The 57671-nt window shown below is 64.0% G+C and carries 48 protein-coding genes and 1 riboswitch (2 of these 49 running past the window's edge); of the genes, 23 read left to right on the top strand and 25 right to left on the bottom strand.

What is annotated here, in order from left to right:
- Both NKJ26_RS10415 and NKJ26_RS10410 read left to right on the top strand, forming a co-directional pair.
- A protein-coding gene (locus NKJ26_RS10415) for a trimethylamine N-oxide demethylase (protein ID WP_352695179.1) crosses the window boundary here: on the top strand, window positions 1–2095 show its 3' portion. 275 nt of this gene lie to the left of the window's left edge; 2095 of the gene's 2370 nt are visible here — the last part of the coding sequence; its start codon lies beyond the left edge, outside the window; it ends in the stop codon at window positions 2093–2095.
- Between the two features lie 232 nt (window positions 2096–2327).
- Window positions 2328–4037: a trimethylamine N-oxide permease gene (locus NKJ26_RS10410; RefSeq protein ID WP_352695178.1), complete on the top strand. Its 1710-nt coding sequence runs from the start codon at window positions 2328–2330 to the stop codon at window positions 4035–4037.
- Window positions 4038–4110: 73 nt separating this feature from the next.
- On the opposite strand, the gene NKJ26_RS10405 is transcribed toward NKJ26_RS10410, so the two are convergent.
- The 5 genes from NKJ26_RS10405 to NKJ26_RS10385 all read right to left on the bottom strand — a co-directional run bounded on the left by NKJ26_RS10405 (window position 4111) and on the right by NKJ26_RS10385 (window position 12660).
- On the bottom strand, window positions 4111–5466 hold the full coding sequence (locus NKJ26_RS10405) for an LLM class flavin-dependent oxidoreductase (RefSeq protein ID WP_352695177.1): 1356 nt from the start codon (window positions 5464–5466) through the stop codon (window positions 4111–4113).
- A 189-nt stretch (window positions 5467–5655) separates the two neighbouring features.
- Entirely contained in the window at window positions 5656–8793 is a 3138-nt protein-coding gene (locus NKJ26_RS10400) for an efflux RND transporter permease subunit (RefSeq protein ID WP_352695176.1), read from the bottom strand.
- Window positions 8794–9029: 236 nt separating this feature from the next.
- Window positions 9030–10172: an efflux RND transporter periplasmic adaptor subunit gene (locus NKJ26_RS10395; RefSeq protein ID WP_352695175.1), complete on the bottom strand. Its 1143-nt coding sequence runs from the start codon at window positions 10170–10172 to the stop codon at window positions 9030–9032.
- A 55-nt stretch (window positions 10173–10227) separates the two neighbouring features.
- Entirely contained in the window at window positions 10228–10836 is a 609-nt protein-coding gene (locus tag NKJ26_RS10390; RefSeq protein WP_352695174.1) for a TetR/AcrR family transcriptional regulator, read from the bottom strand.
- Between the two features lie 183 nt (window positions 10837–11019).
- Window positions 11020–12660 (bottom strand): acyl-CoA synthetase, encoded by a 1641-nt coding sequence (locus NKJ26_RS10385; protein WP_352695173.1) that lies wholly within the window; start codon window positions 12658–12660, stop codon window positions 11020–11022.
- Between the two features lie 190 nt (window positions 12661–12850).
- On the opposite strand from NKJ26_RS10385, the gene NKJ26_RS10380 reads away from it, so the two are divergent.
- The 4 genes from NKJ26_RS10380 to NKJ26_RS10365 all read left to right on the top strand — a co-directional run bounded on the left by NKJ26_RS10380 (window position 12851) and on the right by NKJ26_RS10365 (window position 16576).
- The gene (locus tag NKJ26_RS10380) at window positions 12851–13816 is read left to right on the top strand and encodes a sugar-binding transcriptional regulator (RefSeq protein WP_352695172.1); all 966 of its coding nucleotides are present in this window, start codon (window positions 12851–12853) and stop codon (window positions 13814–13816) included.
- Window positions 13817–13905: 89 nt separating this feature from the next.
- Window positions 13906–15960 (top strand): bifunctional aldolase/short-chain dehydrogenase, encoded by a 2055-nt coding sequence (locus NKJ26_RS10375; protein WP_352695171.1) that lies wholly within the window; start codon window positions 13906–13908, stop codon window positions 15958–15960.
- 84 nt (window positions 15961–16044) lie between these two features.
- Window positions 16045–16302 carry a type II toxin-antitoxin system RelB/DinJ family antitoxin gene (locus tag NKJ26_RS10370; RefSeq protein WP_027023068.1) on the top strand — a complete coding sequence of 86 codons (258 nt, stop codon included), beginning with the start codon at window positions 16045–16047 and terminating at the stop codon, window positions 16300–16302.
- A 1-nt stretch (window position 16303) separates the two neighbouring features.
- Entirely contained in the window at window positions 16304–16576 is a 273-nt protein-coding gene (locus tag NKJ26_RS10365) for a type II toxin-antitoxin system RelE/ParE family toxin (RefSeq protein ID WP_352695170.1), read from the top strand.
- A 72-nt stretch (window positions 16577–16648) separates the two neighbouring features.
- Here NKJ26_RS10365 and NKJ26_RS10360 read toward each other — a convergent pair whose 3' ends face one another.
- From NKJ26_RS10360 to NKJ26_RS10350, 3 genes are all read right to left on the bottom strand, one after another.
- The gene (locus NKJ26_RS10360; protein ID WP_352598814.1) at window positions 16649–17701 is read right to left on the bottom strand and encodes a substrate-binding domain-containing protein; all 1053 of its coding nucleotides are present in this window, start codon (window positions 17699–17701) and stop codon (window positions 16649–16651) included.
- Window positions 17702–17751: 50 nt separating this feature from the next.
- Entirely contained in the window at window positions 17752–18747 is a 996-nt protein-coding gene (locus tag NKJ26_RS10355; RefSeq protein ID WP_352695239.1) for an ABC transporter permease, read from the bottom strand.
- An 86-nt stretch (window positions 18748–18833) separates the two neighbouring features.
- Window positions 18834–20345, bottom strand: a complete 1512-nt coding sequence (locus tag NKJ26_RS10350) for a sugar ABC transporter ATP-binding protein (RefSeq protein WP_352695238.1) — start codon at window positions 20343–20345, stop codon at window positions 18834–18836.
- Window positions 20346–20482: 137 nt separating this feature from the next.
- On the opposite strand from NKJ26_RS10350, the gene mtnK reads away from it, so the two are divergent.
- From mtnK to apnL, 9 genes are all read left to right on the top strand, one after another.
- Window positions 20483–21754 carry an S-methyl-5-thioribose kinase gene (mtnK, locus tag NKJ26_RS10345; protein ID WP_352695169.1) on the top strand — a complete coding sequence of 424 codons (1272 nt, stop codon included), beginning with the start codon at window positions 20483–20485 and terminating at the stop codon, window positions 21752–21754.
- Window positions 21751–22845 carry an S-methyl-5-thioribose-1-phosphate isomerase gene (gene mtnA, locus NKJ26_RS10340; protein WP_352598816.1) on the top strand — a complete coding sequence of 365 codons (1095 nt, stop codon included), beginning with the start codon at window positions 21751–21753 and terminating at the stop codon, window positions 22843–22845. Before mtnK ends, mtnA begins: the two co-directional genes overlap by 4 nt.
- Window positions 22846–23064: 219 nt before the next feature.
- A complete protein-coding gene (locus tag NKJ26_RS10335) occupies window positions 23065–23892 on the top strand; it encodes a phosphogluconate dehydrogenase C-terminal domain-containing protein (protein ID WP_352695237.1) in 828 nt (275 codons plus the stop codon).
- 330 nt (window positions 23893–24222) lie between these two features.
- On the top strand, window positions 24223–25164 hold the full coding sequence (locus NKJ26_RS10330; protein ID WP_027023079.1) for a D-ribose ABC transporter substrate-binding protein: 942 nt from the start codon (window positions 24223–24225) through the stop codon (window positions 25162–25164).
- A gap of 81 nt (window positions 25165–25245) precedes the next feature.
- Window positions 25246–25908 carry a DUF2291 family protein gene (locus NKJ26_RS10325; RefSeq protein WP_352695168.1) on the top strand — a complete coding sequence of 221 codons (663 nt, stop codon included), beginning with the start codon at window positions 25246–25248 and terminating at the stop codon, window positions 25906–25908.
- Window positions 25905–27461 (top strand): sugar ABC transporter ATP-binding protein, encoded by a 1557-nt coding sequence (locus NKJ26_RS10320; protein WP_352695167.1) that lies wholly within the window; start codon window positions 25905–25907, stop codon window positions 27459–27461. Before NKJ26_RS10325 ends, NKJ26_RS10320 begins: the two co-directional genes overlap by 4 nt.
- Entirely contained in the window at window positions 27454–28518 is a 1065-nt protein-coding gene (locus NKJ26_RS10315; protein ID WP_352695166.1) for an ABC transporter permease, read from the top strand. The genes NKJ26_RS10320 and NKJ26_RS10315 overlap by 8 nt, the downstream gene beginning before the upstream one ends.
- A 2-nt stretch (window positions 28519–28520) precedes the next feature.
- Window positions 28521–29555, top strand: a complete 1035-nt coding sequence (locus tag NKJ26_RS10310; RefSeq protein WP_352695165.1) for a Gfo/Idh/MocA family protein — start codon at window positions 28521–28523, stop codon at window positions 29553–29555.
- A complete protein-coding gene (apnL, locus tag NKJ26_RS10305; RefSeq protein WP_352695164.1) occupies window positions 29552–31393 on the top strand; it encodes a D-apionate lactonase in 1842 nt (613 codons plus the stop codon). The genes NKJ26_RS10310 and apnL overlap by 4 nt, the downstream gene beginning before the upstream one ends.
- Window positions 31394–31399: 6 nt before the next feature.
- Here the strand turns inward: apnL and NKJ26_RS10300 are convergent, their stop codons facing one another.
- Window positions 31400–32113, bottom strand: coding sequence for a transcriptional regulator NanR (locus NKJ26_RS10300; protein WP_352598826.1), 714 nt, complete (start codon window positions 32111–32113; stop codon window positions 31400–31402).
- Window positions 32114–32299: 186 nt separating this feature from the next.
- On the opposite strand from NKJ26_RS10300, the gene oiaX reads away from it, so the two are divergent.
- Together oiaX and NKJ26_RS10290 are read left to right on the top strand one after the other, a co-directional pair.
- Window positions 32300–33550: a 3-oxo-isoapionate-4-phosphate decarboxylase OiaX gene (gene oiaX / locus NKJ26_RS10295; protein ID WP_352695163.1), complete on the top strand. Its 1251-nt coding sequence runs from the start codon at window positions 32300–32302 to the stop codon at window positions 33548–33550.
- Window positions 33551–33558: 8 nt separating this feature from the next.
- Entirely contained in the window at window positions 33559–34881 is a 1323-nt protein-coding gene (locus NKJ26_RS10290; RefSeq protein WP_352695236.1) for a four-carbon acid sugar kinase family protein, read from the top strand.
- Window positions 34882–34892: 11 nt separating this feature from the next.
- Here the strand turns inward: NKJ26_RS10290 and NKJ26_RS10285 are convergent, their stop codons facing one another.
- Window positions 34893–35705 carry a class I SAM-dependent methyltransferase gene (locus NKJ26_RS10285; RefSeq protein ID WP_352598941.1) on the bottom strand — a complete coding sequence of 271 codons (813 nt, stop codon included), beginning with the start codon at window positions 35703–35705 and terminating at the stop codon, window positions 34893–34895.
- Window positions 35706–35862: 157 nt separating this feature from the next.
- A complete protein-coding gene (locus NKJ26_RS10280; RefSeq protein ID WP_352598830.1) occupies window positions 35863–36402 on the bottom strand; it encodes an Lrp/AsnC family transcriptional regulator in 540 nt (179 codons plus the stop codon).
- 48 nt (window positions 36403–36450) lie between these two features.
- Between NKJ26_RS10280 and NKJ26_RS10275 the strand changes: the two genes are divergently transcribed.
- The 4 genes from NKJ26_RS10275 (at window position 36451) to dhaL (ending at window position 40134) form a co-directional block, all read left to right on the top strand.
- Window positions 36451–37641 (top strand): MFS transporter, encoded by a 1191-nt coding sequence (locus NKJ26_RS10275; RefSeq protein WP_352695162.1) that lies wholly within the window; start codon window positions 36451–36453, stop codon window positions 37639–37641.
- 59 nt (window positions 37642–37700) lie between these two features.
- Window positions 37701–37848: riboswitch (FMN riboswitch) on the top strand.
- A gap of 77 nt (window positions 37849–37925) precedes the next feature.
- Window positions 37926–38399, top strand: a complete 474-nt coding sequence (locus tag NKJ26_RS10270) for a 6,7-dimethyl-8-ribityllumazine synthase (RefSeq protein WP_352695161.1) — start codon at window positions 37926–37928, stop codon at window positions 38397–38399.
- Window positions 38400–38476: 77 nt separating this feature from the next.
- Window positions 38477–39484, top strand: coding sequence for a dihydroxyacetone kinase subunit DhaK (locus tag NKJ26_RS10265; RefSeq protein ID WP_352695160.1), 1008 nt, complete (start codon window positions 38477–38479; stop codon window positions 39482–39484).
- A gap of 11 nt (window positions 39485–39495) precedes the next feature.
- The gene (dhaL, locus tag NKJ26_RS10260) at window positions 39496–40134 is read left to right on the top strand and encodes a dihydroxyacetone kinase subunit DhaL (protein ID WP_352695159.1); all 639 of its coding nucleotides are present in this window, start codon (window positions 39496–39498) and stop codon (window positions 40132–40134) included.
- On the opposite strand, the gene derI is transcribed toward dhaL, so the two are convergent.
- The 3 genes from derI to NKJ26_RS10245 are packed head-to-tail and all read right to left on the bottom strand — an operon-like array spanning window position 40131 to window position 42162.
- Window positions 40131–40574, bottom strand: coding sequence for a D-erythrulose-4-phosphate isomerase (gene derI / locus NKJ26_RS10255; RefSeq protein WP_352695158.1), 444 nt, complete (start codon window positions 40572–40574; stop codon window positions 40131–40133). The two genes, dhaL and derI, sit on opposite strands and share 4 nt — an antisense overlap.
- A gap of 40 nt (window positions 40575–40614) precedes the next feature.
- Window positions 40615–41373, bottom strand: coding sequence for a triose-phosphate isomerase (locus NKJ26_RS10250; protein WP_352695157.1), 759 nt, complete (start codon window positions 41371–41373; stop codon window positions 40615–40617).
- Between the two features lie 18 nt (window positions 41374–41391).
- Entirely contained in the window at window positions 41392–42162 is a 771-nt protein-coding gene (locus tag NKJ26_RS10245; protein ID WP_352695156.1) for a DeoR/GlpR family DNA-binding transcription regulator, read from the bottom strand.
- 272 nt (window positions 42163–42434) lie between these two features.
- Between NKJ26_RS10245 and fba the strand changes: the two genes are divergently transcribed.
- Window positions 42435–43499: a class II fructose-bisphosphate aldolase gene (gene fba / locus NKJ26_RS10240; RefSeq protein ID WP_027023097.1), complete on the top strand. Its 1065-nt coding sequence runs from the start codon at window positions 42435–42437 to the stop codon at window positions 43497–43499.
- 52 nt (window positions 43500–43551) lie between these two features.
- On the opposite strand, the gene NKJ26_RS10235 is transcribed toward fba, so the two are convergent.
- The 10 genes from NKJ26_RS10235 to NKJ26_RS10190 all read right to left on the bottom strand — a co-directional run bounded on the left by NKJ26_RS10235 (window position 43552) and on the right by NKJ26_RS10190 (window position 55356).
- Window positions 43552–44532: a sugar phosphate isomerase/epimerase family protein gene (locus tag NKJ26_RS10235; protein WP_352695155.1), complete on the bottom strand. Its 981-nt coding sequence runs from the start codon at window positions 44530–44532 to the stop codon at window positions 43552–43554.
- Window positions 44532–46049, bottom strand: coding sequence for a glycerol-3-phosphate dehydrogenase (locus NKJ26_RS10230; protein WP_352695154.1), 1518 nt, complete (start codon window positions 46047–46049; stop codon window positions 44532–44534). Before NKJ26_RS10230 ends, NKJ26_RS10235 begins: the two co-directional genes overlap by 1 nt.
- 46 nt (window positions 46050–46095) lie before the next feature.
- Entirely contained in the window at window positions 46096–47136 is a 1041-nt protein-coding gene (locus NKJ26_RS10225; RefSeq protein WP_352598853.1) for a 2-hydroxyacid dehydrogenase, read from the bottom strand.
- 10 nt (window positions 47137–47146) lie between these two features.
- Window positions 47147–48700, bottom strand: coding sequence for an FGGY-family carbohydrate kinase (locus tag NKJ26_RS10220; RefSeq protein WP_352695153.1), 1554 nt, complete (start codon window positions 48698–48700; stop codon window positions 47147–47149).
- Complete coding sequence (locus tag NKJ26_RS10215) at window positions 48700–49824, bottom strand: ABC transporter ATP-binding protein (RefSeq protein ID WP_352598857.1); 1125 nt, start codon at window positions 49822–49824, stop codon at window positions 48700–48702. The genes NKJ26_RS10220 and NKJ26_RS10215 overlap by 1 nt, the downstream gene beginning before the upstream one ends.
- Window positions 49821–50939: an ABC transporter ATP-binding protein gene (locus NKJ26_RS10210; RefSeq protein WP_352598859.1), complete on the bottom strand. Its 1119-nt coding sequence runs from the start codon at window positions 50937–50939 to the stop codon at window positions 49821–49823. The genes NKJ26_RS10215 and NKJ26_RS10210 overlap by 4 nt, the downstream gene beginning before the upstream one ends.
- A 2-nt stretch (window positions 50940–50941) precedes the next feature.
- Window positions 50942–51799 (bottom strand): carbohydrate ABC transporter permease, encoded by an 858-nt coding sequence (locus NKJ26_RS10205; RefSeq protein WP_027023104.1) that lies wholly within the window; start codon window positions 51797–51799, stop codon window positions 50942–50944.
- A gap of 9 nt (window positions 51800–51808) precedes the next feature.
- Entirely contained in the window at window positions 51809–52732 is a 924-nt protein-coding gene (locus tag NKJ26_RS10200) for a carbohydrate ABC transporter permease (protein WP_027023105.1), read from the bottom strand.
- A gap of 158 nt (window positions 52733–52890) precedes the next feature.
- Window positions 52891–54336 (bottom strand): ABC transporter substrate-binding protein, encoded by a 1446-nt coding sequence (locus NKJ26_RS10195; RefSeq protein WP_352695152.1) that lies wholly within the window; start codon window positions 54334–54336, stop codon window positions 52891–52893.
- 45 nt (window positions 54337–54381) lie between these two features.
- On the bottom strand, window positions 54382–55356 hold the full coding sequence (locus NKJ26_RS10190) for a sugar-binding transcriptional regulator (RefSeq protein ID WP_352695235.1): 975 nt from the start codon (window positions 55354–55356) through the stop codon (window positions 54382–54384).
- A gap of 330 nt (window positions 55357–55686) precedes the next feature.
- Between NKJ26_RS10190 and NKJ26_RS10185 the strand changes: the two genes are divergently transcribed.
- Window positions 55687–56412, top strand: coding sequence for an MgtC/SapB family protein (locus NKJ26_RS10185; protein WP_352695151.1), 726 nt, complete (start codon window positions 55687–55689; stop codon window positions 56410–56412).
- A 316-nt stretch (window positions 56413–56728) separates the two neighbouring features.
- On the opposite strand, the gene NKJ26_RS10180 is transcribed toward NKJ26_RS10185, so the two are convergent.
- On the bottom strand, window positions 56729–57671 hold the 3' portion of the coding sequence (locus NKJ26_RS10180; protein WP_352695150.1) for an amylo-alpha-1,6-glucosidase. 332 nt of this gene lie beyond the right edge of the window; 943 of the gene's 1275 nt are visible here — the last part of the coding sequence; its start codon lies beyond the right edge, outside the window — the gene reads right to left on this strand; it ends in the stop codon at window positions 56729–56731.

Genomic DNA, 57671 nt, shown 5'->3' with positions numbered 1-57671 from the left:
GCTGCTTACCGAGGACGACGATAGTCTCGCATCGCTGCGGCGCGGCCTCAAGCGCCGGCAGGTGCTGCTCGATCAGGCAAAGGCGGTGCGCGTGTTCGGCGGCGCCACACCGGCCGGCACCGAACAGGCTTTCACCGTCTCACGCGACGGCTCGATGCTGATCGGCGCCCCAGGCGGGCCGATGCTGGTCGACGGACACGACACGGCGACGCCGCTTGCCGTCGTCGTGCGGCGCGCCACGATCCGCCCTTTGGCGAGATCGCGGCTCGCCGATCCGCTCGCCGATCCGGTGCTCGACCTGCGCGTCCATTCGGCGACGGCGCAATCCTACTTCGTCAAGGCCGGCGACTATCTGCAGATCATCGATGTCGATGGCCGCCAATGCACCGACTTCCAGTGCTTTTCGGCGCGCAAGCTGGACAAGGGCCGCGACCATCCGCTCGACGTGACGACGACCCGCACGCTGATGGGCGCGAGCTATCCGATGCCGGGGCTGCATTCGAAATATTACGACCAGGACATGGAGCCGCTGGTCGAAGTGGTGCAGGACACATGCGGCCGGCATGACGCCTTCGCGCTCGCTTGCGCGGCGAAATATTACGACGACATCGGTTATCCCGGCCACACCAACTGCTCGGAGAACTTCAACCGGGCCCTGGCCGACAAGGGCGTGACGCCCCGTGCCGGCTGGATGGCGATCAACTTCTTCTTCAACACGGCGATCGACGCGCATGGCGTCATGGTCTCGGACGAGCCATGGTCGCGGCCGGGCGACTATGTTCTGCTGAGGGCCCTGACCGACATCGTCTGCGTCTCGTCGGCCTGCCCTGACGACACGACGCCCGCCAATGGCTGGAACCTGACCGACATCCATGTGCGCACCTATTCCGGCCAGCACAAATTCTCGCGAGCGATCGCCAGACGCATGACGCCCGATTCGGAACCGAAAATGACCCGCGAGACATCCTTTCATTCCTCCTTTGCCAAGCACACGCGCGACTTCGTCGAATACAAGGGCTATTGGCTGGCCAATTCCTTCGCCGGGCAAGGCGCGATCGCCGAATACTGGGCCTGCCGGCAGGACGCGGTGATCATGGACCTGTCGCCGCTACGCAAGTTCGAGGTCACCGGCCCGGACTCCGAAGCGCTGCTGCAATACACGCTGACCCGCGACGTCAAGAAGCTTGGCGTCGGCCAGGTCGTCTATTCGGCGATGTGCTACGAGCATGGCGGCATGATCGACGACGGCACGCTGCTGCGGCTCGGCAAGGACAATTTCCGCTGGGTCGGCGGCGACGATCTGTCCGGCGAATGGCTGCGCGAGACGGCAACAAAGCTCGGCCTCAACGTGCTGGTGCGCTCGTCGACCGACCAGATGCACAATGTCGCCGTGCAGGGGCCGAAGAGCAGGGATATCCTGAGAGAAGTGATCTGGACCTCGCCGCTGCAGCCGTCGATCGACGAGCTCGAATGGTTCCGCTTCGCCGTGGCGCGCATCGGCGGCGGCAACGGCGTTCCGGTCGTCGTCTCGCGTACCGGCTATACCGGCGAGCTCGGCTACGAGGTCTGGTGCCATCCGCGCGACGCGACAAAAGTGTTCGACGCCATCTGGGAAGCCGGCCAGCCGCACGGACTGAAGCCGATGGGCCTGCAGGCGCTCGACATGGTGCGCATCGAGGCCGGGCTGATCTTCGCCGGCTACGAATTCTCCGACCAGACCGACCCGTTCGAGGCCGGCATCGGCTTCACCGTGCCGCTGAAGACCAAGACCGACGATTTCATCGGCCGCGAGGCGCTGATCCGGCGCAAGGAAAACCCCCGCAACAAACTGGTCGGCCTCGATATCGACAGCAATGTCGCGGTCGGCCATGGCGACTGCGTGCATATCGGCCGCGCCCAGATCGGCGTCGTCACCTCGGGCATGCGTTCGCCGGTGCTGAACAAGACCATCGCGCTGGCGAGGCTCGACGTGATGCACGCGGCCATCGGCACCGAGGTCGAGGTCGGCAAGCTCGACGGCCATGCCAAGCGGCTGCCGGCGCGGGTGGTGGCGTTCGCGCATTACGACCCGCAGAAGACCCGGCCGCGTTCCTGATCGCAATTGCCTGTCGGCAACGCCACCGGGCACATTTGTGCGCCCGCTCGCAAGCGTGATGTGCACGACGTCACAAAACGCTTGACGTGAAAGCGCGCCCGATCGATCTTCACCCTTAAGAAAAAAATACGACTGAGTGGAAACACTACAGCCGCGGTCATGTGCCGGGGAGCAAGCTTCGCGAAGCCGAGGCGTCGCCGGCGGGGAACACAAAAAAGGGGAATTCACAGACATGAGCACGATAAGCACGGCCCTGGAGCAGCCTGCCGAAGGCAAGCTGCTCAGGCATATCGACTGGCGTGGCGCCTTCTGCGTGGCGAGCGGCGTTCCCGCTCTCGTCCTGTTTTCGATCGGCGGCATTGCCGGCACGACCGGAACGCTGGCCTTCCTGATCTGGACGGTGTCCATGATCATGGGCTTCCTGCAATCCTTCACCTATGCCGAAATCGCCGGCCTGTTCCCGAACAAGTCGGGCGGCGCCTCGATCTACGGCGCCACGGCCTGGCTGCGCTACTCCAAGTTCATCGCGCCGCTTTCGGTGTGGTGCAACTGGTTCGCCTGGTCGCCGGTGCTGTCGCTCGGCTGCTCGATCGCCGCCGCCTACATCCTCAACGCGCTGGCGCCGCTCCCGATCTTCACCGACTCCTCGCCCGAGGTGGCCGCCTATATCGCCGCGCATGCCGGAACCAGTGCCGCCGACGCCATCGCCGCGGTGACGGCCGCGGCAACGCCCGCCATCCGCAGCTGGACGCTGTTCAGCCACACGCTGGGTCCGGTCTCGTTCACGCTCAACGCCACCTTCTTCATCGGCGCGGTGCTGATGCTGATCATCTTCTCGATCCAGCATCGCGGCATCCTGGGCACCGCCAGTGTGCAGAAATATATCGGCCTGCTGGTCATCGTCCCGATGCTGATCGTAGGCGTGGTGCCGATCTTCACCGGCCAGATCGACTGGGCGAATTTCTCGCCGCTGGTGCCGCTCGCGGCCGCCTATGCGCCCGAGCCCGGCGCCTGGAACATCGCCGGCTGGACGCTGGTGCTGGGCGGCATGTTCATCGCCGCCTGGTCGACCTACGGCTTCGAGACCGCGGTCTGCTACACGTCCGAATTCAAGAACCCGGGCACCGACACGTTCAAGGCGATCTTCTATTCCGGCCTGCTCTGCATGCTCTTGTTCATCCTGGTGCCGTTCACCTTCCAGGGCGTGCTTGGCCTCAACGGCATGCTGGCGACGCCGATCGTCGACGGCTCCGGCGTCGCCGATGCGCTGGCCGGCATGGTCGGCGGCGGCAATCTCATCCATAGCCTGCTGGTGATGCTGATGATCCTGGCGCTGGTGCTGTGCATCATGACGGCGATGGCCGGTTCCTCGCGCACGCTCTACCAGGGCTCGGTCGACGGCTGGCTGCCGCGCTATCTCAGCCACGTCAACGAACACGGCGCCCCGACCCGTGCGATGTGGACCGACCTCATCTTCAACCTGATCGTGCTGGCCATCGCCTCGGCCGACGCGACGAGCTTCTTCTTCATCCTGGCCGTGTCGAATTGCGGCTACATCATCTTCAATTTCCTCAACCTCAATGCCGGTTGGATCCACCGCATCGACAACGGCCACATCGCCCGGCCGTGGAAGGCGCCGAGCTGGCTGTTGGGGCTGGGCGCCATCTTCGCCTATGTCAACGCGATCTTCATGGGCGCCGGCGCCAAGGTGTGGAACCCGATGGCGCTGTGGGCGGGGCTGGTCACCGCGGCACTGATCATTCCGGTGTTCTGCTTCCGCCACTACGTCCAGGACAAGGGCAAGTTCCCCGACCACATGCTGGCCGATCTCGGCATGACGTCGGCCGATCTCAAGGTGAGGAAGGCAGGTGCCCTGCCCTATCTGACGCTGATTGCCGGCGTGGTTGTGATGCTGATCGCCAACTGGCTGTTCGTCATCTGACAAGGCGACTCAACAGAAATCGGGCGCGTTTCGGCGCGCCCGATGTTTTTCGGCCGCCGGCCGCAGCCTCGCGTCAACCAGCCTTGCGGAGCGCCGCCTTCGGGTCCCCGAAAAACCGGTTGGGCGGCCGCTTCAGGCCGAGATTCTCGCGCAGCGTCGAACCCTCGTACTGCCGCCTGAACATGCCGCGCCGCTGCAATTCGGGCACCACCTTCTCGACGAAATCGTCGAGCCCGGCGGGCAGATTGGGAAACATGATGTTGAAGCCGTCCGATCCCTCAGCGACGAGCCATTCCTCCATCTCGTCGGCGATGGTTTGCGGCGTGCCGACGAAGGCAAGGCCGGAATAGCCGCCCAGTCTCTGTGCAAGCTGGCGCACGGTCAGGTTTTCGTTCCGGGCCAGCTCGATGACGCGCTCGCGGCTGCTCTTCGAAGCATTGGTTTCCGGTATGTCCGGCAAAGCGGCATCGGGATCAAAGGCCGACGCATCGTGCCCAAGAGCGATCGACAGCGAGGCAATGCCGCTCTCGTAATAAACCAGGCTGTCGAGCTTGGTCCGCTTGTCCCGCGCGTCCTCAACGCTGTCGCCGACAATGACGAAGGCGCCAGGCAGGATCTTGATGTCGTCGCGGGAGCGGCCGAGTTTTTGTGCTCGGCCCTTGACGTCGGCAAAGAAGCGTTGGCCGGCGGCGAGATCGCCATGGGCCGCGAAAATCACCTCCGCCGTCTCGGCCGCCAGCTGCCGTCCCGCCTCCGACGCACCAGCCTGGACGATGACCGGCCAGCCCTGCACCGGCCGGGCTATGTTGAGCGGCCCGCGCACGGAGAGGTGCTCGCCCTTGTGGTCCAGCACATGCAGTTTGGCCGGATCGAAATAGAGCCCACTTTCGGCATCGCGGATGAAGGCGTCGTCGGCAAAACTGTCCCACAGGCCGGTGACGACATCGTAGAATTCGCGCGCCCGGTGATAGCGCTCGTCATGCTCGACATGTTCGTCCAACCCGAAATTCAGCGCCGCGTCGGGGTTGGACGTGGTGACGATGTTCCAGCCGGCGCGCCCGCCGCTGATATGGTCGAGCGACGCGAAGCGGCGGGCGACGTGATAGGGCGCGTCGAATGTCGTCGACGCGGTCGCGACCAGCCCGATATGGTCGGTGACGGCGGCCAGCGCCGACAGCAGCGTGAAGGGCTCGAAAGACGTCACCGTGTGGCTGCGCTGCAGCGCCTCGATCGGCATGTTGAGCACGGCCAAATGGTCGGCCATGAAGAAGGCGTCGAATTTCGCCGCCTCCAGTGTCTGCGCGAAGCGCTTCAGATGCGCGAAGTTGAAGTTGGCGTCGGGATAGGCGCCGGGATAACGCCAGGCGCCAGTGTGCAAGCTGACCGGGCGCATGAAGGCGCCGAGCCGCAATTGCCGTTTCTCTGCCATGGGAAGACACCTTGCTGAGGACGAGCGTTGCCGCTCCGGTGCCGCTCAGCATGGAACCGCCGGGCCATCCTGAGAAGGAATTCTGTTTTGCAAAATCGGCACCGGGGAGCATTTTCATCGGCGTGACGGACGGTCCGCCACGCCGCATCATCCGCCATCGCCGAAGGCGGATGATGCGATAAAACCGCTCTATTCCGCGGCCAAGGCCAGTTGCGGCCTCTCGGCAGCCAACTCTGGTTCGGCCGTCTGCTCGCTGTTCACCACCTTCTTCGGCTCCCGGCCGAAGAACAGGGCATAGCCCGCCGGCAGCACGAGGATGGTCAGCACGGTGGCGACGAGGATGCCGCCCATCATGGCGTAGGCGAGAGGGCCCCAGAACACGCCGCGCGAGATCGGGATCAGCGCCAGCACGGCCGTCAGCGCGGTCAGCGTGATCGGCCGGAAACGACGAACGGCCGAGCCGATGATCGCTTCCGAACGCTCCATGCCCGCGGCGATGTCCTGGTCGATCTGGTCGACCAGGATGATCGAGTTGCGCATGATGATGCCGAGCAGCGCGATAACGCCAAGGATGGCGACGAACCCGAACGGCGCGCCGCTGATCAACAGGGCCGCGGCGGCGCCGATGATGCCGAGCGGACCCGTGGCCAGCACCAGCATCGCCTTGCCGAAATGCTGCAGCTGGATCATCAGCAGCACGACGATGACGGCCAGCATGATCGGCGCCTTGGCGGCGATCGAAGCTTGGCTTTCCGCCGAATCCTCGGCACCGCCCTGGATCTCGATCTGGTAGCCAGGCGCCAGTCCGTCGCGCAGGCCCTGCATGTCCTTGTACATCTTGGTGACGACATCGTTCGACTGTATGCCGTCGGGCAGCGTGGCACGCACGCTGATGGTCGGCAGGCGGTCGCGGCGCCACTCGATGCCTTGCTCCAGCACCGGCACCACCTTGGCCACTTGCGACAGCGGCACGAAGCCGCCGAAATCGGTCGGGATGTAGACGGAATCGACCGAGGACAGCAGGGTGCGGCTGGCATCCGGCTCGCGGGCGACGATCGATACCGTCTCCTCGCCGTCGCGGAAGTCGTCGAGCGGCGCGCCGGACATCGCCGCCTGCAGCATCTGGCGGATGCGCTGCGAGGTGACGCCGAGTGCACGGGCGCGGTCCTGGTCGATCACCAGCTTCATTGCCGGCACCGGCTCCAGCCAATCGTCATGGACTGCGCCAAGCAGCGGATCCTGCTGGAACTTCGCCTTCACCTGGTCTGCGATGCGGCGCACTTCCTGGCGATCCGGGCCCATGACGCGCATCTGCACCGGCCAACCGGTCGGCGGCCCGAGGAACAAGCGGTCGACCTTGGCGCGGATCGAGGGGAAATCCTCGGCAAGAATGGTGCGTAACTTGACGATCAGCCTCTCGCGCGCCGGTTCGTCATTGGCCATCACCAGCATCTGGGCAAAATTCGGATTGCTGAGCTGCTGGTCGAGCGGCAGGAAGAAGCGCGGCGCGCCTTCACCGACATAGGTGGCGACGAAGCGCTTGTCCTTGTCGTCCATGATCTTGCCTTCGAGCGCCTTGGCCTGCGCCTCGACTTCCTTGATGCTCGTGCCTTCCGGCAGCCACAGGTCGACCAGGATTTCCGGCCGCGACGATTGCGGGAAGAAATTCTGCGGGATGAACTGGAAGGCCCACAGGCTGGTGGCGAACGTCACCAGCGTCATGACAAGCACGATGATGCGGTGGCGCACGGCCCAGCCGACGGTGGCGCGCAGCCGGCGATAGAAGCGCGTGTCGAAGACATCGTGATGGGCGCCGGCATGCTTGCGCTGCTTGAGGATCATGTTGCCCAGCCAGGGCGTGAAATAGACCGCGACGAACCACGACACGATCAGCGCGATGCCGACGACATAGAACAGGCTTCGCACATATTCGCCGGCCGTCGAGGCGGCGAAACCGACCGGAATGAAACCGGCCGTGGTGATCAGCGTGCCGGTCAGCATCGGGAAAGCGGTCGAGGAATAGGCGAAGCTCGCCGCCTCGACCTTGACCAAACCCTCCTCCAGCTTGCGCTCCATCATCTCGACGACGATCATGGCGTCGTCGACGAGCAGGCCGAGCGCGATGATCAGCGCGCCGAGCGAGATGCGTTGCAGGTCGATGCCGAGCTCGTACATGATGGCGAAGGTGGCGGCGAGCACCAGCGGAATGGCGATGGCGATGACCAGGCCCGAGCGCCAGCCGATCGACAGGAACGAGACGACGAGGACGATCAGCAGCGCTTCGCCGAGCGCATGCATGAATTCGCTGACGGCATCCGTGACGACCCCGGGCTGGTCGGAAATCTGGTCGACCGAGACGCCATAGGGCAGCGCCTCCTCGAAGCGCTTGTAGGTTTCCTCGACGCCCTTGCCGACATCGATGACGTTGAAACCCTTGGCCATGACGACGCCGAGCTGCACGCTGTCGTGACCGTTGAAGCGGTATTTGCGCTGGAACGGATCTTCCAGCCCCGACGTCACAGTGGCGATGTCGCCAAGCCGGGTGACCTGGCCGCCGGCGCGCAGGCGCAGCTCACGGATGTCGGCGGCCCTGGTGACGTCGCCTTCGACGGAGATGCGCACCGAGTTGACGCCGGTGTCGACCGAGCCGGCCGGATCGACATTGTTCTGGCCCTTGATCGCGTTCTGCAGATCGGTCAGCGTCAGGCCGCGTTCGGAAAGTGCCCTGGAAGAGACGTCGATATAGAGCTTTTCAGGCTGATCGCCGATGATGACCGCCTTCTCGACGCCGGGCGTCGTCAGCAGCATGTCACGAGCCTGGATGGCGAACTTCTTCAGTTCGGGATAGCTGAAGCCATCGCCGCTGATCGAATGCAGCGTGATGAAGGTGTCGCCGAACTCGTCGTTGAAATAAGGGCCGAGCAGGCCTTGCGGCAGGTCGGTGATGTCGCCGACTTTCTTGCGCACCTGGTAGAAGGCGTCCTTCACGTCTGCTGAATTGGTGTCGCCCTTGATCTGCACCGTGATGATGGCGCTGCCGGCGCGGGTGAAGGAGCGCACGAAGTCGAGATGCGGCGTCTCCTGCAGCTTGCGCTCGATCTTGTTGACGACCTGGTCTTCCATCTCCTGGATCGAGGAGCCCGGCCAGACCGCCTGCACGACCATCACGCGGAAGGTGAAGTCGGGATCTTCCTTCTGGCCCATGCGCATCAGGCCGAGCGCGCCGGCGATGATGATGAGGCCAAACAGGAAGCGCGCGATGGAAGGGTGGCCAATTGCCCAGCGCGACAGGTTGAAGGGCCGTTTCTCTTCAGTGGAGGTCGTCATCGGTGCTGGTCCACTTTGCTTGTTTGCGCGCATGACGTCCAAAGGTCCTCGGCGCGGAACGAAATCATCTCGGTTCGATACTAGCTTCCGGGCGGCGAGGCTTTCCGAGCGGAGAGACACTCATCGCGGTGGGACGCGGACCGATGTGGGGGTTACATCGGCCTGACGTCTCGACCTTCGGGCGCACGCCGCCCGGAAACCTGCGGCCGCGGCACGCGCGGCCGTCCTGTCTGTTGTCAGCGCAGCTGGCCGGCGTCGCCGTCCTCGGCGGAGGCCGATTGCTGTGCGATGCCGCCGGCAAGCTTCACCTTGAGATTCTCGGTCATGAACTGCGTGCCGGCAGCGACGACGACGTCGCCCGGCTTCAATCCCTCCGCGACGCGCACGCCATCGGCGGCGAACGCGGCGACCTTGATTGGGCGGGCGTGAACGGTGTCGGCACCGCGGTCGACGGTCCAGACGATCGACTGGCTATCCTTTTCGGCAAGCGCGCTGAGCGGGATCGAAACGAGCTGCCGTTCGTTGGCCGCCGACGCTTCAATGCTGGCGGTCATGCCCAGCAGCACGCGCGGGTCGTTGGGCAGGCTGACACGGACGGCAAAGGTGCGCGACTGCGGATCGGCGCTGCCGGCGACTTCACGAACCTTGCCCTCGAGCGCCAGCGCATTGTCGGACCAGAAGCCCGCCTTGACATTCTTGCCCGGCTTGAACTCGGCGATCTCCATCTCGGGAACCGCGATCAGCACTTCCTTTTCGCCATCCACGGCGACGGTGATTACCGGCGTGCCGGAGCCGACCACCTGGCCGACATCGGCGCCGACCGACGTGACGATGCCGTTCCTGTCGGCCTTGAGATCGGTGTAGATGACCTGGTTCTTCGCCTGATCGAGCGCCGAACGGGCGGAATCGCGGGTGGCAACAGCCTGATTGTAGGCCAGCGTCGCCTGTTCGAACTGAGCCTTCGACGCAAAGTTCTTCGTATACAGTTGTTCGGAGCGTTTTCTCGCCAGATCCACGGTCTCGACCTGGCGTTCGGCGGCGTCGAGAGCGGCCTTGGCGCTGTTGACCGACAAGTCGTAGTCGGCGGGATCGATGCGGGCGAGCACATCGCCCTGTGCCACATGCTGGCCGATGTCGACGAGGCGCTCGGTGATCTTGCCGTTGATGCGGAAGCCCAACGCGCTTTCGGTGCGGGCGCGCACCGATCCGGAATAGGAGAGCGTGCGGGTATCATGGGCCTGGGCGATCTCGACGACCTTGACCGGACGGATGATATCCTTGACCTCGGCTTTTTCCTGGCTGCAGCCGGCGAGCCCGAGCGCCGCGACGATCAAGCCGGCGACTGGCAGCCCTCGTAGGATGGAATTGGACAAAAACACCTTGGCACTCCCGAACTGGAGATGAACTGTCGACACGGCGCCCGACGGGCGTCGGCTATTTTTTGAGAGCCTTGATCGCAAAATTGATAAGGTCGTCGGGCATTGCCCTATTGGTCTTGGCAAGGCACTGCGCCACCATCTGCGGATGGCACAGGATGACCGTGGCGGCGCCGAAGCAGCGCGACGCGATCACCGGATCCTGTTCCCTGAACTCGCCAGCCTCGATGCCATCGCGGATCACCTCGGCGAACAGATCGTGAATGCTGTCGACATGCTTGTCGATCACGCCCCAGTCCCGTTCGAGGGCGACGATGACCATCTCATGGACCTTCTGCTCGTCGAGCATGACCTCCATCGTCATCTTGTATTGCGCATGGACATAACGCCGAAGCCGCTCCTCGGCGCTGATCGGCAGGCGGGAAATCTCGTAGGCCATCCTGTAGCTGGCGCCGAGCATCCGGCCGCAGACAGCTTGGTGGATTTCAACCTTGGAGGCGAAGAACCGATAAATGTTGGCGGGCGACATGCCGAGCTCGCGGGCAATGTCGGCAACATTGGTCTTGCCGTAACCATAGTGCCGGAACAGGCGCTCGGCGCAGTCGAGAATGCGCGTGACATTCTCCTGCCGGGCGGTGTCGGCCACGAATTCGGCGGCTTCAGACATGTATCGCAGGTCCTAATTTAACTGTGACGAATTTCAATTTTCATCAGTCGTAAATTGAAATTCGTAATCTGTCAACACGTACACGTACGATTTTTTGATGGCTGGTGACATCCAATAGACGTCACGAAGCGGACCGAGGATGCGGACCACCGAAAATATTTTCGCGAGAGGCTGTTGGACACTTCAGGCCAGTCTGGCCATTTCCCGCAGTCGGAACTTCTGGATCTTGCCGGTCGAGGTTTTGGGGATTTCGGCGAAGATCACCGCTTTCGGCACCTTGAAGCGGGCAAGCAGCCCCCGGCAATGCTCGATGATCTCGGCCTCGGTCGCCGTCTTGCCCGGTTTCAGTTCGACATAGGCCATCGGCACCTCGCCCCATTTGTCGTCGGGCCTGGCAACCACGCCGCAAGAGGCAACGGAGGGATGTTTATAGAGCGCCTCCTCGACTTCGATCGAGGAGATGTTCTCGCCGCCCGAGATGATGATGTCCTTGGAGCGATCCTTGAGTTGGATGTAGCCGTCCGGATGCATGACGCCGAGATCGCCGGAATGAAACCAGCCACCGGCAAACGCCTCGTCGCTGGCCTTGCGGTTTTTCAGATAGCCCTTCATGACGATGTTGCCGCGGAACATGACCTCGCCGATGGTCGCGCCGTCGGCCGGTGTCGGCCGCATCGTCGCGGGGTCCATGACGGTGAGGCCTTCGAGTGCCGCGTAGCGCACGCCCTGCCGTGCCTTCCTGGCGCTGCGCTCGCCCTTTTCGAGACCGTCCCATTCGTCGTGCCATTCGTTGACCACCGCCGGACCATAGGTCTCGGTCAGGCCATAGAGATGGGTGACGGCGAAGCCGGCATCGGCCATGCCCGACAGCACGGCTTCCGGCGGCGGTGCGGCGGCGGTGTTGAAGGTGACCGTCTGGGGAAATTCGCGCTTGTCCTCGTCCTTGGCGTTGATCAGCACCGACATGACGACCGGCGCGCCGCAGAGATGGGTGACGGCGTGATCGGCGATGGCGTCATAGATCGGCTTCGGCCGCACCCAGCGCAGGCAGACATGGGTGCCGGCCTGGACGGCAAGCGTCCAGGGGAAGCACCAACCATTGCAGTGGAACATCGGAAGCGTCCAGAGATAGACCGCATGCTTGGCCATGCCGGCATGGATGGTGTTGGTATAGGCCATCAAGGCCGCGCCGCGATGATGGTAGACGACGCCCTTCGGATTGCCCGTGGTGCCTGATGTGTAATTGAGCGAAATGGCGTCCCACTCATCATCGGGCATCGACCAGGCGAAATCCTCGTCGCCGCCAGCGACAAACGTCTCATAGTCCAATGTGCCGATGCGCTCGCCCTTGGGATAGGGAGCGTCGGCGGCGTATTCGGGATCGTCATGGTCGATGACCAGCGGCCTTGTCCTTGCCAGCGCCAGCGCCTCTTTCATGACGCCGGCAAATTCACGATCCACGATCAGCACCTTGGTCTCGGCGTGATCGAGCTGGAAGGCGATGACTGCCGCGTCCAGGCGGGTGTTGAGCGAATGCAGCACCGCCTTGACCATCGGCACGCCGAAATGCGCCTCCAGCATCGCCGGCGTATTGGACAGCATGACGGTGACGGTGTCGCCCTTGCCGATGCCGCGCTTTTCGAGCGCCGAAGCGAGCATCAGCGAACGCCGCCAGAATGTGCGATAGTCCATGCGCTGCCGCCCGTGGATGATGGCGACATGGTCGGGATAGGTCTTCGCCGCGCGTTCCAGATAGGTTAGCGGCGTCAGCGGCTGATGGTTGGCCGCATTCTTGTCGAGATCCTGTTCGTAAGGATTTCCCATGCCATCCTCCCCGCAATATCTGTAACAACTTCTAATCACAGGCTCCGCGCTTCGTCACCACCAAGCATGCCACGACAGGGGGTATTTGGCGCAATGACGATCTAGATTCGGCCGGCGGAAGGGCATTGCATACCTCCACTCAATTTGACTTTTGTCGAGAGCCGTGAATAATGTCAGCCAAGGAGATGGCATGACGATCCGACCGGCAGAACAGCTTATCCACAAGGCCGCCTGGCTTTACTACGCCCACGGCCTGCGCCAGGACGAAGTCGCCACCCAGCTCAAGATTTCCCGCGCTTCGGTCGCCATGTACCTGCGCAAGGCGCGCGAGACCGGCATCGTCAACATCTCGACCTCGACCCAGCTTTTCACCGACGATATCATGGCGCGCAGGCTCGAGGACGCGTTGGGCCTCGACGCCGTCTGGATCGCCCCGGAAAACGGCTACGTCCCGGATCCCTCGACTGAAATCGCCGTGCTGGCGGCGAGCGTCTTTCTGGAACTGGTCAAGAAGGGCGACCGCATCGGCGTCGCCTGGGGCCGCACCGTCTACACCATCGCCGACATCATGTCCTATGCCGACCTTCAAGATGTGACGGTGGTGCAGCTCTGCGGCAATCTCGGCGCGCCCTATTCCTACCGGCCCGACCAGTGCACGATGGAAATCGCCCGCCGTCTCAACGCCAAGGGCCTCAATTTCTACGCACCGCTGGTGCTGTCGACGGAAGATCTGGCGCGCGCGCTGCGGGCCGAGCCGGTGATCCGGGAGCAATTGTCGGGGATCGGCGACTGCGACCTGGCGCTGTACTCGGTCGGCGCGGTCGACGCCGAGAGCCATCTGGTCAAATGCGGCGCGCTGACCGCGGACGAAATGGCGGCGCTGCGCCGACAGGGCGCCGCTGGCGTCATTGCCGGGCAGATCATCGACGCCGACGGCAAGGCGCTGGCCTGCAGCTACAACAGGCGGGTGATCTCCGCCGAACTTGCCTCGCTGCGCGCTATCGCCAGGCGCCTGATGGTGGTGCAGGAGGACAGCAAGTTCGAACCCCTGCTCGCGGCGATCGCGGGCGGACTTTGTACGCATCTGGTGGTCGGCGCGAGCATGGCGCAGCGGCTTCTGGAGCATGCCGGAGCGGCGACCGAAAAGGCATCCTGAAAACCAATTCCTGCCGCCGGTGCATTGTCATCAAGGCGTCGCGGCATTCCTGTTTCACCATTTAAAGACAGCAACTGGACGAAGCGAACATGAAGAATTTGTGGAACGACGACGCGGCCGAGAAACTTGTCGCCGAGTATGCGAAAAAGGGTGTCGGCCGCGACCTGGCCTTGCGCGTCTACACGACGAGGCTGCTCGGCGGCGAACCGCGGCTGGTCCTGCATGGCGGCGGCAACACCTCTTGCAAGACCAAGGCGACCGACCTGCTCGGCGATGAATGGGATGTGCTGTGCGTCAAGGGCAGCGGCTGGGACATGGCCGTCATCGAGCCGCAGGGACTGCCGGCGGTCAAGATGGGCGCGCTGCTCAAGGCGCGCGCGCTGAACAGGCTCGCCGACGAGGACATGGTCGCCTTGCAACGCGCCAACCTCATCGATCCGTCATCGCCCAACCCCTCGGTCGAGACGCTGCTGCATGCTTTCCTGCCGCATAAATTCGTCGACCACACGCATTCGACGGCCATCCTTGCCATCGTCGACCAGGAAGACAGCAAACCGCTGGTCAAGGCGGTCTTCGGGAGCAAGATGGGCTACGTGCCCTACATCATGCCCGGCTTCGACCTCGCCAAGGCAGCGGCCGACGTCTTCGACGCCGACCCCGATGTCGAGGGCCTGATCCTCGACAAGCACGGCATCTTCACCTTCGGCGACGATGCCAAACAGGCCTATGACCGGATGATCCACTATGTGAACGTCGCCGAGGACTATGTGGCCAAGAATGCCAAGCCGAAGGCGGCAAAGGCGGCATTGCCGGCAAAGCTCGCGACGCCGGCGGCCATCGCTCCTATGTTGCGCGGCGCCGTGGCCGTGGCGCGCGGCGAAGGCCGCTTCGATCGCATGATCAGTGATTTCCGCACCTCGCCGGCCATCGTCGACTTCATCAATTCGTCTGATATCGCCGACTATGCCGCACGCGGTGTTTCGACCCCGGACCTGTCGATCCGCATCAAGACCGGGCCGATGGCGGTGCCGGCGCCCGATGCCGACAAGGTCGGCGACTACAAGGCCGTGATCAAGAGCCATGTCGACGCCTTCGCCAGGGACTACCGCGCCTATTTCGAAACCAATGACGCGCTCGACGACGTCAAGCGCACCATGCTCGACCAGATGCCGCGCCTGACGCTGGTGCCGGGGCTCGGCATGTTCGGCCACGGCCGTACGCTGAAGGACGCCAGGATCGCCTCCGACGTCGGCGAGATGTGGATCGAGGCGGTACGCGGCGCCGAAGCGGTCGGCCGTTTCCATCCGCTCTCCAAGGCCGATCTTTTCCCGTTGGAATACTGGTCGCTGGAACAGGCCAAGCTTGCCTCCAACAAGCCGAAGCCGCTGACCGGCCAGGTGGTGCTGATCACCGGCGGCGCCGGCGCGATCGGCGCGGCGACTGCCAAGCTGTTCGCCGACAATGGCGCCCATGCGGTGGTCGTCGATCTCGATGGCGACAAGGCCGCTGACGCCGCGAAGAAGGCCGGCAACAACTCGGTCGGCGTCGCCGCCGATATCACCGACCCGCACCAGGTGCGGGCCGCCTTCGACAAGGCGGTCGCCGTGTTCGGCGGCGTCGACATACTGGTGTCCAATGCCGGCGCCGCGTGGGAAGGCCGCATCGGCGAGCTCGACGATGCCCTGCTGCGCAGGAGCTTCGAACTCAATTTCTTCGCCCACCAGTCGGTGGCGCAGAACGCCGTGCGCATCATGCTCGAACAAGGCACCGGCGGCGTGCTTTTGTTCAACACCTCCAAGCAGGCGGTCAACCCGGGCCCGAAATTCGGCGCCTACGGCGTGCCCAAGGCGGCGACGTTGTTTCTCTCCCGGCAATACGCGCTCGACTATGGCGCCCACGGCATCCGCTCGAACGCCGTCAATGCGGACCGTATCCGCTCGGGCCTTTTGACCGACGCCATGATCGCCAGCCGCTCGGGCGCGCGCGGCGTGTCGGAGAAGGAATACATGTCCGGCAATCTGCTCGGCCAGGAAGTGACGGCGCAGGACGTGGCGCAGGCCTTCCTGCATCATGCGCTGGCCGAGCGGACCACCGCCGATGTGACGACGGTCGATGGCGGCAATATCGCCGCGGCGCTGCGGTAGCATCGTCACGTACAGCGCAGATAGTCTGCTTGCAAGAATGTCAGTTTGTAGCTACATTGTGGCTCAACATCAAGGAGTCACAACATGGCAACGGATACGGTTGTCCGCGCTCGAATTGATACCGCGACAAAGGACCAGGCTACCGAAGCCTTGGCGGCAATGGGATTGTCGGTCTCCGACGCCATTCGCCTTCTGCTGGTCCGCGTCGCCGCCGACAAGGAATTTCCCTTTCCGGTGAAGGTACCGAACGCAACCACCCAAAAGGCCATGGCCGAATTGGAAAAAGGCAAGGGCAAGCGCTTCACCTCGGCCGATGAATTGTTCAAGGATTTGGGCGTCTGACATGCTGACGCCCGTTCGCTCCGGGCAATTCCGCAGGGATGTGAAGCGTATGGAGAAGCGCGGCAAGGAGCTTGGTAAATTGCGTGAGCTATTGGGCCTCCTACTCGCCGGGCATGAACTACCGGCGAGTTATAAGGATCACCCCCTGAAAGGCGACTGGAAGCACTATCGCGACGCGCATTTGGAGCCGGACTGGCTCTTGATCTATCGTATAGCCGGCGACGAACTGCAGCTTGCTCGTACCGGCTCCCATTCCGATCTGTTCAACGAGTGAAATAGAAAAGCCGCCTGCAACAATTGCTGCAGACGGCTCTCCCTTGTTGGCGTTCTCCGCTTGCAGCGAAAGCTACTTGGCGTTCGGGTTCGGCATCCAGGCCGGCATCGCGACATCGGCATGGGCGAATTGCGGCAGCTTGGCCGACAGGTCCTCCATGTTCTTGATGTCCTTGTCGATGAGATCCTTCTGGGTGATCAGGGTCGGCGGCACGACGACGTTATGGCCGGGGTCTTCACCGGCGAGCAGCTGCGCCAGCGCGCGCACCGAGACCTGGCCGACGACGGCCGGGTTGGTCGCGGCGGTCGCCGCCCAGGCGCTGTCGGGTTCGCGCATCGCGGCGATGTCGGAGGTCGAAATGTCGGCCGAATAGATCTTGATGCCCTTGTTCAGGCCGGCCTCGTCGACGGCGATCTTCACGCCCTTGGCGAATTCGTCATAGGGGGCGAACATCACCTTGACGTCGGGATGAGCCGACAGCACCGACCGCGCCTGGTTGGCGACCGAGTTGGCGATCGGATTGTCCAATGTGCCGAACATCGCGACTTCCTTGATGCCGGAATACTTCTTCTTGACGTCGACCCAGGTCTCGTTGCGGCGGTCGAGCGGCGCAATGCCGGCGACATAGACATAACCGGCATTCCAGCTCTCGCCATTGTCCTTCACCGCTTGCTCGAGCGCGAGGCGCGCAAGGTCGCGATCGGACTGCTCGATCTGCGGGATCTTGGGGTTTTCGACATTGACGTCGAAAGCCACCACTTTGATGCCGGCGTCGACCGCGCGCTGGGCGGCGTCCTTCATCGATTCCGTCAGGCCGTGCTGGATGATGATGCCCTGCACGCCGAGCGCGATGGCCTGGTCGACCATGTCGGACTGAAGGGCTGCGTCCTGGCGGCTGTCGAGCACGCGCAGGTCGATGCCGAGTGCCTTCGACTGCGCCTCGACGCCGGAGAGATAGGCCTGGAAGAAATCGCCGGTCGAGAGATAGCGCACCAGCGCGATCTTGACGCCGGGCTTGTCGAACGGCGCCGGCCTGTCCGCCGCCAGCGCCGGGAACTGCATCAGCATGGTCGCGCCGGCAAGCCCGAGCGCCGCCTTCCCCAGAAGTCTTCTTGTGATGTTCATTTTGTTTCCTCCACTCTCTTGTTAAACCCAGATCCTGTTCCGGTCGGATGCTATCCCCTGCCCCTGCCGGAGAGGGCAAAGGTAAAGACAAGGGCGACGACCAGAACCACGCCCTTGACGAAATCCTGCGTGTAGTAAGGCGCGTTCATCATGGTCAGCCCTTGCAGCAGGATGCCGACGAACAGCGCGCCGACGGCAGTGCCGAAGGCGTTCGGCTTGGCGGCGCCGAGCACCGCGTAGCCGATCAGCGCCGCGGCAACTGCATCGAGCAGCAGATTATTACCCGAGGCGATGTCGCCTCGTCCAAGCCGGGCAGCGAGCAAAATGCCACCGATCGAGGCAAAAACTCCTGAAATAACGTAGGCCCAGATCTTGTATGCCTTGACAGGCGCGCCGGCGAGTTCGGCGGCGCGCTCGTTGCTGCCGACGGCGTACATCATGCGGCCGAAACGGGTGTATTCGAGGAAGAACCAGATCAGCACCGCCAGCACCAGCAGCACGACGACCGACACCGGAATGAGGTTCGGGATGAAGAAATCGAAGCGGTGGCGGCCGAGCGCCAGGAAGGCGTCGCCGAACTTGCCGTTGGCGACCGAGCCGTCGGGCATGGTCATGCCGGTCGCGATCGAGCGGCCCTCGGTCGGGATCCGTTGCAGGCCGACCAACAGGAACATCATGCCGAGTGTCGCCAGCAGATCGGGCACGCGCATATAGACGATCAGCCAGCCATTGATCAGGCCGACGACGGCGCCGATCAGCAGGCAAACGACGACCGCGACAAGAGCGTTCTGCTCCAGCACCACCATGACATAGGCCGCCGCCATCATGGCCGATGTGGCGACCGAGCCGATCGACAGGTCGAAGCCGCCGACCACCAGCGTGGCGGTGACGCCGAGCGCCAGCACGCCGGTGATGGCGACGGACTGGAAAATGAAGACGGCACTTTGCGGCGAGACGAAACCGTCGGCGGCGGTCGCGAAATAAGCGACGAGCCCAAACAACAGGACGATGAAACCGTAGCGTATGGCGTGGTCGCGCAGCGTCACCCGGCGCTCCCGCGCACCGCTGCCGCTTTTACTCGTTTCCATGCGATCCATTCCAATTCTCATCGTCGGTTCTTCAACTCCAGCCGTCAGGCTGCGCTGTGCAAAGGCCCGCCGGCCACTTCGGCTAGCAGGCGATCGAGATCGATGTCGGCGTTGCGATGTTCGCCGACGATGGTCTGCTCCGACATCACCAGGATACGATCGGCCGTCTCCAGCGCCTCGTCGAGTTCGGTGACGAACAGCAGCGTAGCGCGGCCGTTGGCGCTTGCCCTCAGCTTGGCGGCGATGTCGCGCCTGGCCGAAATGTCGACGCCCTGAAACGGCTCATCGAGAATAAACAGCCTTGCATCCTGCGCCATCCAGCGGGCGACCATCACCTTCTGCTGATTGCCGCCGGAAAGGGTGGGCATTTCGTCCTTCTCGGAGCGGCAGACGATGCCGAGTTCCTCGATCTGCCGGCGCGCGGTGGCGCGCTCCAGGCGGCGCTTGAGGACGCCGAAATTCGACATGCGTTTCAGAAACGGCAGGCTGACATTGCGCTCGATGTTGAAACCGCCAACGATGCCGCTGGTGGCACGATCCTTGGCGACGAGAAAGACGCCGGCGGCAATGGCCTCGCCGGCCGAACCCGGAGCATAGGGCTTGCCGCCCATCGTCATGGTGCCGGCAAGCGGCCGGCGCACGCCGAACAGCGTCTCGGCAAGTGCTGTCTTGCCGACGCCGACCAGGCCGGTGATCGCAACGATCTCGCCGTCGCCAAGCGTCAGCGAGATTGGCCGGGCGCCCTGGGCGATGCGCAGGCCTTCGACCGTCAGGATCGGCTTGGCCGAATTCCTGGCGACGATGCGGTCGAGATGGATCTTGCGGCCGAGCATGGCATTGACCGCACCTTCATAGTCGAGCGGCTTCCTGTCGAAGACACCGGAGACGACGCCGTCGCGCATCGAGACGATGCGGTCGGCAAGCCGCCTTATGTCGGACATGCGGTGCGAGATATAGAGGATCGCCACGCCTTGCGCGCGCAGCCTGTCGGCCAGCGCAAAAAGCCGATCGGCTTCCGCGCTCGATAGCGACGAGGTCGGTTCGTCGAGGATAAGCACTTTCGGCTGGTGCGCCAGGGCGCGGGCAATCGCCACCATCTGGCGATCGGCCAGCGAAAGATCGCTGACGCGTGCCTTCAAGTCGATCGCCAGGCCCATGCGGTCGGCAACCGCCTTGGCTTCGCGGCGCACGCGGACCGGGTTGAACAGAACCGGTGCGCCACTGCCGCTCAGCCTGTCCAATGTCAGGTTGGTGGCCACGTCGAGGTCGGCGACGACACCGTCATTGATGTTCTGGTGAACGGTGACGACGCCGGCGCGGATCGCTTCCGCCGGTTTTCCCGGCGCGAAGTCCTGGTCGGCCAGGGTCATGGTGCCGGCATCGCGTTCGTAGACGCCGCTGACGATCTTGACGAGGGTGGATTTGCCGGCGCCGTTGGCGCCCATCAACACGGTCACTTCACCGGCATGGAGTTCGAGCGAGACGCCGCCGAGCACCTCGTTGTGGCCAAAGGATTTCCTCAGTCCCTCTACGCGGAACACGGCATTGCCGACCATGCGCTCCTCCCTGACCACGACGCTATGGGCTATGTCGGCAATTGTCAACACGATTGACAATTGCCAAGCAGCTTCCTAGCTTGGCCCAGCCGCCAAGGCTCCGATATGATGGGAGCGCACAGGCGGGAGGGAGAAGAATGACTGGAAAATCGCCGTTCGAAGCACTGTCGGTGGAGACGCTTTCAACGCGCCTCGGCACGAACGAGGCGCTGTGCGCGAAGATCGGCAAGGACACGGGTGCCTGGAGGGTCCGCGAGGTCGGTGACGGCAACCTGAACCTGGTGTTCATCGTCGAGGGCGCCAATGGTGCCGCCGTGGTCAAGCAGGCCTTGCCCTATGTCCGGCTGGTCGGCGACAGCTGGCCGCTGCCGTTGAAGCGCTCTTTCTTCGAATATCATGCTTTGACCCGCCAAGAGGCGCGCGCGCCGGGCTCGGTGCCGGCCATCTATCACTTCGATGAAGGCCAGGCGCTGATCATCATGGAATTTCTGTCGCCGCACATCATCCTGCGGCGGGCGCTGATCGAAGGCCGGCAGTTGCCGAACATTGCCCGGGATATCGGCCTGTTCATGGCTCGCACGCTGTTTCGTGGTTCCGACCTGTCGATGGTGACCAAGGACCGCAAAGCCGACCTGGCGCTTTTCGCCGACAATGCCGAACTCTGCGACATCACCGAGAACCTAGTCTTCTCCGACCCCTATTTCGACGCCAGGATGAACCGGCACACCAGCCCGCAGCTCGACGGCCTCGTTGCCGAGCTCCGCGCCGACCGCGACCTCAAGGTGGAGGCGCAGCGGCTGAAGCACATCTTCGCCGCCAATGCCGAGACGCTGCTGCATGGCGACCTGCATTCGGGGTCGATCATGGTCACCGACAGTCAGACGCGGATGATCGATCCGGAATTCGCCTTTTATGGCCCGATGGCGTTCGACGTCGGCATGCTGCTCGCCAATTTCTGGATGTCGTTCTTCTCGCAGCGTGGACATGAACAGCAGGGAACGCGCGATGCCATGCGCGCCTATCTGCTCGATGTCACGCTGGAAACATGGTCGGTGTTCCGCGCCGAGTTCTCGCGTCTGTGGCGCACCGAACGCACCGGCATGCTCTACCAGCAGAGCCTGTTCGAGGACCAGGGCGACAGGCTGGGCGCCGAGCAGGCGCTCGACCATGTGCTGCACCAGATCTGGACCGATCTGCTCGGCTTTGCCGGGATCGAGGTCCACCGGCGTATTCTCGGCCTCGCCCACAATGCCGATTTCGAGACTATTGCCGACGAGGATCTGCGCGCCAGTTGTGAGGCGAAGGCGCTGAAATTCGGCCGTCACATCGCCGTCAACCGGCGCCATATCCACAGCATCGACGAGGTCAATCAACTGGCCGCGCTGATCGAACAGGAGAACGGGATTTGAACGTCGGCGAGCGCCACTACCGCACCATCTGGCTGAGCGACGACGGGCGATCGGTGGAGATCATCGACCAACGCTGGCTGCCGCATGATTTCCGCATCGAAAGGATCGGCAACGTTGCCGGGATCGCCACCGCCATCCGCGACATGTGGGTGCGCGGCGCGCCGCTGATCGGCGTCACCGCGGCCTATGGCGTCGCCATGCAGATGGCGGACGATCCGTCGGATGCCGCGCTGGATACCGTCTGGGAAACATTGCACGAGACACGCCCGACAGCGATCAATCTGCGCTGGGCGCTCGATGAGATGCGGCGTTTCCTCAAGCCGCTGCCAACCGAGCAACGCGCCGAGGCGGCTTACAAGCGCGCGGCCGATATCGCCGACGAGGATGTCGGCCTCAACCGCGCCATCGGCGCCAACGGGCTCGAGATCATCAAGGCGATCGCCGCGCGCAAGCAGCCTGGCGAGCCGGTCAACATCCTGACCCATTGCAATGCCGGCTGGCTGGCGACCGTCGACTACGGCACGGCGACGGCGCCGATCTACCTGGCTGTCGAAGCCGGCATTCCGGTCCATGTCTATGTCGACGAGACGCGGCCCCGAAACCAAGGCGCCCAGCTGACCGCCTGGGAGATGGCCGGCCACGGCGTGCCGCACACGCTGATCGTCGACAATGCCGGCGGCCACCTGATGCAGCGCGGCGCGATCGACATGGCTATCGTCGGCACCGACCGCACCACCGCCGACGGCGATGTCTGCAACAAGATCGGCACCTATCTCAAGGCGCTCGCCGCCGCCGACAACAACGTGCCGTTCTATGTCGCCTTACCCTCGCCGACCATCGACTGGACGGTGCATGACGGGCTGGCCGAGATCCCGATCGAGCAGCGCTCGGGCGACGAGGTCTCGCTGGTCTGGGGCAAGACCGCCTCCGGCGAGATCGCCCAGGTGCGAGTCTCGCCCGAGGCGACGCCCGCGGCAAACCCGGCCTTCGACGTGACCCCGGCACGGCTGGTGACCGGGCTCATCACCGAGCGCGGGGTTGCCAAGGCCTCGCGCGAAGGCCTGAAGGCGATGTTCCCCGACAGGGCTTGATCCGCCGCAACCTTCAAGCACCACTGCGACCTGGACGGGGTGAGATGCCGGCGGGCCAACGCCGCTCCTGCCCCGCCAGCTTTTCGGAAAACTTCCATACCGCTGAAACCGCATCATGACGGCCTCGGACGATTTCAGTTGCCAAATGGTGGTAGAGTGATCATACCAGATGATGAGATGGCGACCGGCAAAGCCATCGTCGCGGATCAGGAGCATGAGATGACGACAATTGCGCTGTTTGGAGCCGGCGGGAAAATGGGATACCGCCTTTCGACCAATTTTCGCGGTTCGCCCTACACGATACGGCATGTCGAGGTCAGCGATGCCGGCCGCGAGCGGCTGAGGAGCGGATTGGGCTTCGATACGGTCGGCGCCGATGAGGCGCTGCTTGGCGCGGATGTCGTGATCCTGGCTGTCCCGGACACCCATATCGGCAAGGTCGCGACCAGCATCGAGAGCAAGCTTGCGCCAGGCACCATGGTCATCGTGCTCGATGCCGCGGCACCTTTCGCCGGACATTTGCCGAAGCGGCCGGACCTGACCTATTTCGTCACTCACCCCTGCCATCCGCCGATCTTCAATGACGAGACCGACATGGCCGCCAAGAAGGACTATTTCGGCGGCGTCAAGGCGAAGCAGCACATGGTCAGCGCGCTGATGCAAGGGCCTGAAGAGGATTACGCCAAGGGCGAAGCCATCGCGAAGATCATCTGGGCGCCGGTGATGCGCTCGCACCGGGTCACGGTCGAGCAGATGGCGCTGCTCGAACCTGGTTTGTCTGAAACAGTATGCGCCTCGCTGCTGGTCGTCATGAAGGAAGCCGTCGACGAGGTGGTGGCGCGCGGGGTCGACCAGCAGGCGGCGCTCGATTTCCTGCTCGGCCACATGAACGTGCTCGGCGCCGTCATCTTCGGTGAAACCAAGGGCGTGTTCTCCGATGCCTGCAACAAGGCCATCGAGTTCGGCAAGCCGGTGCTGATGCGCGACGACTGGAAGCGCGTGTTCGAGCCGGAGGAAATCGCCGCCAGCATCCAGCGGATCACCTGAGACGGGACCTTCTTCCTTCTCCCCTTGTGGAGACTGGCGTCGGTCGGCAGCTCATCAGGTACATGTCACCTGAATTTGTGGTTGACTCATCATACCAGTTGCCTTAGCTGTTTTTAAGATGCCGGCCACACCAACTTGCTGGCGATTGGGAGGCTTGGGCGGTGGAGGGGCGCCCCAGAGACTGGGATCACACGGTGGACCCGTTCAGCGGCGGCCGACAGGCAAAGTTGCTGCGACGGAACCTGATCCAGGTCCGCATACGCCCGAAACGAGATCAGACACCGGTCCGGGCAGCAGGCTCGGGCTTCTTTTTCAAAATGGGAGGACTTCATGAAACTTACACGCAGAATGACGCTCGCGGCTTTCGCCGGCGTGCTGGCGCTTGGCACGGCGGCACCCGCCTTCGCGGCCGACCTGATCGCCATCATCACCCCATCGCACGACAATCCGTTCTTCAAGGCGGAAGCCGTCGGCGCCGAGGCGAAGGCCAAGGAGCTCGGCTATGAAGCGCTGGTGCTGGTCCACGACGACGACGCCAACAAGCAGTCCGAACTGATCGACACCGCTATCGGCCGCGGCGCCAAGGCGATCATCCTGGACAATGCCGGCGCCGATGCCACCGTCGCCGCCGTGCAGAAGGCGAAGGACGCCGGCGTCCCCTCGTTCCTGATCGATCGCGAGATCAACGCCACCGGCGTCGCCGTGGCGCAGATCGTCTCCAACAACTACCAGGGTGCCCAGCTCGGCGCGCAGGAGTTCGTCAAGCTGATGGGCGAGAAGGGCAATTTCGTCGAGCTGGTCGGCAAGGAATCCGACACCAATGCCGGCATTCGCTCCAAGGGCTATCACGACGTCATCGACGACTATCCGGACCTGAAGATGGTCGCACAGCAGTCGGCCAACTGGAGCCAGACCGAGGCCTATTCCAAGATGGAATCGATCCTGCAGGCCAATCCCGACATCAAGGGCGTCATCTCCGGCAACGACACGATGGCGATGGGCGCCTATGCGGCGCTTGCCGCGGCCGGCCGCAAGGATGTCATCGTCGTCGGCTTCGACGGCTCCAACGACGTGCGCGACTCGATCACCTCCGGCGGCATCAAGGCGACTGTCCTGCAGCCGGCCTACGCCCAGGCGCAGATGGCGGTCGAGCAGGCCAGCGACTTCATCAAGAACAAGAAGTCGCCCGAGAAGGAAAAACAGCTGATGGACTGCGTGCTCATCAACGGCGACAATGCCGCCAAGCTGGAAACCTTCGCGCTCAAGAACTGAGCCGGCGCAATGCAAACAGCGAGGGGCGAACGCAGGTTCGTCCCTCGCCTTCATTTCACTTTCCGGGTGCCTCTGACCGCCATGCCGAACAAGCCGAACTGGCCGACTAAAGCGATTTGGCCGATCCTGGTCCTGAGCGCCGGGATCGGCCTCGGCGCCTGCAAGATCCTGCCGACGCCATCGGCGCAAGGCGACGGCAATGCGGCTGCCTTTAGCCCGGACAAGATGGTCGAAGACATCTGGGCGGCGAAGGTCATTCCTTACCTGCGGCAGAAGGCCGGAACGTTTGCCGAGGTTCACGCCCAGGCGAAAACCGATCCCGCGGCCGCCGGCGCCAAATATGGCAATCCCAGGAAGCAGGCGAATTCGCCATGGACCTTCGCGGTCCGCGTCGAGGGCAAGATTGTTGCCGCCAACACGCAGTCGCGCGCGGCGACGATGGACATCGACATCGATGGCGACGGCAAGGCGGACGCCCGCGTCCAGATCGGACCGGCCATGCGCGGAACGGCGCTGCGCGACAGCCTCGACTTCGTCCAGTTCAACGATTTCACCAACCAGATCGACTTCGCCCAGTTCGGCAAGGCTTTCAACGCTCATGCCGACAAGACAGTGCTCTCCAAGCTGCCGCGCGAGGCGCTGGAAGGCCGCACCGCCAAGGTGCTCGGCGCCTACACGATCGAAAGCGGCCAGGACCTGCCGCTGGTGACGCCGGCGGAGGCCGAGATCGGGCCGAAACCATGAATGCGGCGGCCGGTCACGACATCGTCCTGAAGCTGGAAGACATTTCGAAGGTCTATGCCGGCACGGTGGCGGTCAAGCATGCGAATTTCGAGGTACGCAAGGGCGCGGTCAACGTGCTCGTCGGCGAAAATGGCGCCGGCAAGTCGACACTGATGAAGATCATCGCCGGGGTCGAGCAACCGACAGCCGGGCGCATCCTGCTGGAAGGCGAAGAGGTCTCGTTCTCGTCGTCGGGCGACGCGGTGAATCGCGGCATCGGCATGGTGTTCCAGGAGCTGAACCTGTTCGGCAACATGACGGTGGCCGAGAACATCTTCGCCACCCGCGAGATCACCAACCGGTTCCGCAAGATCGACCGCAAGGAGCAGGAGCGGCGCGCGGGTGAATTTCTCGAGCGGCTGGAAGCCGGCATCCGGCCAGAGATGCTGGTCGAGGATCTGCGCATCGGCCAGCAGCAACTGGTCGAGATCGCCAAGGCGGTCTCGCTCGATGCGCGGATCCTTATCATGGACGAGCCGACCTCGGCGCTCAGTGCCGCCGAAGTCGAGATCCTGTTCAAGGTGATCGCCGATCTCAAGGCGCGCGGCGTGGCGATCGTCTACATCTCGCACCGCCTGGAGGAACTGATCCGCATCGGCGACTACATCACCGTGCTGCGCGACGGCCGCATCACCGGCCAGGAGGAGATGGCAAAAGTCGACACGCAGTGGATCGTGCGGCAGATGATCGGCTCGGACGCCAAGGATTTCGCTAAGGCTGACGGCCATGTGCCGGGCGAGGAAATCTTCCGCGCCGAGCAGATCTGCCTGCCGCGCGTAACCGGCGGACTGGCGGTCGACCACGTCTCGCTGTCGCTCAGGGCCGGCGAGATCCTCGGCATTTATGGGCTGATGGGCGCCGGGCGCAGCGAGCTGTTCGACTGCATCATGGGCCGCCACGGCCACGCCAGCGGAACGATCTTCATTGCCGGAAAACAGGTGAAGGAGCGAGACACGACAAGACGTATCAAGCGCGGGCTGGCGCTGATCCCCGAGGATCGCCAGCGCGAAGGGCTGGTGTCGATCCTTTCCGTGGCCAGCAACCTGACGCTGGCGAGCCTGTCCCGTTTCGTGCGCCTGTTCCATATACGCGGCGGCGCCGAGAAGCAGGCCGTGATGCAGATGGTGCGGGAACTGGCGATCAAGGTCGCCAATCCCGCCCAGGAAGTCTCCTCGCTGTCGGGCGGCAACCAACAGAAGGTGGTGATCGGCAAGGCGCTGCTCACCGGACCCAAGGTGCTGCTGATGGACGAGCCCAGCCGCGGCATCGATGTCGGCGCCAAGGCCGACGTCTTCCGCACCATGCGCAAGCTGTCGCGCGAGGGGCTCGGCATCCTGTTCGCCACCTCCGATCTCGACGAGGTGATGGCCCTGTCAGACCGCATCGCGGTGATGAGCAATGGCAAACTGACCGGCATGTTCGACCGCGCCGAGGCGACGGAAGCGGCGATCGTCGCCGCGTCGGCGCTCGGCCACGGACCGGTCCCGCACACGGAGAACATCGCCCATGACTGACATCCCGGCCAAGGCGGCTGCTCCTTCCGCTTCCAGCGGCTCCATGCTTTTGACGCTGATGAAGCTCAGGACCTTCATCGCGCTGATCGCCGTGCTGGTGTTCTTCTCGATCGCGGCGCCGAACTTCCTGTCGGCCGCCAATTTGATCCTGATGGCCAAGCACGTGGCGCTCAACGCCTTCCTCGCCATGGGCATGACCTTCGTCATCATCACCGGCGGCATCGACCTCTCGGTCGGCTCGATCGTCGGCCTGTGCGGCATGGTGGCCGGCTATCTCGTGCTCAACGGCGTCGACCTGCAATTCGGCTACACGATCTATTTCAACGTGGTCGAGATCGCGTTGATCACGCTGGTGGTCGGCATATCGATCGGCGCAGTCAACGGATTGCTGATCACCAGGCTCAATGTCGCACCATTCATCGCCACGCTCGGCGTGCTCTACGTGGCGCGCGGCCTGGCGCTGCTGTCGTCGGACGGGCGCACGTTCCCCAACCTCGTCGGCAAGCCGGAACTCGGCACCACCGGCTTCGGCTTCCTCGGCGCCGGCCGGCTCCTCGGGCTGCCGGTGTCGATCTGGATCCTGATCGTGGTGGCGCTGGGTGCAGCCTATCTCGCCAGGTACACGCCGCTCGGCCGCCACATCTTCGCCGTCGGCGGCAACGAGCGCGCGGCGCGGATCTCGGGCGTGCGCGTCAACATGGTCAAGATGTTCGTCTACATGTTCTCCGGTTTTTGCGCCGCGATCGTCGGCCTGATCATCTCGTCGGAGCTGATGGCCTCGCATCCGGCGACGGGCGAGAGCTTCGAGCTCAACGCCATCGCCGCAGCGGTGCTTGGCGGCACTTCGATGTCGGGTGGCCGCGGCACGATCGGCGGCACCATCGTCGGCGCCTTCGTCATCGGCATCCTGTCGGACGGGCTGGTGATGATGGGCGTGAGTTCTTTCTGGCAGATGGTCATCAAGGGCCTCGTCATCATTGTCGCCGTCGTCGTCGACCAGGCGCAGCGCCGGCTCCAGCAACGCGTCACGCTGATGCAGATGGCAAAGGCGGGCTGATCATGGCGAACTTGAGCGGAGCCCTGATCGGTTGCGGCTTCTTCGCCGTCAACCAGATGCATGCCTGGCGCGACATCGAGGGCGCCTCGATCGTCGCCATCTGCGACCGCGACCCGGAACGGCTGCGGATCGTCGGCGACCAGTTCGGCGTGGCACGGCGCTACACCGATGCGGCGGCGCTGTTTGCCGGCGAGAAACTCGACTTCGTCGACATCGCCACCACGGTCGGCAGCCATCGGCCGCTGGTCGAGATGGCGGCCGCGCACGGCGTTCCGGTGATCTGCCAGAAGCCGTTCGCGCCGACACTGGCCGATGCCAAATTGATGGTCGAGGCCTGTGTCAAGGCCGGCGTGCCGCTGATGGTGCATGAGAACTTTCGCTGGCAGTCCCCGATCCAGGCGGTGCGCGCCGCGCTTGTGAGCGGCGAGATCGGCACGCCCTTTTTCGGGCGCATCTCCTTCCGCTCGGCCTATGACGTATTTTCCGGCCAGCCCTATCTGGCGACGGGAAAACGCTTCATCATCGAGGATCTCGGCATCCATATCCTCGACATCGCTCGGTTTTTGCTGGGCGACGTGACGAGCCTCACCGCCCGCACGGCGCGCGTCAATCCCGCCATCGCCGGCGAGGATGTCGCGACGATGCTGATGGACCACGAGAGCGGCGCAATCTCCGTCGTCGATTGCAGCTATGCGACCAGGCTTGCCGTGGAGCCGTTCCCCGAGACGCTGATCGAGATCGACGGCAGCGGCGGCACGATCCGGCTGGCGCAGGGATACCGGCTCACCATCGTGGGCAAGAGCGGAACCAAGGTCAGCGACATCTCGCAGCCGTTGCTGCCCTGGGCCTCGCGTCCCTGGCATAACATCCAGGAAAGCGTCGTCGCGATCCAGAAGCACTGGGTCGATTGCCTGGCAAAAAGGATCGAGCCAGAGACTTCCGGCGCCGACAACCTCAAGACGCTCGCGCTGGTCGAGGCGGCCTATGCCGGTGCCGCGAGCGGCGCGCCAGTCCGGCTCGATGCCTTGCTGAGATGACCACCGACGCCTTCGCGCTCTACGGCACGCGCGCGGCCGAAGCCGCGCCGGTCCGGTTGCGCGCGGGCGCGATGAGCGCTGATCTTGTCAACGGCAATCTGCGGACCATCCGCCATGACGGCACGGAGGTGCTGCGGGCCATCGCCTATATCGTGCGCGACCGCGACTGGGGCACCTACGAGCCCGCGCTGACCGACCTTGTCATCGACCAGGGCGCCGACGCGTTCTCGGTCACCTATTCGGCGAAGTGCATCGGGCCAGGCGGAAGCCGCCTCGGCTTCCGTGCCACGATCCAGGGCACCGCCGACGGCAAGCTGGTCTTCAACGTCGACGCCCTGCCGGAAAGCGATTTCGAGACCAATCGCTGCGGCTTCTGCATCCTGCATCCTGTCGCGGGTCTCGCCGGCAGCCCGGTGACGGTCGAGCGCACCGACGGCAACGTGTTGGACACCAGCCTGCCCTTGCAGATCGATCCCTGGCAGCCCTTCAAGAATATGCGCGCCATCACGCATGAGGTGCGACCCGGCGTCAGCGCCGAATGCCGGATGGAAGGCGATACGTTCGAGATGGAGGACCAGCGCAACTGGTCGGATGCCTCCTACAAGACCTATGTGCGACCTCTCGCACTGCCGTGGCCGTATGTGCTGCCGGCCGGCGAGCCGATGCGGCAGACGGTCAGCCTTACGATCACAGGCGACGCCAAGCCTTCGGCTGTCGCAGCAACCGGTGAGGCTGTGCGCATCGAGCTCGGCGAAACCGGTCCAAGACTGCCCGATATCGGCGTGGTGATCTATCCCGGGGATGTGGCGGCAGCGCTCGCGAGCCTGCCGACATTGGCCAGGCTCGGTCCGCAACAGCTCCTGTTCCACTTCGATCCGACGCGAGGCCATGGCCTCGAGGCGTTGCGGGCTCATGCCCGGCTCGCCGCCGGCTACCCCGCCCCGACGACGCTCGAATGCGTGGTCGCCTGCACCGGCGACCTCGATGCCGAGCTTGCCGGTGTCGCCGATATGGTGCGCCGCGCAGGCCTGCGGCTCGATGCGATTGCCGTGTCGCCTTCAGTCGACCGGCAATCGACGCCACCGGGCAGCGCCTGGCCGGCATGCCCACCGCTCGAGGATGTCTATGCCGCCGCGCGCCGCGCCTTTCCCGACATCCGGCTCGGTGGCGGCATGTTCAGCTATTTCACCGAGCTCAACCGCAAGCGCGTTCCCGCAGACCAGCTCGATTTCGTTACGCACTGCACCTGCCCGATCGTGCATGCCGCGGACGATCTCAGCGTGATGCAGTCGCTGGAGGCATTGCCCTTCATCACTCAATCCGCACGGACGATCTTCGGGGCAAAACCCTACCGCATCGGGCCTTCGACGATTGCCATGCGCCAGAACCCCTATGGCGGCGCGACCAAGGACAATCCGGACGGCCAGCGCGTCGCCATGGCCAACCGTGATCCGCGCCATGCCGGCCTGTTCGCCGCGGCATGGACGATCGGCTATGCCGCGCGCGTCGCGCCGGCCGGGCTGGAGATGCTGACGCTTTCCAGCTTCACCGGCCCGTTCGGGGTGCTCACGGCAGCGGACGAGCCCGTCGCCGAAGGATCGCCGCGACCGGTCTTTCAGGCCATCAGGGCGCTTTGCGAACTGGCTGGCCTCACGCATGTCTCCAGCAAATCGAGCGACGAGACGCGAGTGCTGGGGCTGGCCGGGCGCTCTGCCGCCGGCGAGACCATCACGTGGCTGGCAAACCTGACGGCAGACGATGTGCCGGTCGACGTCTCGGCGCTTGGTCGGAACCACCACCTGGTGGTGTCGCCCTACGCCATTACCCGGATCGCTTAGAGGATCTTACTTCTCGGAGTTCATCACATAGAGCGCGCGCGAGCGTTCCAGGTGCTTGATCATCGCCTTTTCGGCGCCGTCGGCATCCCCGTGCTCGATACGATCGATGATCTCCTCATGCTCGGTCAGCGTGAACTTTTCCTTGCCGGTCCAGATCAGCATCTCGGTGTGGTATTCCTTCAGCCAGCCGAGCATCGCCTCGCTGACGGCGACATAGATCGGATTGCCCGATATCGACGCGATCTGAGTGTGAAACTTCATGTCGGCGGAAATGAAGGCTTCGGAATCGCCGCGCGCGGCGCGTTGCTCCGCAACGGTCGCCTTGAGCCGCTGCACATCCTCGGCGCCTGCCTTTTCGGCGGCTTCCTTGACCATGCCGCGCTCGAAGAAGATACGCGCGCTCTTCAGGTGCTCGAGCGTATCCTTCGACGACGACAGGATGATCTTGGCCGCGCCGTCGACCTGCTTGATGATCGACTTGGCGGTCAGCTGCAGAACCTTGGCGCGCTCGCCATGCGAAATGGCGACGAGGCCCATATTGCTCAGCGCCTGCATGGCCTCGCGGATCGCCGGCCGGCCCACCTCGAAGCGCTCCATCAATTCGCGTTCCGACGGCATGTCGTCGCCCGGCTGCAACTCGCCGCTGGTGATCAGCCGCTTCAGCCTGACAAAGACTTCATCGGAAAGCTTGCGCCGGACGATCGGCTCCGAACGGTTCATCGCCGCGAATCACTCCCTGGTCCGGTTTCTGTGTAGCATTCCCGGCAGGATTATCGGAATGCCTGCCCTTACCCGATCCGTCCTGCCGAAAGCGGGATATTTGCTTGCAATACTTATGTACTCATTATACCAGATTTCGAGCGTGACGAAACTTTTTTCGGATCAGTTCCCAACCGGCCGGCCACGATGATCACTCTCACCTATCGCATCGAAACATCAGGCAGCATCGAGGCGCTGGCGACCAAGATCGCCAGCGACCAGTCGACCGGCACCTTCGTTGCGCTGCCCGGCGAGACCGAGGAACTGAAGGCGCGCGTGGCGGCGCGGGTGCTGGCGATCCGGCATCTGCCCGATGCCGAGCAGCCGTCCATTCCCGAGGCTGGCGGCGGGCCCTTCAAGCGCGCCGACGTCGACATCGCGTTTCCGTTCGATGCGATCGGCACCGACCTCTCGGCGCTGATGACCATCGCCATCGGGGGGACCTATTCTATCAAGGGCTTGTCGGGCATCCGCGTCGTCGACATGAAGCTGCCGGAAGAATTCAGGGGCGCGCATCCGGGCCCGCAGTTCGGCGTCGCCGGCAGCCGCAGGCTGACCGGCGTCGAGGGCCGTCCGATCATCGGCACCATCGTCAAGCCGGCGCTGGGGCTGAGGCCGCATGAAACGGCCGAAATGGTCGGCGAGCTGGTCGAGGCCGGCGTCGATTTCATCAAGGACGACGAGAAGCTGATGAGCCCGGCCTATTCGCCGCTGGCGGAACGGGTGAAGGCGGTCATGCCGCTCATTCTCGACCATGAGCAGAAGACCGGCAAGAAGGTGATGTACGCGTTCGGCATCTCGCATGCAGATCCCGACGAGATGATGCGCAACCACGACCTGGTGATCGAAGCCGGCGGCAATTGCGCGGTGGTCAACATCAACTCCATCGGCTTCGGCGGCATGGCTTACCTTAGAAAGCGCTCCGGCCTGGTGCTGCACGCCCACCGCAATGGCTGGGACATTCTTACCCGCCATCCCGGCCTCGGCATGGATTTCAAGGTCTGGCAGCAATTCTGGCGGCTGCTCGGCGTCGACCAGTTCCAGATCAACGGCATCGCCTCGAAATACTGGGAGCCGGACGATTCCTTCATACGCTCCTTCGAGGCGGTGACGACGCCGATCTTTTCGCCCGACGATTGCGCCCTGCCGGTCGCCGGCTCCGGCCAGTGGGGTGGCCAGGCGCCCGAGACCTATGAACGCACCGGACGCACGGTCGATCTTCTCTATCTCTGCGGCGGCGGCATCGTCAGCCATCCGGATGGCCCCGGCGCCGGCGTGCGCGCCGTCCAGCAGGCCTGGCAAGCCGCCGTCGACGGCATTCCGCTGGCGGATTATGCCCGCGGCCATCCCGAACTGGCGCGGTCGATCGAGAAGTTCGGCGACGGCAAGGCGGCATGAGCGAAGCCGTGCAAAACCTGCTGCTCAGCTACTATGGCGACGATCTCACCGGCTCGACCGACGTCATGGAGGCGCTCGAACTCGGCGGCGTGCCGACCGTGCTGTTCATGCGCCGGCCCAACCAGCATTTGCTGGAGCGATTCTCGCATTGCCGCGCCATCGGACTGTCGGGCACGAGCCGAAGCGAAACCCCGCAATGGATGGACGAAAATCTGGCGCCGGCATTCGAATGGCTGAGAGGACTGGGAGCCGCGGTCTGCCACTACAAGATCTGCTCGACGTTCGATTCCAGCCCGGCGATCGGCAATATCGGCCGCGCGATCGAGATCGGCAGGCGCGTCTTCGACCAGAAGAGCGTGCCGGTGGTCGTCGGGGCGCCGCAGCTCAAACGCTATACCGCCTTCGGAAACCTGTTTGCGGCGTTTGGCGGCGCATATTTCCGCATCGACCGGCATCCCGTCATGAGCAGGCACCCGGTGACACCGATGAACGAGGCCGACCTGCTCGTCCATCTGTCGCGCCAGACCAATCTCGAGTCCGGTCTCATCGATCTGGCGGCGCTGCAACAGCACGATCTGCCGCAACGGGTCGATCAGGTCCTGCAAAACCGGGCGATCGTCCTGTTTGACGTGGAAAGCCGGCAAACGCAGACGCTCGTCGGCGAACAGATCTGGCGCGTCCACGACCAGGGTCATGGTTTCATCGTCGGGTCGTCGGGCGTCGAATATGCCTTGCTCGCCGAATGGGCAGGCAAAGGCATCGCCTCGGCGCACGCGGCATTCACGCCGCCCGGCCCGGTCGACCGGCTCGCCGTGGTTTCCGGCAGCGTATCCCCGACCACCGAGAAGCAGATCCGCTTTGCTCTCGCCCACGGCTTCACCGGCGTCCAGATGGATGCCATGCAGTTGGTCTCCGAGGGCGCCGGCGAGGCGATCGAGCGCGCCGTCGCGAGCGGCCTGGCGAGCCTGGCGGCGGGGCGTAGCGTCATCCTTTACACGGCCCTCGGCCCCGAGGCCGACCGCAGTGCGGAGATCGATCATGTCGAAGGAGCGCGAAACAGGCTTGGCCGGGCGTTGGGGACCATCCTGCGCCGGCTGGTCGTCCAACAGAAACTCAAGCGTGCGGTGATCGCCGGCGGCGACACTTCCAGCCACGCGCTAGGACAATTGTCGATCGACGCCCTGACCGTGCGCATGCCGTTGCCGCAATCACCTGGCTCGCCGCTCTGCCTCGCGCATGGCGGTGGCGCGATCGATGGGCTCGAAATAGCGCTGAAGGGCGGCCAGGTCGGCACCGACGCGTATTTCGAGACGATCCGGTTGGGAAGCTAGGATCTCGACGCCTAGACCACAGCCATTATCACGTGGGCCTGAATCTTGGCGGCAACCTCGCCGCTGCCATGCCTGTCTGCGATCGCGGATGCGGCGTAATCGGTTGCAGCTTGCAGTTTTCCCGGGTCCCTGGCCTCGATTTCGGTGCGAAGGACTGTTCCCTGGCAATAGGCAACGGCCGGAATGCGCGCCGAGGAGGCACGGCTTTGTTCGGCTCTCGTCTCGATCACCACGCGCGAGAAACCGGCGTTCTCCAGCTCGCTGCGGATCACTGCCGTATCGTGGTAGCCATGCGGCGTGCGTGCCAGAAAACGCGGCGGATCGCTCGGAAAAATCCTTGCGAGCGCATTCGTCACATCATCTGCAAATACATTCTCCTCGATGCGATCCCACACGTTGAACAAGAAATGTCCTCCGGGCTTCAGGACTCGCCTGGCTTCGCGGTAGCCGGATGAGCGGTCCGGAAAGAACATCGCGCCGAACTGGCAACAAACGAGATCGAAAGCCGCATTTTCAAACGGCAGCGCCAAGGCGTCCGCCTGGCGCCATTTGATGCGGCTGTCGGGCGCTTGTCTTGAAGCGGCGTAGTCGAGCATCGGCTGGTTGAGGTCGGTTACGACATAGCTTGCGCCGGGGGACAGTTTCGGCGCCAATGCGCGAGTGACAACCCCGGTGCCCGCGGCGGTTTCCAAAACAGCGCTTGGCGACAGGGACGCTGCTCGTCGTGCGAGATCGGCGGCGAACGGCTCGAAAATCAACGGCACCATATAGCGGTCGTAGTTTTCCGGAATCGAGCCAGAGAACAGCTTATCCGTTGCCAACATTGCCATCACCCGCCGTCCGTTCGGTGGCTCGCGAGACCAGCATACGCAAGCGATTGTGTCCCTCTGCATGGCAAACCGCAAGCCCGCGACTTGGTCGGCAGCTTGCGGTGCATCGCCTTCACACAGCTTGCGTCGGTCAAGGCATGCTTGCCGCGCCCTAATACAGCGGCTTGCTCATATGCCTGGGCGTTGGCCATTGCGTGGTGACGCCGGGCTGCACCGGCCGCTCGAGATAGGTCGACAGAACGACATAGCTTCGCGTCGAGGTGACGCCCGGCGTCTCGTAAAGACGCGACAGCAGCCCTTCGAGTGCCCTTGTATCCTCGGTGCGGACCTTGAGCAGCATGCAGGTGTCGCCGGCGACCGAGTGGATCTCCTCGACCTCCGGATATTGCGAAACCGCCATCAGTTCGGGGGTCTTGCCCCAGCCCTTGGTGTCGATATGCACGAAGGCGAGCAGCGGCTTCTTCACCGCCTTTGGATCGATGATCGCCGCGGTGCTGCGAATGGCGCCGCTGCGGCGAAGACGCTTGACGCGCTCATGGGCGGCGGGCGGCGAAAGGCCGACGCGGTCACCGAGTTCGGCATAGCTGATCGTCGCGTCGTCGACGAGAACGCCTAATATTTTTCGGTCGGTCGCATCGATATCGCGGGGCGCTGGCCTGTTCGGCGGAACACCATCTGTTTCTTCATCCATATCGAGATTCCCGATTGCTACGGAATTGAATACGGCCATTATGGCTATATGTCGAACAGCGATCAAGCCACAGCCTTAGCAGGCAACGTCAGGCCGCCCATCCCGGCGCTCGCCTATCTGCTGACCGGATGCATCGCCGTGATCGGCTCGAACTCGCTGGTTCTGGGTCCGATAGCGCCGGCTGTCGCGTCGTCGTTCGGGACAAGCGTGCCGGTCGTCATGATCGCGTCGGCCGTGTTCGGCCTCGGCACCTCGGCAAGCGCCCTGTTCCTGGCGCGCTACATCGACCGGGTCGGCGCGCGCCGGATGCTCCAGGGCGCATTGTTGTTGCTGGCGATAGCGCTTGTCGCCAGCGCGGCGGCACCCACGGTGGCGACGTTGGTTGCGGCGCAATTGCTCGCCGGCATTGCCGCCGGGATCGCCATGCCGGCGATCTATGCGAGTTCGGCGGCGATCGCGCCGCCTGGCCGCGAAAGCGGCACGATCGGCGTCGTGCTGACCGGCTGGACGTTGAGCATGGTCGCCGGCGTCTCGCTGTCGGCCGTGCTTGCCGATCTCGTGCATTGGCGCGCCGTTTTCGCGGCCGTCGCCCTGCTCGCAACGCTTGCGTTGGGCGGACTGACACTGACGTCGCTCAGCGACATCAGGAAGAGCGGCCCGGCACCGACGCCGCTGGGCGCTCTCGGCATTCCGGGCATCGTGCCGCTTCTCATCGCCTGCGCCGCCTTCATGACTGCCTTCTACGGCGTCTATGGCTATCTCGGCGATCACCTTCACAGCGGATTGGGCAGGCCTGTGAGCGCCAATGGGTGGGCCGCGCTCGCCTACGGCATCGGTTTCGGCACGGCCGCTCTCCTCGACGGCGTGATCGACCGGCTGGGTGCGAGACGCGTCATGCCGTTCGCCTATCTCCTTGTCGCCGTCGTCTACGTCGCCATCGCCATGGCGAGCGACAGCTTCGGCTTGACCATAGCCATGATCGCGGTGTGGGGGCTTGCCAATCACTTCGGACTGAACGTGCTGGTGATGCGCCTGTCGGCACTCGATCCGGCCCGGCGCGGCACGATCATGGGCCTGAACAGCGCGGTAACCTATCTGGCGGTGTTTATCGGCACCACCGGCTTCGGGCCGCTTTATTCCAGCTTTGGCTTTGCGACATGCGCGTGGGTCGCGGCCTTGCTCATGCTGGTTGCCGCCGCGGCGGCGGCGTGGCGCACGGGCCAATCAAACAGGACGTGATGATCCACCGGCTTGTCGCCCGTTGACAGCCACGCCCTGCCCTTCCATAGAAAGCCCGTCAATGTTCTCAGGGCGGGGTGAAAGTCCCCACCGGCGGTAAGGGTTTCGGCCCAAGCCCGCGAGCGCTTTCCGACACAATCGGAGAGGTCAGCAGATCCGGTGCGATTCCGGAGCCGACGGTTATAGTCCGGATGGAAGAGAACGAAACGGAAGGCGGACCGCCTCGGCGGGCCGGATTTCGTATCGTGCGTCCTGATTCTGGTTCGAAACGGAAGGATGGACCCATGAATCAGCATTCCCACAAAGACTATGAAACGACCCGCATCGCCGTCATCCGCGCGCGCTGGCACGCCGACATCGTCGACCAGTGCGTACAAGCCTTCGAGACGGAACTTTCCGCACTCGGGGACAAGCGCTTCGTCGTCGAAATCTTCGACGTGCCCGGCGCCTATGAGATCCCGCTGCACGCCAAGACATTGGCCGAGACCGGCCGCTATGCCGCGATCCTCGGCACGGCGTTCGTCGTCAATGGCGGCATCTACCGGCACGAGTTCGTCGCCGGCGCCGTCATCGACGGGATGATGAACGTGCAGCTGACGACGGGCGTGCCGGTGCTTTCGGCGGTGCTTACGCCGCACAATTACCACGACAGCGCCGAGCACCACCGCTTCTTCTTCGAGCACTTCCAGGTGAAGGGCAAGGAAGCGGCCAATGCCTGCGTGGACATTCTCGCGGCACGCGAGCGCATCGCCGCCTGAAACAGCCGATGGCGGGGTGGAAATCCCGGTAACAGCCTGTAGTATCTCAGGAAAATACCGAGTTCGGGAGGATGCCGGTGCAGACCAAGAAGATCATCAATGACGGCAACCGCGCCGTCGACGAGATGCTTGAAGGGATCCTCGCCGCGCATCCTCGCCATCTGAGGAGCTTGGACGCCAGCCCGCGCTCGATCATCGCCCGCGACGGGCCGCGGCCCGGCAAGGTTGGGCTGGTCATCGGCGGCGGCTCGGGCCATGAGCCGACCTTTCTCGGCTTCGTCGGCAAAGGACTGGCGGATGCGGCGGCAATCGGCAACGTCTTTGCCTCGCCGCCGCCGGATCCGATCCTTGAATGCGCCAAGGCGGCGAGCGGCGGCGCCGGCGTGCTGTTCATGTATGGCAACTATGCCGGCGACGTGATGAATTTCGACATGGCGGCCGAGATGGCCGCAATGGACGATATCGAAGTGCGCACCGTGCTCACCACCGATGACGTCGCCTCGGCGGCGCGCGACCAGCGGCACAAGCGCCGCGGCGTCGCCGGCAATTTCTTCATCTTCAAGGCGGCGGGCGCGGCTTGCGACCGCATGCTTTCCTTCGACGAGGTCGAGCGCATCGCGCGCAAGGCCAACGACCATACCTTCACCATGGGCGTGGCGTTGTCGCCCTGTTCGCTGCCGCAGACCCGGCGGCCGAATTTCGAGATCGGCGCCGACGAGATGGAGATCGGCATGGGCATTCATGGCGAGCCGGGCATCGCGCGTGGCAAGCTCAGGACCGCCGACGAAATCACGGACGAGATGCTGGACAAGATTTTCGCCGAGATGGCACCGAAGCGCGGCGACAAGGTCGCGGTGCTGGTCAATTCGCTCGGCTCGACACCGCTGATGGAGCTCTACATCATGAACCGGCGGATCAAGCAGCGGCTCGACGACATCGGCGTCTCCATCCACGCGACCTGGGTCGGCAACTACTGCACCTCGCTCGAAATGGCCGGCGCCTCGGTGACGCTGGAACATCTCGACGGCGAGCTGCTGACGATGCTCGACCATCCCTGCGACTGCGCCATGTTCCGCGCCGGCTGAGAGAACTGTTCATGACCGCTATCGGCACGACCGACCTGAAAAGAATGTTCGATGCGATCGCGGTGTCGATCGAGGCCGACAGGGACCGGCTCTGCCAGCTCGACGGCGTCATCGGCGACGCCGACCACGGCATTGCCATGGCGCTCGGTTTCGGCGCCGTGCGCGACGCGCTGGCATCACTCGACGCTGCGACGGCCGAGCCGACGGTGCTGCTCAACACGGCTGCGAAATCGTTCTTGAACGCCGTCGGCGCGTCATGCGGCCCGCTCTATGCGACGGCATTCATGCGCGCCGCTTCCGCCGTCAAGGGCAAGGCAAATCTGGAGGACGCCGACCTCATCGCCCTGCTCCAGGCGATGGCGCAAGGCATCAAGGATCGCGGCAAGGCGGAAGTTGGCGAAAAGACGATGGTCGATGCCTGGCAACCGGCGGCGGAAGCCGCCGCCGCCGCACACGCCGCCGGCAAGAGCTTGCCGGAAAGCCTCGCCGCCGCGCTTGCCGCTGCCGAGCGCGGCGCGGAAGCGACCAAGGACATGGTCGCCGCCAAGGGCCGCTCCTCGCGGCTTGGCGAACGCTCGCTCGGGCACATGGACCCGGGTGCGGCGTCGGCCGTGACGGTCATCGCCGCGATGCGGAACAGCTTGGCCTAAGCCCGCTTCGTCGCATCGAGCCTGTCGATCGCCTGGACGTTGCCGGCGGACGGACCCTTCTCATCGAACTCCGACGCCAGCCAGGTGTCGACGATCGCCTTGGCCAGTTCAGGGCCGATGACGCGAGCGCCCATGGTGATGATCTGCGCGTTGTTGGATTTCGCCGCGCGCTCGGCCGAATAGGTGTCGTGGGTGAGTGCCGCGCGGATGCCCGGCACCTTGTTGGCCGAGATCGAGACGCCGATGCCGGTGCCGCAGAACAGGATGCCGCGTTCATTCTCGCCGTCGACGATCGTCTGGGCGAGCTTCTGCGACAGGTCGGCATAGTAGCCGGCCTGGCTGAGATCGCTGACGGTCAGGCCGGGCTTCGTCGCCAGGTGAGCGGCGATGACATCGAGCAGCGGCTTGCCGGCGCTGTCGGCTCCGATGGCTATCTTCATGGTCGGTGTCCTTCCTTGACTGGATGCGTTTTGGGTTGGTTCAGATCGCCGCCGAGGCGCGGCTCAGGATGTCGATATAGCCTTCCGCCTGCCAGGCGGAGCGGCCGATGAAAAGACCGTCGACATTGGGCTGGCCGATCAGCTCGGCGGCATTGCCGGGATTGACGCTGCCGCCATAGAGCACCGGCGGCACGGACGGCAGCAGGCCGCCGGCCACCTTCTTGATCAGCGCCTGCTGCCTATCGGCATAATCGGAGCTGGCCGGAATGCCCTTGTCGCCGATCGCCCAGACCGGCTCATAGGCGAACAGGACTTTTGCCGCCTTCGCTTCACCTTCGAGGAATTGCAGCGCACCCTCGACCTGGCCGGTCAACACGGCATCGGCCCGCCCGCTCTCACGCTCCGCCAACGTCTCACCGACGCAGATAAGCGGCACCAGGCCGTGCTTCACCGCCGCGGCGGTCTTGAGGCCGACCGTGCGGTCAGTCTCGCCAAAATGTTCGCGCCGCTCGCTATGGCCGAGTTCGACCAGGTCGAGCCCGCAGTCGCTCAGCATCAACGGCGAGATCTCGCCGGTCCAGGCGCCGGCGTCGGCCCAATGCATGTTCTGGGCGCCGACCTTGATGCGCGTCGACGACAGCGCCTGCTTGACCTCGCGCACCGCCGTGAAAGGCGGAATGACGAAAGGTTGTATGCGGTCGTCGAAACCGGGAACGAACCCGGCCAACGCCTCGGCGAAATCCAGCGCCTCGGCCAGCGTCTTGTTCATCTTCCAGCTTGTACCGACCCAGTAAACCACGCCTACGCTCCTTGATCCTCAATCCTTGTTGGCGACCACCGTCAGCGAAACGCCGGCGGCATCCAGCACCTTGCGTATTCCAAGCTCCGGCTCGCGGCCGGTGAAGACCGTGTCGAACGCCTTCAGATCGGTCAGGAAATGCAGCGCCGTGCGGCCGAACTTGCCGTGATCGACCAGCAGATATCTGCGGCTCGCCGCCGCCATCATCAGCCGCTTGGTCTGCACCACCTCCTGGTCCTGATGGAAGGCGGACGCGCCGTGAATGGCCGAAGACGACAGGAAAGCGACGTCGGCCCGCAGCGATCTGAGCGAAGCCTCGGCGAGCAGGCCGAAAAAGCCGTGGAATTTCTTGCTGTATTGACCGCCGAGCGCGATCAAATTGATGCCGCCGGTGCCGGCCAGGTCCTGGATGACGGCCTGATTGTTGGAGATCACCGTCAGCGGCCGCAGATCGGCGAGATGCCTGGCGATGCCGCCCGCCGTCGAGCCGTCGTCGATGATCACCGTCTGGCCGGGTTCGATCATCGCCGCCGCCGCCGCTGCGAGACGCTGCTTCTCGTCGGTCGCCTGTTTCTGCCGATAGCGGAAATCGCTTTCGAAGAGACTGCTCGGCTGGATCGAGGCGCCGCCGCGCACCTTGCGCAGAAACCCGCTTTCCTCGAGCTCGTCGAGATCGCGGTGCACGGTCATCTTGGAGACGCCAAAGCGCAAGGCGAGATCGTCGACGCTCGCCGCGCCGGCGTCCACCAGAAAATCCATGATGCCTTGCCGCCTGTTATCGCTCTTCATAAAAGCCGATGTCACCGATGAGCCGCAGCTCTTTGATCGAGACCCAAGACATAACAGGTATCGTCGCAAAAATATCAGGAATTTTGTGATAATGAGATATTTTCCTGGGATATTCCTGTCGCTTTCATGGTCGCGCTGTAACAAGAATTGCTAACCGTCGCGCCGTCCGGCAGTTGCGGTTGCCCGGAAATCCGGCCAGAAGCAATGTGGGCTGGACGATGCGCGCACAGCTCGCAACCACAGGCTCGAAACCAGATACGGGAGACTATTCGTTGGCTCGCATCACACTGAGACAATTGCTCGATCACGCGGCCGAATACGGCTATGGCGTGCCGGCCTTCAACATGAACAACATGGAACAAGGCCTCGCCATCATGGAGGCGGCGGAGGAGACCAAATCACCTGTCATCCTGCAGGCGAGCCGCGGCGCGCGCGCCTATGCCAATGACGTGGTGCTGGCCAAGCTGATCGACGCGCTGGTCGAGATCCATCCCGACATCCCGGTCTGCATGCATCTCGATCACGGCAACAACGAAGCCACCTGCGTCACCGCGATCCAGTATGGCTTCACCTCGGTGATGATGGACGGTTCGCTGAAGGAAGACGGCAAGTCGCCGGCCGACTATTCCTACAATTCGGGCATCACCAAGCGCGTCGTCGACATGGCGCATTGGGGCGGCGTTTCGGTGGAGGGTGAAATCGGCGTGCTGGGCTCGCTTGAAAGCGGCGGCGGCGAACAGGAAGACGGCCACGGCGTCGAAGGCGCGATCAGCCACGACCAGCTTTTGACCGATCCGGTCCAAGCCGAACAGTTCGTGCGCGACACCCATGTCGACGCGCTGGCGGTGGCGATGGGCACCAGCCACGGCGCCTACAAATTCTCGCGCAAACCGGACGGCGCGGTTCTGGCCATGAACGTCATCGAGGAGATCCATCGCCGCCTGCCGAACATGCATCTGGTCATGCATGGCTCGTCCTCGGTGCCGGAGGACCTGCAGGAGATCATCAACAAATATGGCGGCCAGATGAAGCCAACCTGGGGCGTGCCGGTGGAAGAGATCCAGCGCGGCATCAAGCACGGCGTACGCAAGATCAACATCGACACCGACAATCGCATGGCGCTGACCGGCGCGATCCGCAAGGTGCTGACCGAGAACCCCAGCGAATTCGACCCGCGCAAATATCTGACGCCGGCGATGGCGGCGATGAGGAAGCTGTGCAAGGAGCGCTTCGAGCAATTCGGCACCGCCGGCAACGCGCCGAAGATCAAGCCGTTGCCGGTCTCGGAAATGGCCAAGCGCTACAAGTCGGGCAGCCTCGACCCGAAATTCGGCTGAGCCGGCGGCGGTCTCCGTTCAATGGCAGGAGCCGCATCGGCTCCTGCCATTTCTATCCGGCTCTCGGCAGCAGATCGGCCCTGCCCGTCTCAATGAACGGTGCCCAGTAGTCGACCGACTCACGGATCATCGCGACCACCTGATGGTCAATCGGTTCGCGCTCGCGAAACGACAATTCGAGGCAGATCTCGTTGTCGGTGCCGCCGCCGCGCCGCACCGTCTCCAGCAGCTTTTCAGGCGTGATGCGGCCGTCCTTGTTGTAGGCCGATGTGAACGGCCAATGGCCGCCCTTGTTCATCGACGACTGCTTGATATGGATGATCGGCGACCTTCTGGGAAAGGCCTCGGCCCAGGCATAGGGATCGACGTCGGCGGGGTTGCTGGAGGTGACGTCGCCATGGTCGATGTCGACCATCATCTCCAGTGGGATAGCCATGCCGGCCGCGTCGATCGCGTTCTGCAGCGCCCGGCAACTCTCGATGGTGTGGCCGAATTCACGGCCGACCGACATCGGCTCCCAGAACAGGTAGGTCAGGCCGGCTGCACGAGCATGTTCGGCGACCTCGCGCCAGCATTCGAGCGCGATGTCGAACAGCGCCGCGCGGCGGGCGGCATCGTCATAGTCGCGATGGGTGAATATGGCGAACTGCGTGCCCATGCCGCCGGCGCCAAGTTCGGCCGAGATGTCGGCGAAGGTCTTGAACCAATCGATATAATAGCGGCGCACATCGGCGTCGGGATGGCCGAAATGATTGAGCCGGCCGTAGGGGCCGGTCATGCCCGAGGTCACGCGCACGCCAGTTCTGGAGAGCGCGCTGCGGAACAGGCGGATGAATTTGGCGATCGTCGCGGCCGGCCAGCCCGGGTTGACGAATTCATGCGTGAGCTGAACGTCCCTGATGCCGATATCGTAGGCGATGGTGTCGATCAGATCGTCCGGCTCGGCAAAGCGATTTACCAGCGGATTGGTGTTGAGGGAGAGCGTGAAGGCCGAGGCCGCGTTCCGCTCGGTGCTGCCGCCGGCTGGTGCCATCAGCCTGCCCTCGCCAGCCGGGCCGCGCACCAGTCCTCGAAGCCCGATCTCTCCTGGGCGGACAGATGCAGGCCGTGCTTGGTGCGCCGTTCGAGGATATCGTCCGAGGTCACCGCCCACTCGTGTTCGAAGAGGTAGTTGGCCTCGCGCTCGAAGAAGTCCTTGCCGAAGCATCGCCCCAATTCGGCAAGCGATCGGGCGTTGCCGACCACAAGACGTGTCCTGGTGCCGTAAAGCCGGCCGTAATGCTTGACCAGCGATGCCGGCATCCATGGATAGTCGCGTCCGAGGTCGCCGAGAAACTGTTCGAAGTCGGCGTTGGCGATGTCGCCGCCGGGCAGATGGGCTCTCGCCGTCCAGGGCTTGCCCATCCGCGGGAAGAAAGGCGCGATGCGGTCCAGCGCATGCTCGGCCAGTTTGCGGAAAGTGGTGATCTTGCCGCCGAAGATTGAGAGCAGCGGCGCCTGCCCGGCCGGCGCGTCGAGTTCGAAAATGTAGTCGCGGGTCACGGCGCTTGGGTTGTCGGCATTGTCATCATAGAGCGGCCTGACGCCGGAGAACGAATAAACGACATCGCTGCGCGAAAGGCCACGCTTGAAGTAGCGGTTGACCACCTTGATCAGGTACTCGATCTCGATCTCGTCCGCCGTCACGTCCTCGGGCCTGCCGTCATAGGGAATGTCGGTGGTGCCGATCAGAGCGAGGTCGTTCTGGTAGGGATTGATGAAGATGACGCGCTTGTCGCTGTTCTGGACGAGGTAGGCTTGCCTGCCCTCCCAGAATTTCGGCACCACGATGTGGCTGCCCTTGACCAGCCTGACATTGCGCCTGGAATTCTGGCCCGCGACGCGGTTGATAACGTCGTTGACCCAAGGACCGGCGGCGTTGACCAGGGCGCGTGCCTTGACCGTCGTCCTGACGCCGGTCAAGGCGTCGCGCGTCTCGATGGACCAGAGGCCGTTTTCCCGGCGGGCGGCGATGCAAGCGGTCCGCGTGAAAATCCTGGCGCCGCGCTCGCGCGCATCGAGCGCGTTGATCAGCACCAGGCGGGCATCGTCGACCCAGCAGTCGGAATACTCGAAACCACGCCGGAAAGAATCCTTGATCGGCGCGCCCTCTGGCGCGGTGCGCAGATCGAGCGTGCGGGTTGGCGGCAACCGCTTGCGGCCGCCGAGATGATCATAGAGGAACAGGCCGAGCCGCACCAGCCAAGCCGGCCGGTCGTCGGGGCTGTGCGGCAGCACGAAGCGCATCGGCCAGATGATGTGCGGCGCCGATTCCAGCAGCACCTCGCGCTCGATCAGCGCCTCGCGCACCAGGCGGAATTCGTAATATTCGAGGTAGCGCAGGCCGCCATGGACGAGTTTGCCCGACCTGGAACTGGTGCCTTCGGCAAGATCGCCCTTTTCGCACAGGATGACGGAAAGGCCCCGGCCCGCCGCATCGCGCGCGATGCCGGCGCCATTCACGCCGCCGCCGACGACGAAGAGGTCGACGATTTCGGTGCCGCCGCTCATCCCGCCATGGCCTCGATGCCGGATTTGTATGTCATGACCGCCGTTCTCAGCAGGGATTGACCGGTGGCAGACCGGCGATGTAGCGGCGGACTTCCTCAGCCGCCTGCTCGGCGGCATAGGTCACGGTGCGCACCGAGGCACCGGCGATATGCGGTGTCAGCGTCACGTTGGGAAGCTGCAGCAAGGGCCACTCGGCAGGCACCGGCTCGACCGCGAACGTCTCCAGCATCGCGCTGGCGATCTGCCCCGAAACAAGTGCGTCGTAAAGCGCGTCATAGTCGACCAACGGTCCGCGCGCCGTGTTGACGAAAATCACGCCCGGTTTCATCCGCCCGATCGTCTCTTTGCCGATCAGGCCGCGCGTCTCCTCGGTCACCCGCGAATGCAGCGTGACCACATCGGAACGGGACAGGAGTTCGTCCAGCGCCACCAGTTCGACGCCGGCATTGCGGTCGTCGGCGCTCAACTGCACATAGGGATCGCAAACGAGAACGTGGCAGCCGAAGGCACGCAGCAGCCGGACGACCTTGGTTCCGATATTGCCGTAGCCGACCACGCCGACGGTCATTTCGCCGAGTTCGCGGCCTGTGCGGTCCGCGCGGTAAAGATCGCCGCGCCATTCTCCCTTGCGCAAGGCTTCGTGGCCGACCCGGATCAACCGCGTCTCGGCCAATATGGCGCCGATTGTGAATTCGGCCACGGCGGTCGCGTTGCGGCCGGGCACGTTGACGACGGTGATGCCATGCGCCTTGGCCGCACCCATGTCGATGTTGATCGGACCGCCACGCGACACCGCGACCAGCTTCAGCGCCGGCAAGCGCCGCATCATGCCTTCCGACATGGGCGCAAGCTGGGTGACGAGGATTTCGGCGTCGCCAATGAACTCGACGATCTCGTCAGGATGGCCGAAATACTCCTTGATCTTGTCGAGGCCGAGCGCCGGATTGCCGAATTCCATCGGTTCGTCGGGCCATGCCGTCTGCAAGGTGCGGATATCGAGGCCGCCGCTCACGGCCATCTCGATTTTGGCCTGGAACACCTCCGGAAGCATGAAACGGTCGCCGATGATCGCTATCTTCTTATGCATGCTCGACTTCTCAACTAGCTTGGGATGCAGCCATCGCGCGCCACACCGGCCGCAACGCCTGGTGCGCCAACATGTACGACGGGATCATCTTGTCGTAGATCGCCGCGAGGCTACGGTCGCTCGGCTCTGCCTCGCCGAGCAGGGGCGTCACCCACTCGCCGACGCACTCGTCCATGGAGCCGTACTGGCCGACGCTGACCGCGGCGATCATCGCCGCTCCCGCGGCACCGGCCTCCTCGCGCTCGCTGATGCGAATGTCGGCACCCAAAGCGGCACCAAGGATCCTGCGCAGCGCCGGGCTTCTGGCGGCGCCGCCGGTCACGCGAACTTCGCGCGGCAGCGGCCCCATGGCGGCGTAGCAATCGCGCGCCGCGAACGCCAAGCCTTCGAAGACGGCGCGAACGAGATCGGCATAGCCGTGCCGGGATGAAATGCCGATAAATCCCGCCCTGGCATTGGCGTCGACGAACGGCCCGCGCTCGCCGGCCTCCGAGACGTAGGGCTGGTAGAGCAGCGAAGCCGGCCGCGAGGCCTCTATCCAGGCATCGACCAGGGCGATCATCTCGCCATTGCTGCGGGTGATGCCTTGCGAGGCCAGAATACCGGAGGCCAGGCCAAGGACCCAGTCGATATTGAGCGTCGCAGCCATGTTCGACTGCATCTGCGCAAACACGCCGGGCGCCGGCATCGCCATGGTGTAACCGGTCGCGGCCTCGTTCAGTTGCACGTCGTCGGGGGTCTCGGCCAGCCGCATATGCATGCCGGTGGAACCGATGATGGAGCAGCCGGGCTTGCGCTTGCGGTCCAGCAGGCCGGCGCCGAGCGCGGTGCAGACGACGTCGACATAGCCAAGCACCACCGGGGTGCCGGCAAGCATTCCGGTCGCGTCGGCCGCCGCCTGCGACAGCCCGGCGCTTTGCCTGGTGCCGTCGACGATCGGCGGCAGCAGATGCCTGAGATCGGCGACGTCGAGCACGTCGAGCACGTCGTCGCTGTAGTCACGGGTGCGGAAATCACCGAAGGTGAAGGTTCCCTCGGACGGGTCGGTGGCGCGTTCGCCGGTCAGCTTGAAATAGAGCCAGTCCTTGCAGTGGAACGCCGTCGCCGCCTTGCCGAGCATTTCGGGCATGTTGCGCTTCATGAACACGAACTGCGAGCCCTGCTGGCAGGCGGCGAGCCCGCTGCCGGTCTTTTCGAAGCGCAGCCTGTCCTCCGGCCGCGCGCGGATCTCCTCGACCACGCCGGCGGCGCGCGCGTCGAGCCACAACCAGCCCTTGGCCACCGGTTCGCCCTTGCCGTCGATCAGCCAGGTGCCGTCGCCTTGCCCGGTCACGGCGATGGCGATGGTACGGCGCGCGAGATCGGGAACCTTGTCGGCGAGCTGGCGCAAGGTCGTCGCCGCATCGGCCCATGTGCGCGTCAGATCCTGTTCGGCGCCGCCCCCCGGCATCGTCTCGTAGTGGTTGGGCAGCGCGGCGGCGGCGATCTGCCGGCCCGCCGTGTCGAAGGCGATGGACTTGATGACGGAGGTGCCGGCATCGATGCCGATCAGTATGTCACCCATCACGCGAGCTCCATGCCGTGCGAGATGGCCTCGCCGCTCGCCTGGTCGAAGACGTGCAGGTTCTTCGGGTCGATGCTGACGTTGATCGGCGCACCCAGATCCAGGCGGGTACGGTCATGTTCGACCAGGACCAGCGAGCCGCCGGCAAAGTCCGCCGCTATATGGGTCTGGTCGCCGAGCCATTGATTGGCCGAGACCCTGGCGGGAACCCCCTCCTTCGAGCGCCGCACCGCGTAGGGCCTGATGCCGATGACCACCCGTTCGCGGCTGAGCAACTGGTCGCGGACCGGGCCGCTGAAAGCGTCCTTGTCGTAGTCTAACGACAGCCCATCGGGCAGCCGCAGACTGATGCGTCCGGCGGCGGTCCCGACATAGGCCTCGAAGACATTCATCGGCGGCTCGCCGACAAAGGTGCCGGTGAACAGGTTCGCCGGGCGCTCCTTGATCCTGTCTGGCGTATCGAACTGCTGCAGCACGCCGCCCTCCATCACCGCGATGCGGTCGGCAAGCGCATTGGCCTCGGTCTGGTCGTGGGTGACCAGGATCGCGGTCAGGCCGCGCTCCTTGATGAAGTGCTTGATGCGGCCGCGCAGCACGGCGCGAAGCTGCGGTTCGAGCTGGCCCATCGGCTCATCCAGCAGATGCAGATCCGCCTCCCGGATGAGCGCCCGGCCGAGGCTGGCGCGCTGCTGCTGGCCGCCGGAAATGGAGCTGGGATAGCGCTCCAGTATGTCCTCGATCTCGAGCAATTTGGCGATATTGGCAACCTTGGCATCGACCTCGCTCCTCGGCAGCCTTGCCGCCTTCAGCGCAAAGGCCATGTTCTCGCGCACGGTCAGCGGCGGATAGAGCGAATAGCCTTCGAACGCCATCGCCACGTTGCGCCTGACCGGCGGCAGCGTGTGGACCTGGCGGCCGGCGACCGAGATCGCGCCGCGCGACACCTCTTCGAAGCCCGCGATCATGCGCAGCGTCGAGGTCTTGCCGCAGCCCGACGAGCCAAGCAGGGCGACGATCTCGCCCTTGCCGATCTCCATCGTCAGCTTCTGGACGGCGTGAACGCCCCGGTCGATCGGGCCATAGAACTTGTCGACGCCGGAAATCGTGAGTGCGCTCGGGCTCATGCCGCTTCTCCGCTGCGCAAATTGACGACATTCTTGGAGCCGAGCCGCTCACCACTGGCGCGATCGAACAACAGGGCGCTCTTGCCGTCGACGGCGATATGCGCCTTGCCCTCGCTGCGGCCCGGCGTTCCGGCCGGGCGCGAGACCAGGATCTCGCGGCCGCGCACGGTGCGCACCAGCGTCACGATCTTTTCGTTGAGAGGCGTCTCGGCCTCGACCGTCACCGGAATGGCGCCGGAGACGTTCTCCTCGACGAAGCTCAGCGCTTCAGGCCGCAGGCCGATCACGCAATCATGGCCGACCGCCGTCTCATAGGCACCGGCCAGATAGACTTGGACATTGGACAGGCCGACATAGATGCCCTTGGCGTCACGCGACGGCTTGACGTCGAGCAGGTTAATGGTGGGGTCGCCGAAAAGCCTCGCAATCTCGATATTGGCCGGTTCGCGATAGATCTGCTCGGGCGTGCCGAGTTGCTTGATGACGCCTTGCGACATCACCGCGATACGGTCGCCGAGCGCCATCGCTTCCTTGTAGTCCTGCGTGACGTAGACGACGGTGGCGCCGCGATCGGCGAGCAGCCGCGGCAGTTCCAGCCGCATCTCGAAACGCAGCTTGGCGTCGACGTTACGCAGGGGATCGTCGAGCAAGAGAAGCGGCGGCGAGCCGACCAAAGCGCGGGCAAGCGCGGTGCGCTGCTTCTGGCCGTTGGAGAGCGCGCGCGGCTTATGGGAGAGCACATGGGCGATCTTCAACAGCTTGGCGACGCTCTCGACGCCGGCCTTGATCGCGCTCTGCGACGAACGCCGGGCCTCCAGCGGTGTTGCGATATTGTCGAACGCGCTCATATGCGGAAACAGCGCGAAATTCTGGAACGCCATGCCGACACCGCGGAATTCCGCGTCGACATCGGTCATGTCGTCGCCGCCAATGAGGATCCTGCCTTCGTCCGGATCGATGACGCCGGCAACCAACCGTAGCAGCACCGTCTTTCCGGCGCCGGATGGCCCGAACAGCACGAGGGTTTCGCCATCCGCGACGGTCAGCGACAAATTGTCGACGACAGTCTGGCTTTTGTAGCGCTTGACGATTTTTCTGAGTTCGAGGCTGGCCATTTCTATCCTTTCACCGCGCCGAGTGACAGGCCTTCGACCAGGTAGCGCTGCGCATAGAGGGCGAGCGCCAGCGTCGGCGTGATCGACAGGACGATGGCCGCCGAAATCTGGCCGTACTGGATGCCTGAGGAGGTGATGAAGGCGAGCGCGCCGACTGTCACCGGCTGCTTGTCGGCCGAGGCCAGCACCAGTGCGAAGACGAAATTGTTCCAGGCGAAGATGAAGGCGAGCAGGCCGGCGGCGGCGATGCCGGGGCCGGCAAGCGGAAGCGCGATCTTGCGGAAAGTGGCGAACCATGAGTGGCCGCCGATGCGATAGGCATATTCGATATCGGCGGGAATATCCTCGAAATAGCCACGCACGATCCACAGGATCAGCGGCAGACAGATCAGCTGGTAGACCCAGATCAGCCCGATATAGGTGTTCGCCAATCCAAGCTTCTGGAAATAAAGCGTGAGCGGCAGGAGCACCAGCAGCGCCGGCGCAAATCTGAACGACAGCAGCGTGAAGGCGATGTCCTCCGAGCCGCGGAACTTGTGCCGCGCGAAGGCATAGGCCGCCGGAACGCCGAGCAGCAGCGAGACGGCGACCGAAGTCACCGACAGGAACACCGAATTCCAGAGATTGCGCATGAAGGCGATATCAAGCGTGCCGGCGGCGGTCATCAGCTTGCCGGTGATCAGCGCGGTATAGTTGGCGAGCGTCGGCTCGAAGACCAGCTGCGGAGGAATGCGCAGGATGGTCTCGTTGGTCTGGAACGACATCATGAAGATCCAGACGATCGGGAACATGAAGAAGATCACGACCAGCGTGAGCGCCACGCCGCGCAAGATGCGTTCCAGCAAGGACGTATGTTCCATTGCCGCCTCCTATGCCTGGCCGCGGGCGCGTTCGCGCAACCGCAGCCAATTCTTGATGAAGATATTGGAAAGGAAATAGGTGATCGCCCACAGGATGATCATCAGCGCCGCCGAGCGTCCGACATTGGTCGACTGGAAGAAGTTGAGATAGGCCTCGACCTGGAACACGGTCAGCGTGTCGCCCGGCCCTCCTTGAGTCATCGCATAGATGATGTCGAACTGCTGGATCGAGTCCAGCAGGCGGAACAGCGTCGCCGTCAATATGTAGGGCATCAGCATTGGCAAAGTGATGCGGAAGAACACGAAGCTCCTCGGCACGCCATCGAGTGCGGCGGCTTCGAAGGGCTGCGTCGGCAGGCTGCGCAGGCCGGCGAGCAGCAGGATCATGATGAAGGGCGTGTAGACCCAGATGTCGACCAGCACCACGGTGAACAGGGCGGTCGACGGCGACGACGCCCAGCGGAAATCCTGCAGGCCGATCAAGCTCGCGAGATAGCTCAGTACGCCGAAACCGGGATTGGTCATCAGCTTCCACATGAGGGCCGCGAGCGCCGGCGCCGTCATCAGCGGCATCAAAAGCATGATCGAGATGAAATTGTTCAGCGTCGAGCGCTTCTGCAGCAGCAAGGCGATGGCGAGGCCGAGAAGCAGTTCCAGCACGACGGTCGTGCCCGCATAGAGCAGCGAGATCTTGAGCGTGTTCCAGAACTTCGGATCGGTGAAGAAGGAGATGTAATTGTCGCCCCAGTTGAACTGCCGCGCCCAGGGCTGGCTCAGCCGGTAGCGCTGGAACGAATAGACGACCGAGGTCAGGAACGGGATCAGGATGCCGATGCAGACGAGCAAGGCCGGCAGGCTGAGCACATAGGGCAACACCCTCTTGCTGATCCTGAAGCCGGACGGCTTGGCCCTGTGTGTTGTTGTTGCAGTCATGCGCTGCTCCGTTATCCCTGTTATCGCGCCCCTGCCGGCCGCCCAAGGGAGCCGGGCGGCCGGTGGGCGACGTGACGGCAGCCTCGCGGCGCCGCATCGCAGACGTGAAATGCTGGTCGGGACTGGCCCGCGGGAGCGAGCCAGCCCCGGGCATCGGCCTAGCCGAGGCCGGCTTCCTTGAGCTGGCCATTGATGCTCTCGGCCAGCTTGTCGAGACCCTCGTCGACCGGCACTTCCTTGGCCACCATCTTCTGCAGCGTCGCCGCCCATTCGGTGGTGAGATCGAAGAACAGCGGCTGCGCGGTGAACTTGATGCTGGCGCCCGGCGCCGAGGCGTCGAACATCTCGACATAACCGGGATAGCTCTTGTTCAGCTTCTCGCGGAACGTCTCATCCTTCCAGACCGACTGGCGGACCGGATTGACGAAGTCCATCTTGGTGGCGCCGAACAGCGCATGCTCGGGTCCGGAGGCCCACTGCATGAAGTACCATGTGGCGTCCTTGTCCTTGGAGAAGTTGGACATCGCCAGCGACCAGATCCAGATGTTCGGCGTTGGCGCCTTGGCCTCCGGGTTGGCCTTGAAGGCGGCGAAGGCAAGCTTGCCGGCCATCTTGTTGTCGCCGCCATTCATGAAGTAACCGAGGATATCGGCGTCGAAGATCATCGCCGAGGCACCGGCGCCGAGGTCGGTGCCGACCTGGTACCAGGTGTAGGTCGACCAGTCCTTTGGGCCGCTCTCCTGGATCATCTGCACCCATTGCTTGTGGAAAGCCTTGGACTGGGCGGTGTTCATGGCGGCCGACAATTTGCCGTCGGCCGACACGTTCAGGTCCTTCTGGTCGAAATTGGCGTAGGCCGACAGGAAACCCGGATGGATCGTCGCCCAGGAGCGCGAACCGCGCACGCCAATGCCGTAGACGCCGCCACCGACATCCTTGGTGAGCTTGGCGGCCGCGGCCACCATCTCGTCCATATTGCCGGGAACCTTGACGCCCGCCTTGTCGAACATCGCCCTGTTGTAGGTGATGTTATTCTGTTCGAAGCCCCACGGAATGCACCATTGCTTGGCGTCTTCGGAGCCCAGCGCGCCGCCAGGGGTGCCGTTCCAGGCGCAGGAATTCTTGACGCCGGGCAGGAAGTCGTCCCAGGCATAGTTCGGGTTGGTCTTGGCCGGATCCTTGATCCACTCGTTGAGGTCGGTGATCCAGCCGGCTGGGCCGTAGGTCCAGGTCATGTAGGCGCCGGTCATGAAGGCATCGTATTCGGGCGAGCTTGCCGACAATGCGGCCGTGACCTTGTCGAAGTAGACGTCCTCCGGGAACACGTCGTAGACGACATTCATGCCGGTCAACTGCTTGAAGTTTTCCAGGTTGGCGATCATCGCATCCGCATAGGGATGCTTGTTAAGCAGGAGCTTGATGGTCTTGCCCTGGTGCGCCTTCCAGTCGAAGTCGGCGGCCAGCGCCTGGGTCTGCCCAAGATTGAGCAGCGTACCGGCGGTGCCGGCGGCAAGGCCCATTGCGCCAAGTCCCTTGATCAGCCCGCGACGGTCTACTTGTCCGCGCAGGAAGGCACCGATGAGGTCTTTCTCTTTCTCATGCATTTCGTCTTCTCCTCCACTGGGTAGTTTCAACAGAACGGTTGCCGGCTACCCGACCGGCGTCTCCTCCACGAGCGATCGCGCCGACCGCTCGTCGGTTATCAGGCCCTTGAGATAGCGACCTTCCAGCACCGACTTGATGGCACGAACCTTGACCTTGCCGCCGGCGACGGCGACGATGCGGCGGCTGCTGATGTCCTCGCGGATCAACGCCAGCGCCCGGCTGGAAACCGTCGTCGCCACCGCGTTGCCGGCTTCGTCGAAGAAATGGCCGAGCAATTCGCCGACGCCGCCATTGCGGCGGATCTCCTCCATCTCGCCCTTTTCGATCATGCCGGTTGCAACCAGCGACGCTTCGCGCTCGGCGGTACCGATACCGGCAAACAAAAGGTCGGCGGACCTGGCGAGATCGAAGACCTCGCTGATGCCTTTCTGCCCAAGCAGCACGATCCGGTCCTCCGCCGTGTTGGCGAACATCGGCACCGGCATCACATAGGCTTCGGCGCCGGTGCGCTCGGCGAGGCGATGGATGACGTCATGCGGATTGGCCGAGAATTTCCGCGTCAGGCCGCCGAGCAGCGAGACGAAGCGGATCCTGTCCGTCGAGGTGCGCGGCAGATATTCCACGCACGCGGCCAGCGTGCGGCCATGGCCGACGCCGATCAGCGCCTCTTCGCCGCGTTCGATCTCGCGCTTGAGGAACTGCGCGCCGGCAATGCCGAGCGCCTTGAGCGGCAGATCCTCGGAATCGAAATCGGGAACCACCTCGCAGTATTCGAGACCGTAACGGCGGGACAGTTCGTCCTCGAGTTCGACGCATTCGGAGACTTCGCCGTCGATGTAGACCTTCACCAGTCCTTCCTGGTTGGCCTTGGTGATGAGGCGGTGGGCCTTGAGACTGGTCAGCCCCAGCCGCTTGGCGACCTCGGACTGGGTCATGCCGCCGGCATAATGAAGCCATGCGGCACGCGCCGCCATACTGGTTTCATCGTCGCGCAGCAGGCCGTTGCCGAACCCTACCATTTCCATCCCATGATATTTTTATCAGTTGCTGCAAAATTTTTCACAAGGCGCCGCCGGAGTCAAGCGTCGCTTGTTCAAATCGTTTGCCTCGCCGTTGGTGAGTTGTGCGGGCATTTCGCCGGCACCATGCGGCAAAGAGGGGTTCTTACGTCGTTGTGCTGACTCCGGTGCCGCGTTTCGCCGCCTGCTGATCGACATGCCAATCTCGGTCCAACCAGTCGGTAGCGGTTGCGCAGCACTTGGCCGCAAGGAACAATCGGCGCCGAGCGGTGTTGAAATTCCTGGGGAACAATGGAGAGCGCGGAGCACAGGCGCCGCCCTGATGGAACGATGTTCGATCCGCTTTGCTGCGAAATGCCGCTTCATCCGACCTGGCCCGATCTTCTTGTACGCCTCCTGCTGACGCTGCTGGCAGGTTCTCTCATTGGCCTGAACAGGGAAGCGCGCGGTCACACCGCCGGGCTTCGGACGACCATCCTGGTCGGCCTCGCAGCGGCGGTTGCCATGATCCAGGCCAATATGCTGCTCGATGTGACGGGCAAAGGTCCGGATGCCTTTTCCCGCATGGACGTGCTGCGTTTTCCGCTTGGCATTCTGACCGGCGTCGGGTTCATCGGCGGCGGCGCCATCCTTCGGCGCGGCGATCTCGTGACCGGCGTCACTACCGCAGCCACGATGTGGATCATGACGATGATCGGGCTTGCGTTTGGCGGCGGCCAGTTCAGCCTCGGCGGGATGGCAACGCTACTGACCTTGGTAACGCTTCAGGCATTGAAATGGGTCGACCTCAAGATCCCGCGCAACCACCATGCGATCCTGTCAGTCTCCTGGGCGACAGCATCCCCACCCGACCTTCAAAAGATGGTGCGGCCGCTCGGCTATGAAGCGCGTTTTTCCAGCATGCAGCATGACACCGGCCGCGACCGCTTCGTCTACTCGTTCCATCTCCAGTGGAAGCAGCCCGATGCGGTTGAACCATCAACGGAGGTCCTGTCGCTGGTTGCGCGGCAATGCGAGGTCGAGCGATTCGAGCAGATCGGCGAGAAAGTGTCCTGACTGGCCGGCATTACGTCGCCGATGACGGCACTGCCAACCAAAGGGTGCCGCAGCCGCGGTTCAGCCCGGATGCGACGCAGGGCACGCAAAGCCGCGCCTGCTTTGCTTCGCGGGGCCAAGCGAGGCGAAGGCAAGCGGCCGGCATGCCGGATAGAAGACCAGCCGTGCATCGGACCGGTCACCTCGCGTGAAGGCGTTCGACCGGCGGTCGGCCGAATCCATGCAGGTGTCTGGCGATCTCTTCCCATGGGAGTTCAGGTCCAGCCTGGCATGCGCTGGCCACGGGCACGAAAGCCCTGAATAACAACGAGAAGCGTCACCTGGCGCCACGCAGAAACTCGATCACCATCGCCGCCGTCCAGGTGAAACGGCCGCCGCCCAAGGGGTCGCCGGTGAGCGGATCATAGTATTCGGCAAAGCCGCTTTCACGGATGAGATCGAGGCTCGACTGGGTGATGCGCCGCGCCGCGCCGCCATGGCCGGCGGCGGCAAGGCCGTCTGATATCATGTAGTTGACCACCAGCCAGACCGGACCGCGCCAGTAGCGCTTGGCGTCGAAACGCGGATCGTCGGGATCATGCGACGGCACGACGTAACGCCCCTTGCCGACGAGACGCTCGACGGTTGCGGCGATCACCATGGCACGACTTTCCGGGATGGCCGCGAAAGCCGGCAGGATGCCGCCGACGGAAGCGCTGTCGACCAACTCGCCGGCGATCCGGTCGAAACAGAGATACTGGCCGCGCGCATCGCTCCACAGCCGCTCCATCGCCGCCAGGCCCTTTTCAGCGCGAGCACGATTGGCCTCGGCTATCTCCCTCTCACCCAGCGCTTCGGCGAGATCGGCAAGGTCGGCCGAGGCGCGGATCAGGATGGCGTTGAAGCCGGGATCGACGACCTGGAATGGCGAGGCGTCGTGCAGCCTGACATTGTCCCAGCCAAGTCCGCGAAAATGCTGCACCAGCCAGATGTAGCGGTCATACTGCGCCTGGGTCGGGCGATGCGCCGGATCGGCGTGCAAGGTGTCCCGGCGCGTGTAGGGCTCGACACCCTCGGTCGGCACGCGCTCGAAGGCATCGTCCCAGTCGATGGAATTGTCGCGGCCGGACTCCCAGGGATGGATGATGGCGACCAGCCCCTCGCCCCTGGGATCGCGGTTCTCGTAGAACCAGCGATGCCAGGCATCGATCTTCCGCAGCAGCGCGCGGGTCCGCTCCGCAGCCAATTTCTTGTCCCTGGCGCGGTCGAACAGGCGGCGC

It is taken from the genome of Mesorhizobium sp. M0152 (genome assembly GCF_040322415.1).
GTDB lineage: Bacteria > Pseudomonadota > Alphaproteobacteria > Rhizobiales > Rhizobiaceae > Mesorhizobium.
This window is presented reverse-complemented; position numbering and strand designations above follow the sequence as displayed.

Excerpts from the sequence above, each read along its gene's own strand:
- NKJ26_RS10215 (WP_352598857.1), bottom strand. The coding sequence starts at position 49,824 with ATGAGCCCGAGCGCACTCACGATTTCCGGCGTCGACAAGTTCTATGGC.
- NKJ26_RS10300 (WP_352598826.1), bottom strand. The coding sequence starts at position 32,113 with ATGAACCGTTCGGAGCCGATCGTCCGGCGCAAGCTTTCCGATGAAGTC.
- NKJ26_RS10400 (WP_352695176.1), bottom strand. The coding sequence starts at position 8,793 with ATGACGACCTCCACTGAAGAGAAACGGCCCTTCAACCTGTCGCGCTGG.
- NKJ26_RS10385 (WP_352695173.1), bottom strand. The coding sequence starts at position 12,660 with ATGGGAAATCCTTACGAACAGGATCTCGACAAGAATGCGGCCAACCAT.
- NKJ26_RS10365 (WP_352695170.1), top strand. The coding sequence starts at position 16,304 with ATGCTGACGCCCGTTCGCTCCGGGCAATTCCGCAGGGATGTGAAGCGT.
- NKJ26_RS10405 (WP_352695177.1), bottom strand. The coding sequence starts at position 5,466 with ATGGCAGAGAAACGGCAATTGCGGCTCGGCGCCTTCATGCGCCCGGTC.
- NKJ26_RS10230 (WP_352695154.1), bottom strand. The coding sequence starts at position 46,049 with ATGAGCGGCGGCACCGAAATCGTCGACCTCTTCGTCGTCGGCGGCGGC.
- NKJ26_RS10310 (WP_352695165.1), top strand. The coding sequence starts at position 28,521 with ATGGCGAACTTGAGCGGAGCCCTGATCGGTTGCGGCTTCTTCGCCGTC.
- NKJ26_RS10275 (WP_352695162.1), top strand. The coding sequence starts at position 36,451 with ATGTCGAACAGCGATCAAGCCACAGCCTTAGCAGGCAACGTCAGGCCG.
- NKJ26_RS10200 (WP_027023105.1), bottom strand. The coding sequence starts at position 52,732 with ATGACTGCAACAACAACACACAGGGCCAAGCCGTCCGGCTTCAGGATC.
- NKJ26_RS10390 (WP_352695174.1), bottom strand. The coding sequence starts at position 10,836 with ATGTCTGAAGCCGCCGAATTCGTGGCCGACACCGCCCGGCAGGAGAAT.
- NKJ26_RS10285 (WP_352598941.1), bottom strand. The coding sequence starts at position 35,705 with ATGTTGGCAACGGATAAGCTGTTCTCTGGCTCGATTCCGGAAAACTAC.
- NKJ26_RS10350 (WP_352695238.1), bottom strand. The coding sequence starts at position 20,345 with ATGGTCGGCAATGCCGTGTTCCGCGTAGAGGGACTGAGGAAATCCTTT.
- NKJ26_RS10245 (WP_352695156.1), bottom strand. The coding sequence starts at position 42,162 with ATGAAGAGCGATAACAGGCGGCAAGGCATCATGGATTTTCTGGTGGAC.
- NKJ26_RS10205 (WP_027023104.1), bottom strand. The coding sequence starts at position 51,799 with ATGGAACATACGTCCTTGCTGGAACGCATCTTGCGCGGCGTGGCGCTC.
- NKJ26_RS10325 (WP_352695168.1), top strand. The coding sequence starts at position 25,246 with ATGCCGAACAAGCCGAACTGGCCGACTAAAGCGATTTGGCCGATCCTG.
- NKJ26_RS10220 (WP_352695153.1), bottom strand. The coding sequence starts at position 48,700 with ATGGGTGACATACTGATCGGCATCGATGCCGGCACCTCCGTCATCAAG.
- NKJ26_RS10335 (WP_352695237.1), top strand. The coding sequence starts at position 23,065 with ATGACGACAATTGCGCTGTTTGGAGCCGGCGGGAAAATGGGATACCGC.
- oiaX (WP_352695163.1), top strand. The coding sequence starts at position 32,300 with ATGATCACTCTCACCTATCGCATCGAAACATCAGGCAGCATCGAGGCG.
- apnL (WP_352695164.1), top strand. The coding sequence starts at position 29,552 with ATGACCACCGACGCCTTCGCGCTCTACGGCACGCGCGCGGCCGAAGCC.
- derI (WP_352695158.1), bottom strand. The coding sequence starts at position 40,574 with ATGAAGATAGCCATCGGAGCCGACAGCGCCGGCAAGCCGCTGCTCGAT.
- NKJ26_RS10280 (WP_352598830.1), bottom strand. The coding sequence starts at position 36,402 with ATGGATGAAGAAACAGATGGTGTTCCGCCGAACAGGCCAGCGCCCCGC.
- NKJ26_RS10410 (WP_352695178.1), top strand. The coding sequence starts at position 2,328 with ATGAGCACGATAAGCACGGCCCTGGAGCAGCCTGCCGAAGGCAAGCTG.
- NKJ26_RS10270 (WP_352695161.1), top strand. The coding sequence starts at position 37,926 with ATGAATCAGCATTCCCACAAAGACTATGAAACGACCCGCATCGCCGTC.
- NKJ26_RS10225 (WP_352598853.1), bottom strand. The coding sequence starts at position 47,136 with ATGCATAAGAAGATAGCGATCATCGGCGACCGTTTCATGCTTCCGGAG.
- NKJ26_RS10360 (WP_352598814.1), bottom strand. The coding sequence starts at position 17,701 with ATGAACATCACAAGAAGACTTCTGGGGAAGGCGGCGCTCGGGCTTGCC.
- NKJ26_RS10185 (WP_352695151.1), top strand. The coding sequence starts at position 55,687 with ATGTTCGATCCGCTTTGCTGCGAAATGCCGCTTCATCCGACCTGGCCC.
- NKJ26_RS10320 (WP_352695167.1), top strand. The coding sequence starts at position 25,905 with ATGAATGCGGCGGCCGGTCACGACATCGTCCTGAAGCTGGAAGACATT.
- NKJ26_RS10380 (WP_352695172.1), top strand. The coding sequence starts at position 12,851 with ATGACGATCCGACCGGCAGAACAGCTTATCCACAAGGCCGCCTGGCTT.
- NKJ26_RS10195 (WP_352695152.1), bottom strand. The coding sequence starts at position 54,336 with ATGCATGAGAAAGAGAAAGACCTCATCGGTGCCTTCCTGCGCGGACAA.
- NKJ26_RS10375 (WP_352695171.1), top strand. The coding sequence starts at position 13,906 with ATGAAGAATTTGTGGAACGACGACGCGGCCGAGAAACTTGTCGCCGAG.
- NKJ26_RS10330 (WP_027023079.1), top strand. The coding sequence starts at position 24,223 with ATGAAACTTACACGCAGAATGACGCTCGCGGCTTTCGCCGGCGTGCTG.
- mtnK (WP_352695169.1), top strand. The coding sequence starts at position 20,483 with ATGACTGGAAAATCGCCGTTCGAAGCACTGTCGGTGGAGACGCTTTCA.
- NKJ26_RS10315 (WP_352695166.1), top strand. The coding sequence starts at position 27,454 with ATGACTGACATCCCGGCCAAGGCGGCTGCTCCTTCCGCTTCCAGCGGC.
- NKJ26_RS10190 (WP_352695235.1), bottom strand. The coding sequence starts at position 55,356 with ATGGTAGGGTTCGGCAACGGCCTGCTGCGCGACGATGAAACCAGTATG.
- NKJ26_RS10210 (WP_352598859.1), bottom strand. The coding sequence starts at position 50,939 with ATGGCCAGCCTCGAACTCAGAAAAATCGTCAAGCGCTACAAAAGCCAG.
- NKJ26_RS10370 (WP_027023068.1), top strand. The coding sequence starts at position 16,045 with ATGGCAACGGATACGGTTGTCCGCGCTCGAATTGATACCGCGACAAAG.
- NKJ26_RS10235 (WP_352695155.1), bottom strand. The coding sequence starts at position 44,532 with ATGGCACCAGCCGGCGGCAGCACCGAGCGGAACGCGGCCTCGGCCTTC.
- dhaL (WP_352695159.1), top strand. The coding sequence starts at position 39,496 with ATGACCGCTATCGGCACGACCGACCTGAAAAGAATGTTCGATGCGATC.